The sequence below is a fragment of the Sphingobacterium micropteri genome (assembly GCF_014692515.1).
GTDB lineage: Bacteria > Bacteroidota > Bacteroidia > Sphingobacteriales > Sphingobacteriaceae > Sphingobacterium > Sphingobacterium micropteri.
Map to the genome: position 1 here is coordinate 115343 of NZ_JACOIK010000008.1, position 57671 is coordinate 173013.

General features: G+C 41.0%; 48 protein-coding genes, 1 other RNA gene and 1 riboswitch (2 of these 50 running past the window's edge). Of the genes, 19 read left to right on the plus strand and 30 right to left on the minus strand.

Features of this window, described 5'->3' with window-relative positions; translation table 11 throughout:
* The 3 genes from H8B06_RS12345 to H8B06_RS12355 all read right to left on the minus strand — a co-directional run.
* Window positions 1-1844: the 5' portion of a SusC/RagA family TonB-linked outer membrane protein gene (locus H8B06_RS12345; protein WP_190994579.1), read on the minus strand. It extends 1282 nt beyond the left edge of the window; only the first 1844 of its 3126 coding nucleotides appear in the window; its start codon is at window positions 1842-1844; its stop codon lies off the left edge, out of view.
* A 61-nt stretch (window positions 1845-1905) separates the two neighbouring features.
* Window positions 1906-2847, minus strand: a complete 942-nt coding sequence (locus H8B06_RS12350) for a carbohydrate kinase family protein (RefSeq protein WP_190994580.1) — start codon at window positions 2845-2847, stop codon at window positions 1906-1908.
* A 12-nt stretch (window positions 2848-2859) separates the two neighbouring features.
* The gene (locus H8B06_RS12355; RefSeq protein ID WP_190994581.1) at window positions 2860-4188 is read right to left on the minus strand and encodes a sugar porter family MFS transporter; all 1329 of its coding nucleotides are present in this window, start codon (window positions 4186-4188) and stop codon (window positions 2860-2862) included.
* Window positions 4189-4570: 382 nt separating this feature from the next.
* On the opposite strand from H8B06_RS12355, the gene H8B06_RS12360 reads away from it, so the two are divergent.
* Window positions 4571-7324 carry a substrate-binding domain-containing protein gene (locus H8B06_RS12360; RefSeq protein WP_190994582.1) on the plus strand — a complete coding sequence of 918 codons (2754 nt, stop codon included), beginning with the start codon at window positions 4571-4573 and terminating at the stop codon, window positions 7322-7324.
* A 47-nt stretch (window positions 7325-7371) separates the two neighbouring features.
* Here H8B06_RS12360 and htpG read toward each other — a convergent pair whose 3' ends face one another.
* A complete protein-coding gene (gene htpG, locus H8B06_RS12365; RefSeq protein WP_190994583.1) occupies window positions 7372-9258 on the minus strand; it encodes a molecular chaperone HtpG in 1887 nt (628 codons plus the stop codon).
* Window positions 9259-9486: 228 nt separating this feature from the next.
* On the opposite strand from htpG, the gene H8B06_RS12370 reads away from it, so the two are divergent.
* Window positions 9487-10428, plus strand: a complete 942-nt coding sequence (locus H8B06_RS12370) for an SMP-30/gluconolactonase/LRE family protein (protein WP_190994584.1) — start codon at window positions 9487-9489, stop codon at window positions 10426-10428.
* Window positions 10429-10433: 5 nt separating this feature from the next.
* Here H8B06_RS12370 and H8B06_RS12375 read toward each other — a convergent pair whose 3' ends face one another.
* The 4 genes from H8B06_RS12375 to dnaE all read right to left on the minus strand — a co-directional run bounded on the left by H8B06_RS12375 (window position 10434) and on the right by dnaE (window position 16231).
* Entirely contained in the window at window positions 10434-10667 is a 234-nt protein-coding gene (locus H8B06_RS12375; protein ID WP_190994585.1) for a hypothetical protein, read from the minus strand.
* Window positions 10668-10713: 46 nt separating this feature from the next.
* On the minus strand, window positions 10714-11277 hold the full coding sequence (locus H8B06_RS12380) for a DUF4256 domain-containing protein (protein ID WP_190994586.1): 564 nt from the start codon (window positions 11275-11277) through the stop codon (window positions 10714-10716).
* 114 nt (window positions 11278-11391) lie between these two features.
* Window positions 11392-11709 (minus strand): thioredoxin, encoded by a 318-nt coding sequence (trxA, locus tag H8B06_RS12385; protein WP_130140257.1) that lies wholly within the window; start codon window positions 11707-11709, stop codon window positions 11392-11394.
* A 97-nt stretch (window positions 11710-11806) separates the two neighbouring features.
* Entirely contained in the window at window positions 11807-16231 is a 4425-nt protein-coding gene (gene dnaE, locus H8B06_RS12390; protein ID WP_190994587.1) for a DNA polymerase III subunit alpha, read from the minus strand.
* Window positions 16232-16346: 115 nt separating this feature from the next.
* On the opposite strand from dnaE, the gene H8B06_RS12395 reads away from it, so the two are divergent.
* On the plus strand, window positions 16347-16907 hold the full coding sequence (locus tag H8B06_RS12395) for a DUF4230 domain-containing protein (protein ID WP_190994588.1): 561 nt from the start codon (window positions 16347-16349) through the stop codon (window positions 16905-16907).
* Between the two features lie 368 nt (window positions 16908-17275).
* Here H8B06_RS12395 and H8B06_RS12400 read toward each other — a convergent pair whose 3' ends face one another.
* A complete protein-coding gene (locus H8B06_RS12400; protein WP_190994589.1) occupies window positions 17276-17644 on the minus strand; it encodes a hypothetical protein in 369 nt (122 codons plus the stop codon).
* A gap of 187 nt (window positions 17645-17831) precedes the next feature.
* On the opposite strand from H8B06_RS12400, the gene H8B06_RS12405 reads away from it, so the two are divergent.
* Window positions 17832-18236, plus strand: coding sequence for a single-stranded DNA-binding protein (locus tag H8B06_RS12405; protein WP_190994590.1), 405 nt, complete (start codon window positions 17832-17834; stop codon window positions 18234-18236).
* Between the two features lie 64 nt (window positions 18237-18300).
* On the opposite strand, the gene H8B06_RS12410 is transcribed toward H8B06_RS12405, so the two are convergent.
* Window positions 18301-19710 (minus strand): alkaline phosphatase, encoded by a 1410-nt coding sequence (locus H8B06_RS12410; RefSeq protein ID WP_190994591.1) that lies wholly within the window; start codon window positions 19708-19710, stop codon window positions 18301-18303.
* Window positions 19711-19864: 154 nt separating this feature from the next.
* Here H8B06_RS12410 and H8B06_RS12415 point away from each other — a divergent pair, with 154 nt between their 5' ends.
* Both H8B06_RS12415 and H8B06_RS12420 read left to right on the plus strand, forming a co-directional pair.
* Window positions 19865-20188, plus strand: a complete 324-nt coding sequence (locus tag H8B06_RS12415) for a hypothetical protein (protein WP_190994592.1) — start codon at window positions 19865-19867, stop codon at window positions 20186-20188.
* Window positions 20189-20254: 66 nt separating this feature from the next.
* Window positions 20255-21415, plus strand: coding sequence for an MFS transporter (locus tag H8B06_RS12420; protein WP_190994593.1), 1161 nt, complete (start codon window positions 20255-20257; stop codon window positions 21413-21415).
* Here H8B06_RS12420 and H8B06_RS12425 read toward each other — a convergent pair.
* From H8B06_RS12425 to H8B06_RS12435, 3 genes are read right to left on the minus strand one after another with little or no spacing between them, the layout of a single operon-like run.
* Entirely contained in the window at window positions 21412-22497 is a 1086-nt protein-coding gene (locus tag H8B06_RS12425; protein WP_190994594.1) for a DUF3810 domain-containing protein, read from the minus strand. The genes H8B06_RS12420 and H8B06_RS12425 overlap by 4 nt on opposite strands.
* Window positions 22481-23536, minus strand: a complete 1056-nt coding sequence (locus H8B06_RS12430) for a nucleoid-associated protein (protein WP_190994595.1) — start codon at window positions 23534-23536, stop codon at window positions 22481-22483. The genes H8B06_RS12425 and H8B06_RS12430 overlap by 17 nt, the downstream gene beginning before the upstream one ends.
* A gap of 37 nt (window positions 23537-23573) precedes the next feature.
* On the minus strand, window positions 23574-24479 hold the full coding sequence (locus tag H8B06_RS12435) for a histone deacetylase family protein (protein ID WP_190994596.1): 906 nt from the start codon (window positions 24477-24479) through the stop codon (window positions 23574-23576).
* 81 nt (window positions 24480-24560) lie between these two features.
* On the opposite strand from H8B06_RS12435, the gene H8B06_RS12440 reads away from it, so the two are divergent.
* A complete protein-coding gene (locus H8B06_RS12440) occupies window positions 24561-25220 on the plus strand; it encodes a YceH family protein (protein WP_190994597.1) in 660 nt (219 codons plus the stop codon).
* Between the two features lie 217 nt (window positions 25221-25437).
* Here the strand turns inward: H8B06_RS12440 and H8B06_RS12445 are convergent, their stop codons facing one another.
* Window positions 25438-25617: a hypothetical protein gene (locus H8B06_RS12445; RefSeq protein WP_190994598.1), complete on the minus strand. Its 180-nt coding sequence runs from the start codon at window positions 25615-25617 to the stop codon at window positions 25438-25440.
* Window positions 25602-27083 (minus strand): alanine/glycine:cation symporter family protein, encoded by a 1482-nt coding sequence (locus H8B06_RS12450; RefSeq protein WP_190994599.1) that lies wholly within the window; start codon window positions 27081-27083, stop codon window positions 25602-25604. The genes H8B06_RS12445 and H8B06_RS12450 overlap by 16 nt, the downstream gene beginning before the upstream one ends.
* A 191-nt stretch (window positions 27084-27274) precedes the next feature.
* Here H8B06_RS12450 and H8B06_RS12455 point away from each other — a divergent pair, with 191 nt between their 5' ends.
* Window positions 27275-28150: a cation diffusion facilitator family transporter gene (locus tag H8B06_RS12455; protein WP_190994600.1), complete on the plus strand. Its 876-nt coding sequence runs from the start codon at window positions 27275-27277 to the stop codon at window positions 28148-28150.
* On the opposite strand, the gene H8B06_RS12460 is transcribed toward H8B06_RS12455, so the two are convergent.
* The 7 genes from H8B06_RS12460 to fucP form a co-directional block, all read right to left on the minus strand.
* Complete coding sequence (locus tag H8B06_RS12460) at window positions 28147-28938, minus strand: L-fucose dehydrogenase (protein WP_190994601.1); 792 nt, start codon at window positions 28936-28938, stop codon at window positions 28147-28149. The genes H8B06_RS12455 and H8B06_RS12460 overlap by 4 nt on opposite strands.
* Window positions 28939-29032: 94 nt before the next feature.
* Window positions 29033-29866, minus strand: coding sequence for an amidohydrolase family protein (locus H8B06_RS12465; protein ID WP_190994602.1), 834 nt, complete (start codon window positions 29864-29866; stop codon window positions 29033-29035).
* Entirely contained in the window at window positions 29856-30710 is an 855-nt protein-coding gene (locus tag H8B06_RS12470; protein ID WP_190994603.1) for a fumarylacetoacetate hydrolase family protein, read from the minus strand. The genes H8B06_RS12465 and H8B06_RS12470 overlap by 11 nt, the downstream gene beginning before the upstream one ends.
* A gap of 61 nt (window positions 30711-30771) precedes the next feature.
* On the minus strand, window positions 30772-31536 hold the full coding sequence (locus H8B06_RS12475; RefSeq protein WP_190994604.1) for an SDR family NAD(P)-dependent oxidoreductase: 765 nt from the start codon (window positions 31534-31536) through the stop codon (window positions 30772-30774).
* A gap of 30 nt (window positions 31537-31566) precedes the next feature.
* Entirely contained in the window at window positions 31567-33231 is a 1665-nt protein-coding gene (locus tag H8B06_RS12480) for a UxaA family hydrolase (protein ID WP_190994605.1), read from the minus strand.
* 2 nt (window positions 33232-33233) lie between these two features.
* Window positions 33234-33563 (minus strand): L-rhamnose mutarotase, encoded by a 330-nt coding sequence (locus H8B06_RS12485; RefSeq protein WP_190994606.1) that lies wholly within the window; start codon window positions 33561-33563, stop codon window positions 33234-33236.
* Between the two features lie 9 nt (window positions 33564-33572).
* Complete coding sequence (gene fucP / locus H8B06_RS12490) at window positions 33573-34835, minus strand: L-fucose:H+ symporter permease (RefSeq protein WP_190994607.1); 1263 nt, start codon at window positions 34833-34835, stop codon at window positions 33573-33575.
* Window positions 34836-34973: 138 nt separating this feature from the next.
* Here fucP and H8B06_RS12495 point away from each other — a divergent pair, with 138 nt between their 5' ends.
* Complete coding sequence (locus H8B06_RS12495; RefSeq protein WP_190994608.1) at window positions 34974-35828, plus strand: helix-turn-helix domain-containing protein; 855 nt, start codon at window positions 34974-34976, stop codon at window positions 35826-35828.
* Between the two features lie 78 nt (window positions 35829-35906).
* A riboswitch (Fluoride riboswitch) is annotated at window positions 35907-35970 on the plus strand.
* A gap of 36 nt (window positions 35971-36006) precedes the next feature.
* Window positions 36007-37224: a chloride channel protein gene (locus tag H8B06_RS12500; RefSeq protein WP_190994609.1), complete on the plus strand. Its 1218-nt coding sequence runs from the start codon at window positions 36007-36009 to the stop codon at window positions 37222-37224.
* A 2-nt stretch (window positions 37225-37226) separates the two neighbouring features.
* Here the strand turns inward: H8B06_RS12500 and H8B06_RS12505 are convergent, their stop codons facing one another.
* The 4 genes from H8B06_RS12505 to H8B06_RS12520 form a co-directional block, all read right to left on the minus strand.
* Window positions 37227-37946 carry a menaquinone biosynthetic enzyme MqnA/MqnD family protein gene (locus H8B06_RS12505; protein ID WP_190994610.1) on the minus strand — a complete coding sequence of 240 codons (720 nt, stop codon included), beginning with the start codon at window positions 37944-37946 and terminating at the stop codon, window positions 37227-37229.
* On the minus strand, window positions 37946-38563 hold the full coding sequence (locus H8B06_RS12510; RefSeq protein WP_190994611.1) for a histidine phosphatase family protein: 618 nt from the start codon (window positions 38561-38563) through the stop codon (window positions 37946-37948). Before H8B06_RS12510 ends, H8B06_RS12505 begins: the two co-directional genes overlap by 1 nt.
* Window positions 38564-38573: 10 nt before the next feature.
* Complete coding sequence (locus H8B06_RS12515; RefSeq protein WP_190994612.1) at window positions 38574-39767, minus strand: radical SAM protein; 1194 nt, start codon at window positions 39765-39767, stop codon at window positions 38574-38576.
* Window positions 39768-40070: 303 nt separating this feature from the next.
* Entirely contained in the window at window positions 40071-41903 is a 1833-nt protein-coding gene (locus tag H8B06_RS12520) for an ABC transporter ATP-binding protein (RefSeq protein WP_190994613.1), read from the minus strand.
* Between the two features lie 162 nt (window positions 41904-42065).
* Here H8B06_RS12520 and H8B06_RS12525 point away from each other — a divergent pair, with 162 nt between their 5' ends.
* From H8B06_RS12525 to H8B06_RS12560, 8 genes are all read left to right on the plus strand, one after another.
* Window positions 42066-43235 carry a pyridoxal phosphate-dependent aminotransferase gene (locus H8B06_RS12525; protein ID WP_190994614.1) on the plus strand — a complete coding sequence of 390 codons (1170 nt, stop codon included), beginning with the start codon at window positions 42066-42068 and terminating at the stop codon, window positions 43233-43235.
* Between the two features lie 10 nt (window positions 43236-43245).
* Window positions 43246-44085, plus strand: coding sequence for a prephenate dehydrogenase (locus H8B06_RS12530; RefSeq protein WP_190994615.1), 840 nt, complete (start codon window positions 43246-43248; stop codon window positions 44083-44085).
* 205 nt (window positions 44086-44290) lie between these two features.
* A complete protein-coding gene (gene hisG, locus H8B06_RS12535) occupies window positions 44291-45142 on the plus strand; it encodes an ATP phosphoribosyltransferase (protein ID WP_190994616.1) in 852 nt (283 codons plus the stop codon).
* On the plus strand, window positions 45142-46425 hold the full coding sequence (hisD, locus tag H8B06_RS12540) for a histidinol dehydrogenase (protein WP_190994617.1): 1284 nt from the start codon (window positions 45142-45144) through the stop codon (window positions 46423-46425). Before hisG ends, hisD begins: the two co-directional genes overlap by 1 nt.
* Window positions 46426-46539: 114 nt before the next feature.
* Window positions 46540-47841, plus strand: coding sequence for an NAD(P)/FAD-dependent oxidoreductase (locus tag H8B06_RS12545; RefSeq protein ID WP_190994618.1), 1302 nt, complete (start codon window positions 46540-46542; stop codon window positions 47839-47841).
* A gap of 77 nt (window positions 47842-47918) precedes the next feature.
* Complete coding sequence (locus tag H8B06_RS12550) at window positions 47919-48500, plus strand: YceI family protein (RefSeq protein WP_190994619.1); 582 nt, start codon at window positions 47919-47921, stop codon at window positions 48498-48500.
* Window positions 48501-48687: 187 nt separating this feature from the next.
* On the plus strand, window positions 48688-52560 hold the full coding sequence (locus H8B06_RS12555; RefSeq protein ID WP_190994620.1) for a caspase family protein: 3873 nt from the start codon (window positions 48688-48690) through the stop codon (window positions 52558-52560).
* Between the two features lie 34 nt (window positions 52561-52594).
* The gene (locus H8B06_RS12560; RefSeq protein ID WP_190994621.1) at window positions 52595-53638 is read left to right on the plus strand and encodes an endonuclease/exonuclease/phosphatase family protein; all 1044 of its coding nucleotides are present in this window, start codon (window positions 52595-52597) and stop codon (window positions 53636-53638) included.
* Window positions 53639-53665: 27 nt separating this feature from the next.
* On the opposite strand, the gene H8B06_RS12565 is transcribed toward H8B06_RS12560, so the two are convergent.
* The 3 genes from H8B06_RS12565 to ssrA all read right to left on the minus strand — a co-directional run bounded on the left by H8B06_RS12565 (window position 53666) and on the right by ssrA (window position 56018).
* Complete coding sequence (locus H8B06_RS12565; protein WP_190994622.1) at window positions 53666-54502, minus strand: DUF1835 domain-containing protein; 837 nt, start codon at window positions 54500-54502, stop codon at window positions 53666-53668.
* A 93-nt stretch (window positions 54503-54595) separates the two neighbouring features.
* On the minus strand, window positions 54596-55399 hold the full coding sequence (locus H8B06_RS12570) for a GNAT family N-acetyltransferase (protein WP_190994623.1): 804 nt from the start codon (window positions 55397-55399) through the stop codon (window positions 54596-54598).
* Window positions 55400-55650: 251 nt separating this feature from the next.
* Window positions 55651-56018: a transfer-messenger RNA gene (gene ssrA / locus H8B06_RS12575) on the minus strand.
* A 95-nt stretch (window positions 56019-56113) separates the two neighbouring features.
* Here ssrA and H8B06_RS12580 point away from each other — a divergent pair.
* Window positions 56114-56980 (plus strand): prolipoprotein diacylglyceryl transferase, encoded by an 867-nt coding sequence (locus tag H8B06_RS12580; protein ID WP_190994624.1) that lies wholly within the window; start codon window positions 56114-56116, stop codon window positions 56978-56980.
* Window positions 56981-57039: 59 nt separating this feature from the next.
* Here H8B06_RS12580 and H8B06_RS12585 read toward each other — a convergent pair whose 3' ends face one another.
* Window positions 57040-57671: the 3' portion of a hypothetical protein gene (locus H8B06_RS12585; RefSeq protein WP_190994625.1), read on the minus strand. Its footprint extends 220 nt past the window's final position; only the last 632 of its 852 coding nucleotides appear in the window; its start codon lies off the right edge, out of view; its stop codon occupies window positions 57040-57042.

Sequence of the window (57671 nt, forward strand, 5' to 3'; positions counted from 1 at the left end):
CGGTTGTTTTTTCCGAAGCGTGAAGAACCATCGTGTCTAACGGTAAAAGAAGCCAGATAACGATCATCAAACACATAGTTTATTTTCCCGAAATAAGAAAGCAACGAGAAGCCTGTCGAACCGCCACCGACTGCAGCTGTTCCGGTACTGACACCCGGCCACATATATTCAGGTGTTTCAATAACGAACGCGCCTTCTCCTGCTGTATAAGCATTAAAGGAAATGTCCCGTTCTCTATTCATCTCCATACCACCCAATATGTCGAAAACATGTCTATCAATCGTTTTTCTGTAATTGGCGGTATTTGACCAAGTCCATTTCATGCCATGGCTCTGTTCCATATTAACACCCGTTCTGTTGTTATTCAGGAAACCAGATAGATAGGAAACCTCCATGTGACGCTTATAAAAATTACCATAGTCAACACCGTAACTGGTTCTCAAATGCAGATCCTTGATAATCTCTAAATTTGCATAAGCATTTCCGAAAAGCCGCCAATAATTGTAGGTGTTATTCCGATTGTCGTAAAGCAATCGTAAAGGATTATGCCGGTCATTCATCCCTTGCGAAGGGCCTCCCCAACCTATACCATCCACTGTATACACCGGAATAACCGGTAAAGCTTTTAATGAAAGATCGAGTACATCTCCCGGTACTTGCACTTCTCCTGTATTATTCACCGTGAAGTTTTCCCCTACGACCAGCTTTCCATCAAAAAATTTGTAGTCGGTATTTAGGCGAGCTGATATACGTTTAAAATTAGTATGCTTCAGCGTTCCGTTATTATGAAAATACCCCAACGAGAAAAATGAACTACTTTTGTCTGTTGCAGAACTAAACGAACCATTATAGGATTGAATCAATCCCGGTTTAGACACTTCGTCGAACCAATCGGTATCCGAAGCACGCATGGTCTGTCTATTGTCCAGAAATTGGGATACATAAATATGATCCAATTGCGGCTGACCGTCGGCATCGTTACTCCAATCAAACTGATAACCGATATTATTGCTATTTGGGTTAGCTCCACTGTTCATCATAGCCCGCCACATGGCTTGTCCATATTCCTGCGCGTTGAGTACCTCCATACGGTTGTTGAAAAAGGTGCTTGTCGCGAAGGCATCAAAGGTGATCTTTGGATCGCCTGATTTCCCTCTCTTGGTCGTGATAACAATAACGCCGTTTGCTGCTCGTGAACCGTAGATGCTTGCGGAAGACGCATCTTTTAATACTTGTATACTCTCAATATCATTCGAATTCAACTCATGCATTCCGCCCTGGGTAGGCACACCGTCAATAACGTACAAGGGGTCTTGGCTGCTATTTAAGGAACTAATCCCGCGCATACGCACCGTCGCTGCGCCACTGGGATTACCATCTGCCGTTACGGTCATCCCGGCAACACGCCCTTGTAGTGCTTTGATAGGATTATTTTCGGGCGCTTTCATCATTTCCGCTACGTTCACGACGGAAACTGCTCCAGTCAAATCTTTTTTGCGCTCGGTTTGGTAACCCGTCACGACGACTTCTTCCAATCCCTGTTCTATGCTGACCAAGCGAATCTCCATAAATCTTGCAGTTCCTGTAGCAACGGTTTGCGTTTCATATCCCACATAGGATACCTCTACGGATACGTTAGTGCCGGTTAGCTGCAACGTAAACTCCCCATTTTCATTCGTTTGTGTGGCCTGTTCTGTTCCTCTAACCACTAAAGATGCACCCACTATGGGCACTTCTGTACTGCTGTCTGTCACTCTTCCTTGAAGTGTTACCTGCTGTGCAAAGCTGGCAACAGAAAAAAGAACCATGTACAAAAGCAGTATTGCTTTCTTGTTTGTAAACATATAATCGGTTGCTTGTTAATTGAATAAATTATTTAAGTTTATTGTTATTAAGGTGTTTAATTTAATAGTTCATATTGTCTAACGAATTCAGCCACACAAACCTATTGATAGTAGGTGCATCGTAACTTGGACATGCACCTGTACTTTGTGTAACAAAGGCACTTAGCGTTGCGGCGAATTCCAACATTTCTTCTGGTGTCGCCTGTTTATCCTGACGGCAACGCTGCGAGAGAAAAGCCGCCAGAAAAGAATCGCCGCTACCAATAGTATCTCTTACTTCGACTTTTAACGCTGGAAAATGATAAGAGAATTTTCCCAACCAAGAATGATAAATGGCCCCTTTCGCTCCATAGGTTACAATAAGCTCGTTGACGCCAAATGTGGTCATGACGGCTTCGGCCTTTTGGGCGTCTGTATCGGTATCTGGTACGCCCAACCAAGTTGCTACAAAGCCCAACTCTTCCTCGTTCATCTTTACCAGATCAGCATAATAGAGTAGTTCAAAGATGCGATCTTTCGTATAATGCGGTGCACGCAAGTTTACATCCAGTACTTTGTAATTCGCTACTTTTATCAAGGTTTGAAGCGTTTGATAGCTGGTATTATGACGTGTGGATAAACTACCAAATACAAAAAAATCAGCTTTACTAACGGTTTCTATTTCTTTTTCTCCCCATGCAATATAATCCCACGCCACAGGAAAGACGATTTCGTAACGCACATCCCGGTTTTCGTCAATATGAACCTCCACTGTCGATGTTGGGTATTTATTATCTTTTTGGAAAAGCGTTAAGGGTATAGCCAATTCTGCACAAAGCGTTATAATTTCCTTTCCGTCTACATCATCGCCAACACGTGTAAGCATGTCGGTATGGATACCAAGCTTATTGAGGTGATACGCTACATTAAGTGGTGCACCACCTAATTTTCGTCCGGTAGGTAAGTTATCCCAAAGCACTTCACCGAAACAAACACCTTTGATATTTAGTATTTCGTTCTTCATGGTCATTTTCAATTAATGTAATGGCATCGTATCCCCCATATCCTCGAGCGACTTCCCTTTGGTTTCCGGCATCAATTTCCAAACATACAGTAGCTGTAGTACCATACATCCGGCGAAAATTAAAAATGTATACCCTCCCCCCAGTAATTCCGTTAGTGCAGGGAAACAAAATGTGATAATCGCCGCCATGACCCAATGGGTTAAACTTCCCAATGTCTGCCCTTTGGCTCGTACATCGTTGGGAAAAATCTCCGATATAAATACCCATATCACTGCCCCTTGTGAAAAGGCAAAAAAGGCTATAAATAACATCAGGTAGATGGTTACGGTCATGCCTGCGATAACCCCAGAGAAAAAAGCATACGATACCAGCGACAACGCGATAATCATGCCTATCGATCCGATAAACATTAACTTACGTCGTCCGACCTTATCAATAAAATTGATGGCCAGCAGGGTAAAAACAAAGTTGACTAAACCAATTCCAACTGTAGACAACAGGGAGCTTTGTGCGCCCAACCCGGCCATTTCAAAAACACGGGGTGCATAATAAATAATAGCGTTAATACCCGATACTTGATTAAATATAGCAAACAGAATCGCCAGCATTACGGGAAAGCGATTGGCTTTTGAAAATAGACGTCTCTCTCCTTTTGTTTGCGCCTTTTGTTGATTTTTCAGTATCAACTCGATATCATGCGCTGCTTGCACACCGCTTACTTTCTGCATAATCGCGGTTGCCTCCGCTTTTTTTCCACGGTGCAAAAGCAGCCAACGTGGGCTTTCAGGTACAAAGAAAATCAAAATGAAGAAGATAAGAGATGGGAAGGCCTGTACACCGAGCATCCAACGCCATGATTCCTCGCCGCCTTGTCCGATAAAATAGTTCGATAGATAAGCCACCAAGATTCCCAATACCACGTTAAACTGAAATAACCCTACTAATTTTCCTCGGGATTTAGCCGGTGAAATCTCGGATATATATATAGGTGCAGTTACAGATGATACCCCTACGCCAATACCACCTAAAAAACGGAAAATGATAAAGATATTCCAATCTTGTGCGAGCGCAGTGCCAATAGCTGAAAAGAAATAAAGTGCAGCTACCAAAAACAGGGTTGTTTTACGTCCTAATTTATCCGATGGATAGGCTCCCATCGCAGCACCTATAACCGTTCCTATTAAAGCTATGGCCATTGTTAAACCGTGTTGAAATTCGCTGAGCGACCAGAATATCTGGACGGCTTTTTCCGCGCCCGAGATAACGGCTGTATCAAAGCCGAATAAAAATCCACCTAACGCCACAACGAATGACCAGGCCAAAACTGTGTTTTTGTTCATGTTATTTTATTTACAACTGATTAATCCAAAATTAACATGAACTTCATCGCCGCCTAAAATAATAGCCGACAAATTATATCAAATTTGTATCCGTGATAATTATATCTTAAACATCTGCATATCAATTACTTAAAAACAATTAAAATATTTAATGATGTGAATTTTGCACCTTTTCTTTAGGTTATGTTACCTATATAAACAGCGGATAAAATGTGTATTTTAAACACTAAGCTTTCTTTTTTTGTTAAAAAAAACTAAACCTTTACCAAATATCGGACATCAACAGTCGTTTTAAAATATTGTGAAGATTCTTGAAGGCTGTTGAATACATATACGTTCTGAAAAAAACACGTATCTTGTCAAAGAAATTCAAAAAACGGGGATGTCAAGGCTTTATATTTTTTTTGCTTTCGTGATGCTTCTATGCTGTCATGCTTGTCAGCCGAGCGGAAACAATACACAGTTTACCATCGCGTTTTCACAGTGTATAGGTGATGACGCGTGGCGAGAAACCATGTTGGATGAAATGAAAAGGGAACTTTCCTTTTATCCGGACATCGAATTTATCTACCGTGACGCCGGTGGAGATAATCAAAAGCAGATACAGCAAATCAAAGAGCTACTCGAACAAGACATCGATCTACTCATTGTTTCCCCGAATGAAGCTGAACCGTTGACACCTATTGTCGATTCTGTTTTTCAAAGAAATATTCCAGTGATTGTCACCGACCGCAAAACATCCTCCGGTTTATATAACGCGTATGTTGGGGCGGACAACCTTGCGATTGGTAAACTAGCTGGACAGTTTATGGTGCACACGCTCAACGGACAGGGACAAATAGGTATCGTCACAGGGCTGAAAGGTACATCGGCATCTTTCGAACGGAAAAAAGGATTACTCGATGCATTAGATAGTGCAGGCGCGGTTCGTCTGGAGGTTGAAATACAAAGCGACTGGGAAAGGAATACCGCCTATGCACAAGCTAAACAGCATATTAAACAGCTTCTTGAGCAAGATATTATCCTGGCTTTTAATGACCAGATGGCTTTTGGTGTCATACAAGCACTCCGGGAAGCGGGGGAAAACCATAAAAGGGTTATCGGCATTGACGCTCTTCCAGGCGAAGGCAATGGCTTATCGGAAATTGTCAAGGGAACCTTGTTCGCTTCCATGCTCTACCCGACTGGTGGCACCGAGGCTATTCGCACCGCAATGGCCATTTTGCAACGTAAACCGTACCAACGGGATAATATATTGGGAACCATTGTCATCAATCAGGATAATGCTGAACTCATGATGTTGCAATCCAACAAGATACAAGAACAGCAGGAAGATATAGACAAACGGCAAGAACTTATTGTAGAACAGAATAAAATATACCGAAACCAACAGACGACATTGAATATTTTGATAACAAGCTTAGTACTAGCGGTGGTATTTGGGGGAATTTCGATTATCGTTATCAAAAGCAACTGGGAGAAAAACAAGCATCTTGAAAAACAAAACCAGGAAATACTTTCACAACAGCAACGGATTGTGGAGATGAATGAACAGATACGGACAGCTTCTGAAGCGCAAAGCAAGTTTTTCACGAATGTATCCCACGAATTTAAGACACCGCTTACGCTTATTCTTGCCCCTATGGAGGAATTGGAAAAAGAGAAAAACTTATCTTCTGAAGGCGCAGACCAACTGGCACGTATTAAACGGAATGCGAAGAAACTTCAAAACCTCGTTACCGATCTGATTGACATTCACCGTATTGACAAGGCCAAAAGAAAATTGAAGGCTACTCCTATACAAATTGACGCATTTGTCCAGCAGGTATTGGCAAGTTTTAAACCGCTATCACAAAAGAAACGTATATCGTTAAGCTATATCAGTAAAACACCCCTCAAGGAGATCTGGGTTGACGAGTATTTAATGGAACAGGCCCTTTCCAACCTGTTATCAAACGCTTTTAAATTCACGGCAACAGGAGGAAAGATAAGTGTGGTCGTAGAAGAAAACACTTTTGGGGATTATTTATACATTCGAGTCGTCGATAATGGAAGTGGTATTTCTGTTACGGACATCGATTATATCTTTGACAATTTTTATCAAGGTGAGCAGCATCTTTCTGGTTCGGGTATTGGTTTAGCCTATGTAAAGGAAATTGTAGAACTTCATCACGGACAAGTGACAGTTAGTAGTAAAAAAGGAGTCGGCTCGTCGTTTACATTACGGCTGCCAACAGGACACTTACATTTGTTAGAAGACGAAAAGAAAGGATTGACGGACAATACTTCAGCACGGCAAGCCGAACGCGAGGAACATATCCTAAACCTAGAGGAGTTGACCGAGGAAACGGCTTCTTTTTATTCCAGTAAGGCGGCTAATATTTTGGTTGTTGACGATCATCCGGATATCCGTCTGTTCTTGAAGGATATTCTCGAAAAAGAATACAATCTACTATTTGCTAAAAGCTATGTGGATGCTGTTGCAAAAATGGAACAAAGTTACCCGGATCTAATTGTGAGCGACATCATGTTACCCGATGGAAGTGGTTTAGATCTCTTAAAAATGATCAAAAACAGCCCACAGTTTAATAAAACCCCGGTACTATTGTTGAGCGCACTGGATACCGAAGAAAATAAAATTGAGGGAATGCGCTTGATGGCAGATGCTTACCTCACCAAACCCTTTCATGTTGATCACCTAAAAGCAGTGATAACCAACCTACTTACTTCCAGACGACAACTGAAAGAGCACTATACCAGTATTTTAGAGCCGGGAGAAACGGCAACAGATGTAAAACAACATACGACACAAAATAAGCGGTTTATGCAAAGTTTAGATATGGTTATCGAAGAACGTATTGGGGAAAGATCACTCAGTGTAGAAGATATTGCACAGGCGCTGAATATCTCGCGCGTACAGTTGTACCGAAAAACCAAGAGCCTATTGAACAGTAGTGTAAACGAATATCTTCTCCAACGTCGTCTAACCAAATCTAAGCATCTTTTATTAGAAGGGTTGCATATTAACGAAGTGGCCGAAAAAGTGGGTTTTTCCTCGGCGGCCTATTTTGCTGCAGCTTTCAAAAAACAATTTGGCATCACGCCCACCGCGTATAGAAAGGACAAGTTGAAATAATAAAGGGTTGACCAACGGCCAACCCTTTATTATTTCAACACCCCGAACTAAATCATTCCAACGCTCCGTTTGATAAAGGAGGTCAAATCCGCACCTTTTAACAGACCACGAGATAACAAGGCTAAATCAAAAGCCTGTTTCGCTAGTTGTGTTCCTTCCTCTTCGGAGCTTTCCAAAATGCGTTTGATCAAGGGATGGTTCCCATTGACAGTTACCTTATAATTATCAGGCAAAGTGCCGTAGAAGCCCATTCCGCCACCTGTTTTCGCCATATCTTTCATCCGGCGCATAAATTCGTCTTCTGTAACCGAAACAGGGAGACCATCCGTGTTTAGCGCGTCAACTTCCACCTTCATATCGGCTCTAGAAATCGCTTTCTCAAAGATTTCGGATGCTTTCTTGGATTCTTCTTCCGATAAGGATAACGTTTGTGTTTCCTCTTTCTGGATCAATTTGTCAACAACATCCGCATCCACACGCTTTGCCTGGATTTTTTCACCGCCTTTTTGTTCCAAATAGCCCACGAAATGATTGTCCAATTGACCATCCAATACCAATACATCGTAGCCTTTCTCTTTCACCGACGCAATGAAGCCATCCTGTTGCGACGGGTCATTGGTATACAGATATACAATATTACCATCTTTGTCGACTTGAATATCTTTTACTTTTTCGTAGTATTCTTTCAGCGTAAAGCTCTCTTTGTCGATATTAGACAACAGACAGAAATCATTGGCTTTTTCCGCAAACTTTTCATCGCTCAGCATACCATATTTGATAAAGAGCGCTATATCGTTCCATTTTTGCTCAAAGTTTTTACGGTCAGCTTTAAATATCTCATTCAACTTGTCGGCAACTTTCTTCGTGATGTAATTGTTAATTTTCTTCACGTTGCTATCAGCCTGTAAGAAAGAACGGGATACGTTCAATGGAATATCTGGTGAATCGATGACACCTTGTAGCAACATCAAAAATTCCGGCACGATGTCTTTCACCTCGTCGGTAATGAATACCTGACGGGAATACAACTGAATTTTATTCCGCTGAATGTCCATTTCGTTCTTTACTTTCGGGAAATACAGGATACCCGTTAAGTTAAAAGGATAATCAACATTGAGGTGTATCCAGAACAAAGGTTCATCCATCGAATAAGGATACAACTCGCGATAGAATGCTATATAATCTTCATCTTTTAGCTCGGATGGCGCTTTTGTCCATGCCGGTGTTGTATTGTTGATAATATTATCAACTTCAACCGATGTGTATTTTGGTTTACCTTCCTCATCTTCGCCATCTGGCTGTGATTCTGTTTTTGTTCCAAACCGCACAGGAATTGGTAAGAAACGAGCATATTTATTCAAAATCTCGCTTAGACGGCCTTCATTCAAAAACTCTTGCGATTCTTCGTTAATATGGAGAATGACATCGGTACCACGTTCGGTACGCGTACCTTCGCTTATCTCGTAAGAGGTACTACCATCACAGGTCCAGTGTGCTGGCTCCGCACCTTCTTGATGGGATAGCGATTGAATTTCCACTTTATCGGCCACCATAAAAGCAGAATAGAAACCTAGACCAAAACGACCGATAATCTCGTTAGCATCGTTTGCTTCCTTAAATTTCTCCATAAACTCTGTAGCACCTGAAAATGCTATCTGGTTAATGTATTTTTTGATCTCTTCCGCCGTCATGCCGATACCACGATCGGAGATGGTAATCGTTTTAGCATTTTCATCAAATTTCACGTCGATGGTCAGATCGCCCAACTCACCTTGAAACTGCCCCAAAGAAGATAATCTTTTTATTTTTTGAGAAGCATCAACAGCGTTGGAGACCAACTCACGTAAAAAAATCTCATTATCGGAATAAAGAAACTTTTTGATCACCGGAAAAATATTCTCGGTATGAATCGAAATACTACCTTTTTCTTGCATATATGTTTTAGTTTTTGTCTATAAAAAATCAAGAACAGTTTTATCAAGGAGTATTCCATTTATTTTTTTTAGGACAGGATGACAGTTATCGAAAGAAAAAATGTAATTTAGACAGTCGTGAAAATGGAAAAACAATTCGTAAAAGATGTACCTATGATGAAGTCTACCTTTATTTCTTATATTTTGACAACAATATTCGCCTGTAATACCCCGCAACAATCTGAACAGATGAGATACGAAACAATCGGCAGCGTAATACGCTATGATCTAACTTTAGATGCTATTATCGACAGCTCCGCAAGGGCAGAAATTATTGCCGAAGGCTTCGAATGGAGTGAAGGACCATTATGGGTGGAAAGTGAGCAAATGTTATTGTTTTCGGATGTACCCACGAATACAATTTACAAATGGACAGCAGAAACGGGAAGTGAAGTTTATCTAAAACCAAGTGGTGATACGGGTGACAATCCCAACCGACGTAAAGAGCCCGGTAGCAACGGTTTATTGTTGAACGACGCAGGAAACTTGGTGTTATGCCAACATGGTAACCGTCAGGTTGCCCGAATGGATGCTCCGTTGGCACAACCTCAAGCGACTTTCCAGACATTAGCCGATAAATATGCTGATAAACGTCTAAGCAGTCCGAATGATGCCGTGTACAATAAAACTGGTGAATTATTCTTCACAGATCCGCCATATGGACTGCCTACACAGCGTGATAATGATCCAGAAAAGGAAATACCTTTTAACGGCGTATATAAAGTAAGACAAAATGGCGAGGTCATATTGTTGACTGATCAGATTAGTAAACCCAATGGTATCGCATTCTTCCCGGATGGAAAAAAGTTGTTGATTGGTAATTCTGATCCTAACGCTGCGGATTGGTATATACTGGACTTGGTGGACACGATCGTGACGCCAAAATTATTTTACAGTGCGACGAACGAACGTGCAGGGTTGAAAGGATTACCGGACGGGCTTAAGATAGACAGCAAAGGGACTGTTTATGCGAGTGGTCCAGGTGGTGTATGGATATTCAACAGCACGGGCAAAGTACTGGGTAAAATAGCATTGGATAATCCCGCTTCCAATGTGGCGCTATCTGCCGATGAGAAAACGCTATATATTACAAATAGTGATAAGATTTTACGGGTGAAGTTGAAATACTAAACCCGCTATACAAAAACACCAAAGCTTTTTTGCACCAACTGAGCCAGTTGATCAACAGGGATAGCAGGCTGTGGTCCATCCTTGGTCGTCCACTCTTTTGTAGCGGGATTAAACCCTAAAGTATAATGAATATCCTCGTCCTCAACAACGGCAAAAAAATGCGTTTGAGGGTTGTATGTAACTTGGAAATTGATGGTCGTGCCGTTAACTTCCTGTGTAAATTCTCTACTTAAATTCATAGCTCTCTATATATTAGTGACGCATAAAGATACTTAAAAAATAATATCAAACCTGTAAAAGGCCCCGAAAACCACGGGCGCCGTAGTAGGATTCCGCACCATTGTGGTAAATAAACACATGGCCATAACGCCAATCCCCGAAAATAGCACCGCCTTTTTTCCGGATTGCAGATGGCGTCAATACCCAGCTGGAAGTTTTCGTATCAAACTTTCCAAGCCTTTGTAAAGTGCGATACTGCTCTTCTGTTAAAAGATCGATACCCATTTCAGCAGCCATTCCTACCGCGCTATGTTTGGGTTTATGTTCTTTTCTGGATTCCAGTGCTTCCGGATCATAACAGACGCTTCTTCGTCCCTTAGGACTTTCCGCCACACAATCACAAAAAACATATTTATCTTTTTCTTTATCGTAACCAATTACATCCGGTTCACCGCCCGTTTCTTCCATTTGATGAAGCGACCAAAGCTTTTTTGGACTTGCCAGGAGTCTTTCCTGTATATTTGTCCAGTCCAAATCAGTATGACGATCTTTATTTTTTTCAAATCGGGTTTTCAAGACATCAAGAAGCTCGTCTATTTGTGCTTGGGGCAGTTTTGTTTTGTTACTCATGGTATAGCACTGTTTCGTTGAAAAAACGAATATACAATAAATCTGTTTTATGCGAAGATAAAAAAAGCCGGTCTTCCTATAAAAGCCGGCTTTAAAACTTTTTTAATGTACTTCTTAGAGTTGCTTACTTAACTTCTCTACCAAAACAGATTTTGGCACTGCGCCAATCTGTTTGTCGACAATTTCACCGTTTTTGAAGAACAACAACGCTGGGATATTGCGAATACCATACTTAACGGAAATATCAGGATTATTATCCACATTCACTTTTCCCACTATTGCTTTTCCGTCATATTCTGTTGCGATTTCATCTACTATAGGACCAACCATACGGCAAGGACCACACCATTCTGCCCAAAAATCAATTAAAACTGGTTTGTCTGATTTAAGAACAAGCTCTTCAAAATTGCTGTCTGTAATTTCTAATGCCATAATATTTAATTTTTCTGATTTCTATAACCTAATAAACAAAGATAGAAATTTGACTATAGATAATCGTCATTCCCTCTTCACAAATTTTTATAGCCTATCAATTTAATTTATAGCGCACGCCTTCAAATTTATCAAATCCTTCCAAAAAATCATTTGTTAAGTGTATTTTCAACGATTTGGCAGGCATTTCAATAGCAAGCTCATCCTGCATATCTAAGATTTTGAACTTCAACTGACAATTAGACTCTACCCCTTCCTCCTTTGTAGATTCAACCAACCTATACATTTGTTGGACAAACTGATCATTCAATACATGCAGCGGGCATTCGATCGTAAACGATTTCGCCATTTTATCCCGTAAATCGGAAAGTAGTTGGATATTTTTTAACTCAAAGCCCCAATTACCTGCCTGCCTAAATCGCTCTTGTACCAATCCTCTGATCTGGACAAAGAACCCTTCCTGTAGATATCCTCGGAATTTGACGTAATCTTCGCCAAACACCATAATCTCAAAGGATTCACTATAATCTTCTATAATAAACGAACCAAACGGTTTGCCGGATTTTGCGACTCTATGATTAGCGACGGCGATAATACCACCAACAACCACCTCCTTATTTTTAATTCGGTTAAACTCCAACAATACTTCTTCCTCTACTTCACTTGCTTTGACCTTGTTTATCAATTGGAGATCGATTACTTTATTGTGGCAAAAATGCTTGATCTCAAACTTATAGTTATCCAGCGGATGGCTTGTTAAATAGATACCAATAACATCTTTTTCATATTTAAGCTTTTCGATAAGCCCCCAAGCATGGCAAGGCGCCAATACCGGTTCGGGTAGTTCGGTTGCTGCGGATCCACCAAAGAGACTTGCTTGTGCCGAATTTTCGTTTTCTTTTATCCGATGCCCATACTTAATCGCTTTTTCCAATCCCGTGGAGTTATCACCGTCTACATGAAAATACTGCGCCCGATGGGTATTGGTAAAACTATCAAAACCACCGGCGTAGGCTAAACTTTCAAATGCTTTCTTATTTGCGGCACGCAGATCTACGCGTTTGGCAAGGTCGAACACAGATTTATACTTACCATCTTTTTCGCGTGTTTGAACAATGGTGTCCACCGCTCCAGCACCTACACCTTTCACCGCCCCCATTCCGAAACGAATCGCTCCCTGGTCGTTCACCGTAAATTTATAATACGACTCGTTCACATCCGGACCAAGTACCTGCAACCCCATCCGTCGACATTCTTCCATAAAGAATGTCACCGTTTTGATATCGTTCATGTTGTTGGATAACACCGCTGCCATATATTCCGCCGGATAATGGGCTTTAAGATAGGCCGTTTGATACGCTACCCAAGCGTAACAGGTAGAGTGTGATTTATTGAAGGCATAAGATGCAAAGGCCTCCCAGTCTGTCCATATTTTTTCCAGTGTTTTCGCATTGTGCCCATTTGCAGCTGCCTGCTCCACAAACTTTGGCTTCATCTTATCCAAAACGGCTTTCTGCTTCTTACCCATCGCCTTCCGCAAAACGTCCGCATCACCCTTAGAAAAGCCTGCCAACTTTTGCGACAGAAGCATCACTTGCTCCTGATAAACGGTGATACCATACGTTTCCTGTAGGTACTCTTCACACGCTTCCAAATCATAGGTAATAGGCTCTATCCCGTGTTTTCGTTTAACGAAAGACGGAATATATTCCATCGGCCCCGGACGGTATAACGCGTTCATTGCAATCAAGTCGGCAAATACCGTGGGTTTCAACTCTTTCATGTACTTCTGCATTCCCGGAGATTCGTATTGGAACACACCAACTGTCTCTCCACGTTGGAACAGCTCATACGTCAACAAATCATCAATCGGGAATTTATCCGGATCAAGTTCAACACCATGACGTAATTTCACGTTGGCAACAGTATCCTTAATCAGCGTAAGGGTCTTTAGTCCCAAGAAGTCCATCTTCAATAAACCGGCACTCTCTACCACCGAGTTATCAAATTGTGTAACGTACAGATCAGAGTCTTTTGCCAGCGATACGGGAACAAACTTGGTGATATCGTCGGGTGTGATGATTACGCCACAAGCGTGAATTCCCGTGTTCCGCATCGAACCCTCCAAAACACGGGCCTGCTTGATAGTTTCTGCTTCCAATCCTGCGCCATCAGCCAATGATTTTAAACGGTTGACGGCTTCTAGTTCTTCCGAGCGCAACACTTCTTTCATCGCCTTCTCATCCATCGAGAAAATCTTGTTCAGCTTGAGATTGGGAATAAGTTTTGCAATCTCATTGGCATCTTGCAGCGGTAAATCAAGCACACGTGCCGTATCCCGGATAGAAGACTTCGCCGCCATCGTACCGTATGTGATGATTTGCGCAACCTGTGACGCACCGTATTTATCGATAACGTATTGCATGACACGGCTTCGTCCCTCATCGTCAAAGTCGATATCAATATCGGGCATGGAAACACGGTCGGGATTCAAGAAGCGCTCAAAAAGCAAGTCGTATGCGATAGGATCTAAATTGGTAATTTTCAAACAATAGGCCACAGCTGAACCGGCGGCTGAACCACGACCTGGTCCTACCGACACGCCCATTTTCCGGGCAGCAGCAATAAAATCATGTACAATAAGGAAATAGCCCGGATACCCTGTTCTTTCGATCGTTTCCAACTCGAAATCCAAACGTTCCCGAATACTATCCGTTATCTCTTCATAACGTTCTTTCGCACCTTCATATGTCAAATGGCGTAGGTATGCATTTTCACCGCGCTTCCCACCATCCAAGTCGTCCTCCGCGTGTTGAAACTTCTCCGGAATGATAAATTTGGGCAAGAGGACGTCTCTGTTTAAAGAATAAACCTCAATTTTATCTAAAATCTCCTGTATATTGACAATGGCATCTGGAACATCAGCAAAAACTTGCTTCATCTCCGCAGCCGACTTAAAATAGTACTCCTGATTGGGTAACCCGAACCGAAAGCCACGTCCTCTCCCTTTTGGTGTTGATAATTTTTCGCCATCCTTCACACAAAGTAAAATGTCGTGCGCATGCGCATTGTCTTTGCTGACGTAATAGGTATTATTCGTCGCAATCAGCTTAACATTATGTTTTCGGGCTAATTGGATAAGTGTTTGATTGACGCGATCTTCATCTTCCTGCCCATGGCGCATCAGTTCAATATAGAAATTATCTTCAAACTGTTCCTTCCACCACAGCAAAGCCTCTTCCGCCTGCGTTTCACCAATGTTCAGTACTTTGCTAGGTATCTCGCCATACAAGTTACCAGAGAGCACCATAATGTCTTCTTTATACTGCTCAATTACGGATCTGTCAATACGAGGAACATAATAGAATCCTTCTGTATAGGCAATCGATGCCATCTTTGCCAGGTTATGATACCCTTTTAAATTCTTTGCCAAGAAGACAACCTGATAACCGTTATCTTTTCTTGATTTATCTGTTCTGTTTTCACAAACATAAAACTCACACCCCACGATGGGTTTAATTGCTCGACCTATCGGTGACTCTCCACGTTCTAATGCTTCCGCATTTTTTGCCTCAATTTCCTTATTATACCCAAGTACTCTATTCACAAAATGAAAAGCCCCCATCATATTACCGTGGTCGGTAAGGGCCACTGCCGGCATATTCGCCTTTGCTGCGGCTTCTACTAATGCTGGGATAGAGATGGTCGACTGCAATACGGAAAACTGCGAATGGTTATGCAAATGGGCAAATTCCGCGTCCTCCAGCGCTTTCTTCAGTTCTTCGTCTATAACCGTGGTAGGCTCATCTGTCTTTTGCGCAGCACGAATAGCATCTGATGCGGCTTTTAGATTGATATGTTTTAACCCTACAGAAGCAATGGTATCGGGGTTATGTTGTCTAAATTCAACAAAATACCCCGTGTCTACTTGTAGTTCTTCCAGTGTAAAAACTTCCCGTCTAACGAGCTCAAAAAAACAACGCGTTGTTGCTTCCACATCGGCGGTAGCATTATGCGCTTCGGCAAATGGAACACCAAATAAGTAGTTATGAAGTTCGGTAAGGTTTGGTAGTTTATAACGTCCACCGCGTCCGCCCGGAAGTTTCAGCAATTCGGCCGTAACCTCTGTACACGTGTCCAATATAGGCATACTTGCTAAAGGAGAGTTGACCTCGTAACGATAGAGTTCACTTCCCATAATATTGATATCAAACCCTATATTCTGTCCGACGACAAACTTAGCCTTTGCTAACGCCGTGTTAAATTTGTCCAATACATCGACTAGCGGGACACCTTCATTTTCGGCTAACTCCGTGGAAATACCATGAATCTTTTCGGAATCGTATGGAATGTTAAAGCCATCCGGTTTAATCAAATAGTCCTGATGCTCTATGAGGTTCCCCATTTCATCATGTAGCTGCCATGCTATCTGTATACAGCGCGGCCAGTTATCCGTATCTGTAATGGGTGCATCCCAACGCTTCGGTAAACCTGTAGTCTCGGTATCAAAAATTATATACATCAAATTCCCTTTCTCTTCTCCACAAAATTAAAAAATAAAGATACGGAATGGAGGTGTTTGGAAACAAAACATTTTCCTTATTTTGTATTGGAATGTAATTTGATAAAGATAAATCATGATGAAATTTTTAAAAATAGTATTTATTATTGTTATTCTGATTGTTATCGGCTGGTTCTTGCTGGTGCGATTTGGTAATAGGCCAACATCGGAAAGCAAACATCAATTATTGATCGAGCGCATTGAGGCAATGGGTAAGCTGGAGTTAGTGAAATATCGGTTCAGCGATGTATTGGAACACAAAAACATCAGTGCCTATTTACCGGATGCAAGCGTTTTGCTCATTGTTAAAGCCGACGCTGTGGGATGTGTGGACTTGACAAAACTCTCTCCACAAGATATAGAAGTAATAGACGATTCAGTCTCTATACGACTGCCAGCCCCCGAGATCTGTTACGTTAAAATAGATCACGAGGCTTCAAAAGTATATGATACGAAAATGGCATTCTTCCGAGAAGCCACACTGGTCGACGAGGCTTTTAAAAGTGCCGAGAAGGAAGTTTATAAAGAAGTACGAAATTCAGATATTTTAACCCAGACAAAAGAAAACGCGATCCATGTATTTAGGCCTTTACTGGAGGGATTGGGTTTTTCTAAAATAAACGTGCATTTTGAATAATTACGAAGACCGCCTTGAACGTTAAAAAATGTTAAATGGTCGATTTTAGATAATAGTTTACCCTCGTTGGCGTTATAAGAGTATAATTTCATAATTTAGGTTAATAATTGGTTTGGTAAAATCCTGAGGTTCCCCGCTTCAGGATTTTTCATTTTACAGGGTAATCCGATAAAACATATTCTCTCAAAACATACTAAAAAAAGAAGACCTCCATCCGGGCGGATAGAGGCCTCACTAACCAATTATAACTTGCCGCCATGCTCTAGCGGACTGAATTATGAAACGCTAAGATAAAAAGAAAATCCATCTATGCAAAATAATTCATCTATTTTATCTACTTCGAATTTTCGTCCTAAAACTATTTTTTCTTAGATTTTCTCCGTTATCTTTTGCCGGACGACAAGAAACCGTTCCCCACCCAACGGTAAGTAACCATATTCATAAACAAAAAAGTAAATCTGTCCTTTTGCCGTGGTAAGCTGACTGGTGTAAAAATCGAAATCCAGTCCTTTAGACAACAGCATTTCGCGTGATACTTTCTGCATTTTTTCATTGCCTAGTATTTCACTCAGAACTCGCCGATTTCGTTTTAATATATCATTGATTTTTCGCACAAAACGATTGGGAACACTATTTCGATTATTGTTGTAAGCATTCCGGCAGCCGTCATCGCAATAGCGCTTATCCGACCGTCCTACAACAGGCTCACCACAAGCCAAACACATACGTTTCTTCATATTTCACATAATTCTTTTACTGTACAAACGTTTGTAATCGTTTATAAACGGTTATAAACGTCTATAATTGGTTAACTACCGGCTAGTCGAAACCAGCTTTCGCAACTTTGAAATGTCAAAAGCACACGCTATTGACACGATAAATCTAAAATATCTAAAGCAGATTTACAACTAAAATTTCAATATTATGAGCACGTTAATTAATGTCGTACAACTTATCGGACGTTTAGGAGCCGATGCAGAAGTAAAGTCAACAACAAACGGAACCAAAGTTTCCAACGTACGTTTTGCCACCAATGAATACTCCAGAAACAGTCATGGAGAATGGGTAGAAACTACCTATTGGCACAGTTTGGTTTTTTGGGGAAAACTAGCGGAAAAACTAGAAAAAAAATGTAAAAAAGGAACCCGTCTTTTGGTACAAGGTTCTTTGGTTTATCGGGATTATACGGATATTAACAATATCAAAAGAGAAGTCACCGATATACGGGTACAACAATTTATTGTGCTGGATGGTCATTCAGCACATACGTCACTGTTGGAAGTTCCCGCTGATATCGATGACGACGATGTAGATCATCGTTCTTCATAGAAACCAAGAGGGTGTCTCTCTGATTTGAAAGACACCCTCTTCTGTAAATGCATGATACCACCTCTTATAAATCCCAACCGGCAGCCTCCGCTACTTTTTTGGGGATATCGGTATTCTCCATTTTATGCGTAAATCTCTCCGCTCCTGCTCCAATAGCAAAAACAGGAATATAAGCAGCCGAATGTCCTCCTGATGCCCAGCTCACCGAACCTTTTTTATTCAATATTTTAATAGCTTCGCTTGCTAATTTATCATCGTTTGCATATAAACTTTTTGCTGTTTCCTCTTCATGTTGCACAAAACTTTTTTCGTATATAGCAACAAGGGTTTCTTCTTCTTCTTTACTCACGGCCACGTCCGCAAACAGTCCGATATTTTCCGTTAAGATGCCTTTTACTTCTTCCCAGCTTACGTCTTTTTTTGCCGTCCGCAGCGCAGACAATAACTGCGATAATGTGCCTTGGGATACCCGTTGGTTTTCCAACAGCTTAGTGTTCAAGCGACTGCTGCCGTTACCCACAGCGATACCACCAGTCTCATGGTCCGCCGTAACGATAATCAGGGTTTCTTCTGGATACTTTTCATAAAATGCATAGGCCTTTTTTACCGCTTCGTTAAAATCTAATACTTCCCGAATAGTCGTTGTCGCATCATTGGCATGTGATGACCAATCGATCTTGCCTCCCTCAACCATCAAAAAGAAACCACTATTGTTATTTTTTGTCAACGATTCAATAGCCGCATCGGTTATCTGTGCTAAATTTAAATCGTCTTGTTTTTGATCAATAGCAAATTTTAACGCGGAAGGATCTTCCTCTTTTACATTCATCAAAATTATTTTTTCAGTAACTTGCTTCACTTTATTGTAGTCTTCTAAGCCATAAGCTAATGTATATCCCGCTTTTTCAAACTGCGGAAATAAGGAAGGAGCTTCCTTTTTTTCTGAATCCTTATCTGGGCTTAAGAAACCTGATCCTGCAAAAAAATCAAATTTTGATTTTATAATATCTTGTCCGATTTCATAATAACGATTACGGTTAGATTGATTAGCATAAAATGAAGCTGGGGTAGCGTGATCTATACTAACAGAAGTCGTAACCCCCACTTTAAGACCTGCTTCTTTAGCCGCATAAGCGATACTCTTATAGGCTGTTGTAGCAGCGCTGTCCATTCCTATCACACCATTTTTGGTTTTTTTACCGACGGCCAATGCTGTCCCTCCAGCTGCGGAGTCCGTCACACCATGGGATAAAGAATACGAAGTAGCAAATGTAGCATAGGGAAATGTGGAGAATATCAACGGAAACACCGTATTGCGATCTTCTTGTGCTGCCAGAAAAACTTCAGTCAGATTAATTTGGTTTAAACCCATTCCGTCGCCAATCATAAAAAAAACGTACTTGGGTTTCTGTTGTGCGAACGCGCCAAATACAACAGACAACAGGAGGCAAAGAATTAAAATATTTTTCTTCATTTTTTTGGATATGTTTACGTTGATAAAATTAACATATTATTATAAAGTCTATGTTAAATTAAGTAGTTTATGAAGTTAAAACAAATAATCAAATAACACCAAATCTTATCTAACAAGTTACATCGGTTTAGAGAAAACATTATTTTTGCAAAATATGACAATACAACAGAAAGAAATGATTGTTCAGGATTTCGAAAAATACATGCGGTATACTTCGCAATATAAGCTACCTTTCACGTTGGAGCGTTTTGCCACATTCGCGACTTCCTTGGTCAATTTCTACGGCGGCAGTAATTTGATCTCAACGGCCGAAAGAAAGGAAACTGCTTTGTTACTCAGCCGTTCTTTTAATGCTGGCATGGGAAACCGTATCACCCATGAAGATCTCGATCAAATTGCTGAATTGATAATTTCAGATTCCACCCTTGATTATTCAATTTTAAATCCTATATTTTCTGGGACGCCCAACTCTCATTAATACAAATTTAATTCGTCGCATTGCAAAAGAAAATATACCTTTGCGCTCTCTATTCAGCACAGGCAAATGAACAAAGCACTTATTGCATTAGCATTTGGCGGATTAGCTATCGGGATGACAGAGTTTACCATGATGGGCATCCTTCCAGACATCGCCAAAGATTTACAAATTGAAATTCCAGAAGCCAGTAACTTAATAGCCCTCTATGCGTTGGGCGTTGTTGTGGGTGCTCCTACCTTAGTTGCATTCAGCGGGAAATATTCCCCACGGAACATCCTGCTTTTTCTGATGCTATTGTTCTTCGTATTTAATGGTATTTTTGCGATTGCCCCCAACAAAGTGCTGTTGCTCACCTCACGTTTCATTTCCGGCTTTCCACACGGTGCTTTTTTTGGAGTAGGTTCAGTAGTTGCGGCGCGATTGGCAAAACCTGGTAAAGAAGCGCAAGCTATTTCTATTATGTTTACCGGAATGACCATAGCGAACTTAGCAGGCGTACCTTTGGGAACCTATATAGGCCATCATTATTCTTGGCGGATCACATATGCTGTAATTAGCTTACTAGGCCTGATTACCTTTTTGGCTATCTATTTCTGGATGCCGAAAATGGAAGCCAGCAAAACGAACAATGTATTAAAACAGATAAGCTATTTCGCCCGCTGGGATGCGTGGTTAATGGTTGCTGTTATTGCCATCGGAACCGGTGGCTTGTTCGCCTGGATATCCTATATAGCCCCGTTAGTAACCGATGTGTCCAATCTTCCCGAAAACCGGGTGCCATTTATTATGATTTTGGTGGGATTGGGTATGTTTTTCGGAAATATCATCGGTGGTAAGCTCGCGGATAGCATAACGCCCTCTAAAGCGGTCATTATGGGCTTTATAGCTATGGCAATTTGTTTATTATTGGTATTTTTTATCGCTCATATCACTTATTTAGCTTATCCTATGGCCTTTGTCACCGGCATGATTTCCTTTTCTATTGGTTCTCCTCTTCAAATGATGCTGATCAACAATGCTAAAGGAGCAGAAACATTTGCCGCGGCAGCCGGACAAGCAAGTTTTAATATTGGGAATACCCTTGGCGCCTATCTTGGCGCAATCCCAATTACGCTCGGATATGCCTATAACTATCCATCACTCGTGGGTGTATGCATGGCTAGTATGGGGGCTATTCTCACTTATACCTTCTGGCGGACCGTCGTGCGGGCGAAAATGAATGTCTAGGGCGTTTGTTGTTTTTCCCAAGCAATAACCAAACGGTTCATCAACGAGTAACGTGCCATGCCTTCAGGTTGATTATTATGGCGTAAATAGCTTCCATAAAGTAAGCTAGTCAACCGATTAAATGTGCCATAGTATTGTTGCCAAAAAAGACGTTCTTCTTCATAATCACTCCGAATCTCTGGTGAGAGCTTGGACATATACGAAGTATAAAGTGCTTTATCCTGAAAATAGAGCGGTCGAAGCAAATATTGGACGGTTTCGTAATAAGCCGCATACCGATACCACACATTCGAATGATCGCGAAGCATCAGAAAAGCGATGAAATTACATTCGTCTTCAAAACCTATTCCCATCTGATGCGCTAATTCGTGTACTACGGTAAAGGGATAGGAGGTCTTGGGTATAATGCCATTCACCTGCACTTCCTGGGTAAAAGGATTAAAATAACCTGTCACTGTAAAGTAGGATACCAATGTACTCGACAAAGGCTGTTTTGCCCGCACTTGCGTAGGAGAAAGCATGGGCAAGCGGCCATTGCCTTTTTCCATCAACTGTTGCAATTCGTGTCGTGCCCGGGACTTATCCATCAACGTGGTATCCAATTCTTTCCGAAGTTGGTTGATTTCCGTGATATAACGATCTAATATCTCGACGTAATCTTCTTGAACAATTGTATCGATTTGCAGTCCTAGCTGTTGCTGCAATGGCACGCGATAATAATTTAACCCCCAACTCACGTAGAAATAAATATAGGTTCCAAGTAATACGAGAACAAGCAGCATAAGCCGTCGCTGCGCGATTCCCCATCTACGTTTAACTAGTGCAACTACCGAAGAGATCGCTATCCATAGCAAGCTGCCTGATATGAGTACGTAGAATATATCGCCGATACTGAACGGCAGCCAACCGAATAACCATTTAGGTAAATGGGAAAAAAGTGGATAAAACTGGCGGCTATAATATTGCTCAATAAATGCCGGCGATTGCTTCATCCAGGATAAGGCGAACATCACGATAAGGCATACCGCTATCGCAATGAAATAGCCTCTATTTCCGTTTTTTAGGTTAACTTTCGGCTTCAAAATATAGTTTGTAATAATTTAAACCCCGCTCGTCATCAAAACCAGATTCAATATAGTCTCGCTTACCGTGTACATAGATATGAAAATTCTTATCCAATTTAATAACCGATTTATAGGAAGCGGCCATTTTTTTTACCGCGGGGGATGCGATTTCAAAATTTGACTGAAATGGTGTGTCGAATTCTTCCGCAAAATTTTCTTGATATTCCTTAAACAGCGATGCTGCCTGCGGATTGCCGATGACCTCTTCTTCAAATTCACCCTGGTCAAACGTCTCCTTTGTTTTAAAATAGTTCATCGAGCGATTTAAGAGATCGATTTTATCCGCACTTTCTAATTCAAATGCTTCATCCAATTTATCATTGACGAAATTCTTATATACTTTGAGCAAATTCCCCGTCTGCTGGAAATTATCGTTACGCGCTTTGATCTTCAAAAAGTCATCTTTCCAATAGACAGCTTCCGACTGATTGGTTTGGTCTACGACCAGCACTTTATACCCTTCCTCCGCCTCTGTTTTTACAATAACTACCCCTTTATCCAATTTATTGATATTAATAGCCTCTTGCTCGTAATCAAGGTCAAAACCACCTGCATTTGGATACACTTTTAAATAGGCTTCCTTATTCTCCGATTTAAAAATCCCTATAGCATCATGCTCCTCACCTTCCAACTGTACATTTTTAAGTGCAACGACATATACCTCACCTGCTTTTATTTTCGGGTGCTCCGAAACCTCATACAAGTGCTTGGCTAATTGTTGGGACATATCGTGGAAAGCTATCTTCCCTTCGAAATACTGTGTTGCAAAATAATAGACTTCATTGAGTTGCAAATCGTCATTTGGATGATAAAAACGATAAATCTCATTCGCTTTGCTAAAAGGCTTCATAAAATACTGCATCAATAAATCCGGCAGTATTTCGTCCTGCGAAATCGCAATAGGCGTATCGGATAACACATAAAACTCATCCTGTGCTTTATTCCCAACACGATGTATGGAAAGTTGTTCAAAAGTTGCGTCTTGATGAAAGAACATTTTCTAGTATTAAAGATTAATTTTCTTGTTCAATTTATTAAAAGCCAAAAATATCGATGGCTGTTTTATAGGTGCTCACATGTGCGTTCACAATATCTTTGATGTGCTCCGAATAGCCTCCACCCATACTAATCTGTACGGGAAGCCCATGCTGTCGGCATTTATCTAAGACTAATTCATCCCGATGTCGACAACCGGCTGCCGTTAATTTAAGCTTTCCCAATTTATCGGTCGCTAAAATATCAACTCCAGCTTGATAAAACACAAAATCAGGCATAAAAACTGTAAATATTTTATCGAGGTTCTCTTTCAATAAGGCCAAATAGGCTTCATCATCCATACCATCTGGCAAGGGTATATCCAAATCCGAACATTCCTTAATAAAGGGAAAGTTTTTATCACCATGCATAGAAAAAGTAAATACACGGGGATGCTCTTCAAAAATATGAGCGGTACCGTTTCCTTGATGTACATCTAAATCGATGATCAATATCTTCTTTGCTAGCTTCTGATCCAATAGATAAGCGGCTGCCACCGCTTGGTCATTAAGCAGGCAAAAACCTTCTCCGAAATCGCGTCCGGCATGGTGTGTCCCACCGGCAACATTAAAAGCCACTCCATGCTCTAAAGCGTATGTACTTGCTTGAATTGTTCCATCCAGAATATACCGCTCACGGTCTACCAAAGATTGCGAAAGCGGAAATCCTATCCTACGCACCATTTTAGCGTTCAGCGAAAGATCCGTCAATGCCTTGACATACGATGGGTCATGCGCCAATACAATAGTGGATACATCAACTTGTCTCGGTTCAAAAAAGCAATCTGCCGAAACCAACCCCTCGTAAAGCAGCTGCGCTGGAATAAGCTCATATTTCACCATAGGGAAACGATGTCCCGTTCGCAGGGGATGGACATAAGCTGGATGATAGGCTATTCGTAACACAACATTTTTGTTTTATTCCTCGCGAAGTTAAAAGATATTTTTTTATCTTCGAAAACGACAGACCGAATCATTTGATCAGAAATGGAAGAAACAAACAATTTACCTATTTTAAGTGCTGAAGAATTACGTGTTTTGGGTTCACTTCTCGAAAAATCCAAAACAACACCTGAATATTACCCTATGACTTTAAATGGTTTACAGACTGCATGTAATCAGAAAACCTCTCGGAAACCTGTCGTTTCGTACGATGAAAACACCATTATAGAGGCTTTGGATAGGTTAAGAAAAAGAGGATTGGTGTCTACCGCAGTTGGTGGCGGAAGCCGTGTGACGAAATACAAACACAATCTTGCCATACAATACCCGTTAATTCCTCAAGAATTGGCGGCACTGTGTTTATTGATCCTCCGCGGACCTTTAACGCCCGGTGAGATCAATTCCAATGCGGGGAGATTGTTTAATTTTGAAAGTATTGATGAAGTACAAGAGGTGTTGAACCGTCTGCAAGAACAGGAGCCTGCTTTTGTAAAACAATTGGCGAAGCGTCCTGGTCAGAAAGAAGTACGTTATGTACATTTGCTTGGCGATGTAAACGAGGAAGATTATGAAAATCTTTCGAGCACTTCAGACAGCAGCTCACCAGGTCGTATACAAGAATTGGAAGAACGTGTGAGCACCTTGGAAGAACAACTAGCTGCATTAAAAAAAGAATTTGACAATCTGATGGAACAATTGTCGTAGACTGTTGCTTTTTGATGATTTCTACCGTTTAATATATTAAGGCACAGCTTTTGCTATCCTTGCACGTATAACTAACGGTAAAAAACAATGAAAAGAACACCTGCGACAACATTCGTAATACTAGCCTTCATAGCGCTAGTATTAATATTTGCAACTACATGTGCGGGGTTAGACTAAACCAGCAAAGTCGACGATTATCTACAGAACAGCAATTATCTTATCCCTGTATAAAATAAGGCATGTCTTTTGTTGTTTTCTGGATAGAAAACTGAAAGGATGAAGTCATGAGAAGAACACCATACACCACCATAACAATCGTTGCACTAGTTGTATTAATAATGATATTTGTGACGACCTGTGCAGGCACAGCGTAAATTGATTTTACTCTTTTTCCCAAAAGTCTGCATTTTTAATCCCTAGTTCTTTGGGATTAAAATTAGGGTCTTTAATTCCTGCTTTACGCTTTTTGGTATAGTCGTTCCATACTTTCAAAGCGGGTTTACTAAGTAACAAGATAGCGATTAAATTTACCCAAGCCATTAATCCTACACCAATATCCCCCAAATCCCAAGCTAAGCCGGCTGTCCTAACGGTACCAAAATAAGTCGCCGCGAGAAAACCAATCCGCAATATCCATATCACCACTTTCGTATTACCCTTTTTAAAGATGTACGCAATATTGGTTTCCGCATAATAGTAATATGCCATAATTGTCGTAAAAGCAAAAAAGAATAAAGCTATAGCTACAAACTGATTTCCGATAGACGGGAAATGATGTGCCACAGCGGCCTGTGTAAAGCCACCTGCCTCTACCCCCGGCACGTGCTCGGCTACAAAAGTCAATGCATTTCCGGAAGCATCAAATGTTTCTCCGGTATTAAACATCCCGGTAAACAGAATCATAAAAGCTGTGGCGGTACAGACAAATAAGGTATCCACATATACAGAAAAGGCCTGTACTAAACCCTGTTGAGCCGGATGCTTCACCTCCGCTGCGGCAGCCGCATGGGGGGCCGTTCCTTGTCCTGCTTCATTGGAATATATACCTCGTTTTATACCCCAGGCAATAGCCATTCCTACGATACCGCCAAATGTAGCGTCCATACTGAAAGCGGAAGAAACAATAAGCTCTAACACGGTTGGAATCTGCCAAAAGTTCAACGCAATAATCACTAAGGCCATTAAAATATAAGCACCTGCCATAAAAGGGACGATATATTCAGAAGCTTGTCCCAAACGTTTTACACCACCTATGATGATAATGCCTAATAACACAACAATAGCTACGCCTACCCAGCTTACAGGTAAATCCATATTTAGAATGGATAAAGTTGTAGATTCTATACCAAAAGCATTTGTTACCGTACCATTTACCGCATTACTCTGCACACCAGGCAATAAAAACCCGGTGCTGACAATCGTCACAATCGCAAAGAGGATCGCATACCACTTTACACCCAACCCTTTTTCTATATAATAGGCCGGACCACCACGATATTCGCCATCCTGCTCCTGTTTATAAACCTGTCCTAAAGTTGCTTCAACAAAAGCAGAAGCAGAACCCAGAAAAGCAATTGCCCACATCCAGAATACGGCACCTGGCCCCCCCATAAAGATTGCTGTTGCCACCCCCACAATATTACCCGTACCAACCCTTCCCGATATGGCTAACGCAAATGCTTGAAAGGAAGAGATACCTTTATCAGAGTCACGTTTTACAAATAACAAACGTAACATCTCCTTTATGTAAGCTACCTGTAGAAATCGGGTGCGAAATGAAAAATACAGTCCGGTAAACAAACAGAGATAGATAAGAAAATCACTCCAGACAAGGTTAGACACTACTTTTACAATACTTTCCATATATTTTTTTGATGCGTTCGGTTGTGTACGGTTATTTCTACGGTTTAAAGAAAAGATTTTTTTTGCAAAAAGACATACATTTTTTATATAATCTTCCAAAATTCTTTTTCTTGGACGATACCTGTAAGTTTTCCACCCTACCCCACTTCTTACAGAAAATGCCTTATATTTGAATAAAATGGGACGATGTAATGTCAAATTCGGATAAGGCGATTAGAACGACTTACTTTAGTATACTGACCAACTTTTTGTTGGCATTGGTGAAGTGGTTAGCCGGTTACTTCGGCCATTCCCATGCCTTGATTGCCGATGCTATTGAATCTACCGCTGATATTTTTTCTTCGTTTTTGGTATTATTGGGATTAAAATATTCTAAACGCCCAGCCGACCAAACACACCCTTATGGACATGGACGTATAGAGCCTTTGATTACCTTTATCGTTGTTATTTTCCTTATTGTTTCAGCTTTCATTATTGCGAAAGAGAGTATTCATAACATTCAGACACCACACGAGGCTCCCAAATCCTGGACATTGTATGTATTAGGAGCGATTATTATCTGGAAGGAAATTTCTTTCCGGGTGATCATGAGAAGGAGTAAAAAACTCAACAGCACATCCCTCAAAGCGGATGCCTGGCATCACCGTAGTGATGCTATTACGTCTGTAGCTGCTTTTATCGGTATATCGGTAGCTTTGATTTTCGGTGAAGGGTATGAAAGTGCGGATGATTGGGCAGCATTATTGGCTTCCGGATTAATTATCTATAATTGTTACGGCATATTTCGGCCGGCATTGGCCGAAATCATGGATGAAAACCGCTATGAAGAGTTGGAGGAAGAAGTTCGCCAACACTCCCTGAATGTACCCGGAGTGGCGTTGATCGAAAAATGTTATATACGAAAAATCGGCATGCTATTCCAAATAGATTTGCATGCCGTCGTAAATCCTAACCTGTCTGTACGAGAAGGACACGCGATAGCGCATGATCTCAAAGACTATCTAATCGCAAACCTAGACAATATCGGAAATGTCTTCGTGCATATTGAGCCGTTTGAGGAAAATTAATCTTCTTTGATCAATGATCTATCTAAATGCACATATCCGCCGTCTACATGTATAAGCTGTCCTGTCGTGTGGCTTGATCTATCAGACAGCAAAAATACGGTCGTATTAGCTATCTCTTCGGATGTCGTCATCCGGTGTTCCAGGGGTATGCGATCCGTTATTTTCTTCAGCGTTTCTTCCGGATTATCCAACGTCTGTATCCAAGAATCATACTGCGGCGTTGCACATTCTGCTACTACAATCGCATTCACCCGAATACTATAGGGCAACAGCTCAACGGCCCATTCACGTGTGAGTGCATTCCGTCCTCCGTTTGACGCAGCATATCCCGAGGTATTTCCTTGCCCCGTCTCCGCGGTTTTCGAGCTAATATTGACGATACTCCCTTTAGCTATACGTAAAGCGTCAACACTATAGTGAACCATTAAATAGTAGTGGATCAAGTTCTTATGTAATGATTCTAAAAATCGCTCGTAGTCACCAGAAAGAAGTCCGACACCATCATTATGGCCGGCATTATTGACTAAACCATCAATGCGGCCTAAAGCATTTAGTGTTTCTTCTACCGCTTTCTTACACTCTTCTGGTCTGGACAGTTCGGCTTCGACCGCAAGGGCTTTGCCGCCTATAGCTTCTACCTCGGCCTTAACCCGATTATTGTCGGCTTGTTTCCTTCCGACAATTACCGGCACCGCTCCCTCTTTCGCCAGTGCTAAAACAACAGCCCTTCCAATACCTTTCGCCCCGCCGGTTACGATGACTACCTTATCTTTTAAATTTAAATCCATTCTTTTTTAGTGACAAGTAACGAGTGACAACGTAATGTGTTATAAATTTAACCATTCGTCAACCATTGCCTACTCGTTACTGATTATTCATTAATCAGTACTTTACGCCGTAGAACTGGGCAGCATTTCCACCCCAAAAAGCTGTTAAGTCTTCATCGGAAAAACCTGTCAATGCTGTACCTGCTATCTGCATTACATCCTCATAAGTGGCCGCAACGAGACAAACTGGCCAGTCCGTTCCGAACATAATACGCTGCTTCCCGAAACAAGCTACGACTTGCTGTATATAAGGTTTAAAATCATCCACCGTCCAATTCTTCCAATCTGCTTCCGTCACCAAGCCCGACACTTTACAGTAAACATTCGGAAATGTCGCCAATTTTTCGATAAATATTGCCCATTCGTCAAATTCCCGCGTCCGTATAGCTGGTTTTGCCATATGGTCTAATACAAAGCGCTGTTCCGGGTTTTGCTCTACACAGACTAAGGTACTGTCGTAATGTCTTGGACGAATTAATAAATCATAGGTGTACTGGCGCGCAGTCAATGCTTTAATTCCGCGCAGGAATGCCGGGCGAATCAGGAAATCAGGATCTTCTTCGGCTTCGACAACATGCCTAAAACCCTTGATAATAGGATACTGACGAAAATGCTCTACATGTTTCTCTACCTCGTCCGACTGTAGATCTACCCATCCAACGACACCCTTGATCATCGCATACATGGTTGACAAATCCACTAAAAATTGTGTTTCCTCGTGCGACTGTGACGCCTGTACAGCGATCGTACCGTCTATTCCATTTGACTTAAGTACGGCAGCCAAATCCGTCGGTAAAAAGTTTCGACGGATAGCTGCCATATCATCGGTTATCCATGCATCCCGTTCGGCATTGAATACCCAAAAATGCTGATGTGAATCAATCCGCATATGCAATAACTTCTTGACGTGATTCGCCTAGATAATCTGCGCCTAATTCGACCACATCTCCCGCTTTAAGATAAATTGGCGGATTAAATCCGAGTCCCACACCTGCTGGCGTGCCCGTTGATATAACATCTCCAGGTAACAATGTCATAAATTGAGATACATAAGATACAACATGTTGCACGGAAAAAATTAAATTAGAGGTATTACCGTCTTGGTAGGTGTTACCGTTAACTTTCAACCAGAGACGCACATTGTTGATATCTGGAATCTCGTCGACAGTAGTCATATAAGGTCCCATCGGCGCAAACGTATCACAACCTTTTCCCTTATCCCAGGTACCTCCACGTTCCAATTGATATGCCCGTTCCGAAACATCGTTGTGAAGCACGTATCCCGCCACGTAGTTTAAAGCATCTGCTTCTTCTACGTAAGAAGCCTTCTTTCCTATCACAATACCAAATTCCACTTCCCAATCTGTTTTCGTCGAGTTTCTAGGGATAACAATCTGGTCGTTTGGCCCTATCAACGAGGTCGTAGATTTCATGAAAATAATCGGTTCGCTAGGTATAGCTGCTCCCGTTTCTTCCGCATGGTCTTTATAATTTAACCCTATACAAACAATTTTAGAAGGACGCGCAAACGGAGCTCCTAAACGTGTCCCCACTGGAACTTCCAACAAATTACCTGCATTTGCTTTTACAAATTCCGCTAGCCTCGCTAAACCATTTTCAGCAAAAAACTGCTCATTATAATCACCACCAAAGGCTGAAACATCGTAATTTACACCATCGATTTGCACACCGATTTTTTCTTTTCCAAATTCTCCGAATCGTATTAACTTCATTTTTATAATATTGTATATTTAAATATCGTATATAGACAAATTTGCATTCGTCTGTGGTTTCTTAATTATTTAGTTTAATAAATCCTCCGTCGATCGGGTAATCATTTCCCGTTATAAACCCTGCATCATCGGAACACAGAAACAAGGCTAATTTAGCAATTTCTTCCGGTTTTGCCATTCTGCCTATAGGTTGGGATTTGGAAAGCTTCTCAAACATTTCTGTTTCCTGCCCAGGGTAGTTTTTTGTAATAAAACCATCGACAAAAGGCGTGTGTACCCTCGCCGGAGAAATAGAATTAGAACGGATATTGTCAGCCATGTAATCCCGAGCTACTGACATACTCATAGCATAGATCGCACCTTTGCTCATGGAATAAGCAAATCGATCACTGATACCTACCACCGCTGCAATAGATGCTAAATTCAAGATTGCTCCGCCCCCATTCGCTTTCATGACCGGCACTACGGCGTAAAGTGCATTGTATGCTCCCTTTACATTTACATTAAACACCCGATCAAAATCGTCAATTGAACATTTCTCCAAATTACCGACATGCGCAATACCCGCGTTATTGACCAAAATATCTACCCGCCCAATACGCTCTACCACACGCTTCACTTCCATCTGTTCCGCAACATTACAGGCATGCAACTTCGCTTGTCCGCCACCGGCTATAATGCTATCAACAACGGGTTGTGCCACCTCCGCATTTAAATCTACAATGTGTACGTATGCGCCTTCTTGTGCAAAAAGTTCCGATATGGCTTTTCCTATACCACTGCCGCCTCCCGTAATAATCGCTACCTTATTATTTAGCTTTGACATATTATTAAGTATTAATTTTAAGACTAATTTTTACAACGATACACCTCTTCGCCAAGGAATAAAATCATCCTGTCCCAACCGTACCGCTTGGGGTTGTTCTTCACCACTCGCTACCTTAATTACATATTCCAATATTCGATGGGCTGTTTCCGGTATCGTTTCCTCTCCGTCTATAATTGTCCCACAGTTGATATCGATAATATCCGGCATCTTTTCAAATGTTTTCGTATTCGTAGACAGCTTAATAACAGGTGTAACAGGGTTTCCGGTCGGAGTTCCCAATCCAGTTGTAAAAAGTACGATATTCGCTCCGGCCGCCACCTCTGCTGTTGTACTTTCCACATCATTACCCGGTGTACACAAAAGGTTTAATCCCGGCGCATTTGCTACCTCGGGGTAATCCACTACTGCCGTCACCGGAGAATTCCCTCCTTTCTTTGCAGCACCTGCCGATTTTATAGCGTCCGTGATCAATCCGTCACGAATGTTTCCCGGGGATGGATTCATATAGAAACCAGAGCCATCTGCTTCCGCTTTTGCGTTGTAGGTCTTCATTAAATACATAAATTTTTCAGCCGTAGCTTCATCGACACACCTATCACTTAATTCCTGTTCCACTCCACAAAGCTCTGGAAATTCCGCTAAAATAACCGATCCTCCCATAGTTACCAACATATCCGATACGTATCCTAAGGCGGGATTAGCCGAAATACCCGAAAATCCATCTGAACCTCCGCACTCCAAGCCTATACATAATTTATCTAAAGTTGCCGGCTGACGCGTTTGTTTATTCGCTTGCGTAAGTCCGGCAAAAGTTGCTTTAATAGCTTTTTGCATCAATTCTTGCTCAGTACCCTCGAGTTGTTGCTCAAAAACATACAAAGGTTTATCGAATGCCACATCCCGCTTTTTAATTTCGTCCCGCAGTATCGAAGCTTGCGCATGCTGGCAACCAAGGCTCAAAACGGTAGCACCAGCTACATTGGGGTGTGTAATATAACCCGCAAGCAATCCACATAGTGCATCCGAGTCCATCCTCGTACCACCACACCCCATCTCGTGATTCAAAAACTTTACACCATCTACATTTGGAAAAAGGCGTATTTTCTCCTTACCAACTGTCGCTGGCGAAAGGTCTACAGCCAACAATTCATCCACAGAAGCACCCGCCTGATAGCGAGCGATTAATTCATCCACTTCGTCGGAATAATCTTTTGACGCTACCTGATAGCCCAATTTCTCTTCCAATGCAGATTTTAATGTCAGCACATTCCTGTTCTCACAAAACACTAATGGAATAACCAACCAGTAATTGGCGGTTCCTACCGTACCATTACTACGGTGAAAACCATTAAAAGTACGTCCTTTAAAGGCAGATACATCCGGTTTCTCCCACACTAATTCTCGCTGCCCCAATTTAAAATCATCCGAAGCATGACGTAAATTATCGGTACTGATAAGTATCCCTTCATCCACAGCATAATTCATTTTACCCACCAAAACGCCGTACATCATCACATCAGCATCTTTATCCAATGGATAAATCGTAAATTTATGTTTTGCGCGGACAGCTTCTCGTAACGCGAATGTGTGTTCGCCAAACTCCACCAAAAATCCCTGTGGTAGATCCCGCAATGCCACCAATACATTGTCTTTCGGATGTATTTGTAAATATGACAATCTCTCCCTATCCATTCTTATAATTCAAAAATTTTATTCATCAATACCCATTTTTCCCCCAATTTTGCACCCGGTATAGCGCGCTGATATCTCCACATCAGTGCTTCCCATTCCTGTACCTTAGGGTTGACCAAATCCATTTCATTTTTCTTTTCAAAACTAAATGTATTATCTACATCCATGATCATAAACAACCTATTTCCAAAGCGATATATCATCATATCTGTTATACCTGCGTCCTTTATCGATGCACAGATTTCTGGCCATACAGCTTGGTGATAAGCTTCATATTCCGCTATTAATTTCGGATCGTCTACGAGGTCCAGTGCAAATGCAAATCGTTCCATATCTTTTTACTATTTCTTTGATCCGAGGTCCGGGGTTGAAACATTTCTATTATTCCAGGCAAATAAAGCAACCACCACGAAGCAAATGAAAACAACATAGTACGCCAGCTGGAAACTTCCCGTCCAGTCGGATACTAACCCTAAGACAGGTGGTAATGCGGCTCCGCCTACGATTGACATAATAATCAGGCTGGAAGCTGATTTTGTATCAGCACCTATGCCTTCTACACCCACTGCAAATATCGTAGGGAACATAATAGACATAAAAAAGGCAATCCCAATCATCGCGTATAATGTACCTATCCCTTCACCATATATTACATACAATGTTAAACAAATAGAAATCAGTGCATATATCAACAGTAACTTAAGCGGCGCTATATATCGCATAAAGAATGTTCCGATAAATCTACCAAGCATAAAAGCAAGCCCAGCAACACCTGCATAGTAACTAGCTTGTGTAGGTGCAACACCCGAAACTTCCGTAGCGTACATTACTAAAAAACTTAATATACATACTTGCGCTCCAATGTAGAAAAATTGCGCTACTACGGCCCAAGAAACATTTTTATGGCGTAAGGATCCAAACACACCCCTCGAGCTACTGCCTTCCTCCTCTTCTTTGATTTCGGGTAGTTTTGTAAAAATAAAGAAAACGGTTACCAACAGTAGGATCAGTCCCAATACTAGATAAGGCCCCTTTACAGCAGCCGTTTCTGCTTGGATATAAGCATTTCTCGCCTGTTCACTCAATGCTGCAATCTCCTCGGCTGATTTCGGTTCTTCCGTTAAGATAAATCTCCCCCCTACAATAGGTGCTATAAATGCTGCTAATCCATTAAAAGATTGTGCAAAATTCAGTCGTTGAGTAGCCTTCGCAGGATCGCCTAGTACGGTGATATAGGGGTTCGCTGCTGTTTCTAAAATAGCAAGCCCACAAGACACCACAAATAAAGCACCTAGAAAATAATAATAATTAATCTTATTGGCGGCAGGTACAAAAAGAAAACATCCTAATGCAAAAACAAGTAACCCCACCGTGATACCTGTCTTATAGCCAAATCGTTTCATAATATAGCCTGCCGGAATCGCTAATAAAAAGTAAGCGATAAAAACAGCAGAATCCACCAAAGATGCTTGAAAATGTGTTAAGCTGAACGCATTGCGCAAATGCGGAATCAAAATCGGATCAAGATTGTGGATAAACCCCCAAAAGAAAAATAAAGAGGTTATCAATGCAATGGCAAACGTGTATTTTTTTTCTAATACCATAAGATTTATATTGGAAAGTAAAACTAGCGCAATTTATCGCAGAAATATTGAACTATTTTACCGATTTGCTAAGCAATTTTAACATGAGTTCTATATATTTATGCTTTCTATACGAATAAATAAATTACACCTAATTCTATGCAACGGTTAGATCATACGTCGTCCACCTGTAGCTCCATCGCTGTCCGGCATGACAATACACCTCAACACCATAATATATGGCATTATCATGAGGAACTGGAGTTTATCCACATCAAGCACGGAAAAGGAACTTTTTTTGTGGGCGACTGCATACAGCAGTTTGCTGATAATTTCATAGTTTTAATAGGCTCGAATACACCACATTACTGGCTCTTCGATGAAGAGTATATTAAGACAGAGATATTTCATGCAGACATCCAAGTCGTTCATTTTAAACCCGATTTTATCGGTTCTGATTTTTTGGAAATACCGGAAGCCCGAGATATTAAACAGGTTTATCGATTAGCGAAACAAGCCATTTTATTTCCATCGAGCGATGTACGTCTTCTACATTTTTTTGAAAATCTATCCGTTCAAACATCCCTAAAACGGCTCGCAATGCTGCTGGATATACTCGATTATACAGCATCCCTGCCGACACCAACGACGTTAGTAAGCCCGAATTACACCAACCCGCAACAACAAGGCGATTATCTTCGCATGAACAAAATCTTGGACTATATTCGTCTACACTATAAATCTAAAATCCAACTGGACGAAATTGCGCATGTAGCAGGTATGACACCGAACTCCTTCTGCCGTTATTTTAAACAGCGCACGGGTAAAACATTAATTGAATTTGTGAATGAACTCCGAATAGGACAGGCTTGTAAGCTCCTATCTGAAAGTAATGCGCCTATTAAAGAAATATGTTTTGAGTGCGGTTTTCATAATTTCGTTAGTTTTCATAAAATATTCAAATCGAGCACCACTTATACACCCTCGGCTTATCGGGAAGCGATGCGCAATTAAATTGCATATAAAATTGAATTACTCATGATTTTTTTTTTCATTAGTATTCGTGAATGCAGCGCATTTTATTTAGGTTTGTTGAGCCGTGGCAATGATGTCTGCCCTAAACCGCTCTAAAAAAGCTGATGACGTCTACTTTATTTGAATAATCTTCAAACAAGATAGTTATTGATAAAGCATGATAAAGTCAGTTTTCCCGTTAATACGTCTTTTTTATATATGGTTATTGCTGATTCTGGCGATCGCTGGACTGGTAGGTTCGCTCTCGGCGGTATTTCTATATTCCTTACAAGAGGTTACCCTCTTTCGGGAAACACATCTTTGGATCATATACATGTTGCCTTTTGCCGGCATGTTTATTGTTTGGTGGTACCAACGATATGGTGGAAATGCACAAAAGGGGAACAACCTCTTATTGGAAGAATATTATTATCCTACCTCGCCGGGTGTTCCATGGAAAATGGCCCCTATGGTCATTCTGACGACATTGATTACCCATCTTTTTGGTGGTTCGGCCGGACGCGAGGGTACAGCTGTACAATATGGTGGTACGGTCGCGGCCCAATTCAATAAGTTCGTTCCGCTCGGAAAACAAGAAAAACGCATTCTTCTGTTATGCGGGATAGCCGCTGGATTTTCCTCGCTTTTCGGAACGCCGTTGGCGGGTGCTATTTTCGCTATCGAAGTGGTTCAATTAGGCAAAATACGTTGGCGAGGTGTAAGTGCTATACTGGCCACAGCATTACTTTCTAATTGGGTATGCAGCTTGTATGGCGATTTGCACACGCATTATCCCCCCATTGGCGAAGTTCCCAACTGGTCTTTTTCTATTGTTGCTTATTTGTTTCTTGCAGGGATCTTATTTGGACTGACATCCATCTTGTTTCGTTATACAGGTGATGTATGTCGTATAGGATTCCAGAAAATAAAGCAACCGCTACTTCGTCCTTTCATCGGTGGTATATTGGTTATTTTAGCCGTCCACCTATTGCAAACAACCAAGCACATAGGCCTCGGTATCCCAACGATTATCGATGCTTTTCAACAACCGCTTCCTCCAACAGATTTCCTGATCAAAATAGGATTAACAGCATTAACATTGAGTGCTGGTTTTAAGGGAGGAGAAGTCACACCATTGTTTTTCATCGGCGCTACCTTAGGCAATGCACTGGCACCTTTCATACCACTTCCTCTGGCACTCCTGGCCGCTACCGGTTTCGTCTCCGTATTTGCAGGCTGCACCAAAACACCTCTTGCCTGTACAATAATGGCGATGGAATTATTTGGCTGGCAATACGGGGCATTTTTCCTGACAACCTGTTTAATTAGTTTTGTAATCTCGGGGAAGAAAGGTATTTATAGTTCGCAGCGAATAAAAAACTTCAAGCTTTTTTAAGTTTACAGAGCCTTATACAACTCCAGATACAAATCTATTGCTTTTCTTTTATCTGCAGTCAGATGAAAATCAAGACTCTCTGTCAAATAGGTGTAGTAATCGAAATCCTCATATATCGGTAATCCGGGTATAACACCCTCTGGGTGCGCTACCCCTTCGGCTAGCGCGTTATTGAATGCTTCTTTGAAATCATCAGGCAATCTTTTGTTCGCAACCCATACGGCAAACGCAAAAGGCAAACCCGTCATTTCTTTCCAATAATGCCCCATATCATAGGCAAACGGTACGTTATTTTTTTTACCAAACGTACGATCGCCAATCAACACATAAGCATCTGCTTGTCCTTCTGTTAGCACCTGTACATCTTTTTTCCAATAGTGCTTCAACAGAATTTGGGCTAATCCATTGGAAGTTCTGGACTGCTTATCCAACAGCAGCGTTTCAATTTCATTGATTGGCTTTTCTGAAAAGATAAAAACGGAATCTACTGCACCATTACTACCGATACAGTAATCACCAACAATTTGATAATCAGATAGTTTATCTAAAGCAGCAATAGGAATAATTCCCATATCCACCTCATTTTCAATCACCTTTCGCGCACATTCACTTGGATAGTCCACCGATAGATCTATCGCATTTATCACGTCTGCGTTTCTTATACCGTTCAAAAATGGGAGGGTATTCGTATAAGAAACAGCAGATACCGCTATTTTCCTCATTATATGTTTTCTAGATGTTTAACATTATAATGGTCTACGATCGTAAAATCACTACCATTATATTCCAATACATACAGCGCAGTATTGGTATGCGGAAAGTCATCCATGAGACATACAGGTACTCCCGTCAAATGACAGAGCATGATGCGCATAGCCCTACCGTGCATACATACCAACACCCTTTCTTCGTTATGCTGCTGCAGCATGTAGGATATCGCTTGTTGCTGGCGAGCGACAAGCTGGTTCGGGGACTCTCCTTGCTCGATGCTTAAATCTAAGTTTCCGTCCCGCCAGGAACTCACCACTTCTTCAAAACCTGTTATAATGGTTTCATCCTGCTCCTTCCCTTCATAAATCCCCCAAGAAATTTCGTCCAAGCCACTTAGTTCTTCACTAGGTATACCTTGTTTTAGAAAAAGTCGAACAGTTTGTTTGGTTCGCAACAAGGTAGAGGTGTATATTTTATCAAAGGGCACATGATGAAAAGCTTCATAAAAAGCCTGTGCTTGTTTATGTCCCATTTCATTAAGTGGAGAATCTACACCTCTGCCCTGAACTATTCCCCTTAAATTCAAATCTGTTTGTCCGTGTCGGATAAAATAAAATGTCTTTCTCAATGTCTAACTGTTATTCTATTACGGGTAACGAATAATAATTTGGTTTGTTCGTATCGTCAAAAACCACGTCTTTATAATCCGTAACCACTTTATAAAGCGTGTCTCGTTCAATGGGATGTCTGTCCACCTGTTTGATAAGCTCGACAAGTTGACGTGTACTCATTGCCGGATGTTGTTCTTCCGCACCAGCCATGGAGTAGATTTTGGTTGTATCGTCCAGCGTACCGTCTATATCGTCTACACCGAATGCCAAAGAAAGTTGCGCCGTATCTCTGGAAATCATCGCCCAATAAGCTTTGATATGATCGAAATTATCCATATAAATCCGTGCAATAGCATAGTTTCGTAGGTCTTCCACAACCGATACTTCCGGAACGTGCGACATTTGATGACCTTGATTGCGAAATTTCAAAGGGATGAATGCTTGGAAGCCTCCTGCTCTATCCTGCAATTGTCGCAGTCGCTCCATGTGATCTACACGATGCCAAAATTCCTCGATATGCCCATACAGCATGGTAGCGTTGGTACGCATTCCCAAGCTGTGCGCTTGTTCGTGAATATCCAACCATTGCTCGGCCGTACACTTATCACCCGCTATTTTCTCGCGGATTTCGGGGTGGAAGATCTCTGCCCCACCTCCCGGCATAGAGTCAAGCCCACATTCCTGCAAATATTTAAGGCCATCGTAATGGTTCATTTTTGCTTTCTTGAATATGTAGTAATACTCTACTGGCGTAAGTCCTTTGATATGTAAATCAGGACGATGTGATTTGCATTGACGAAAAAAGTCTGCGTAGAAATCTAAGTTCTGTTTAGGTACTACTCCTCCTGTAATGTGCACTTCCGTAACTGGTTCATCATCATACTTGCGTACAATATCCATCATACCGGCTACGTCCATCTCCCACCCTTGCTCCCGTTCTTTAATTAGACGGGAGTAAGCACAGAACTTACAGTCGTACACACATACGTTAGTGGGTTCGATATGAAAATTTCTGTTGAAGTATGTATAGTCACCATGTTTCTTCTCGCGAATATAGTTAGCTAATACACCTAAGTAGCCTAACTCCCCGTGTTCATAGAGTATAACACCCTCGTCAAAACTCACCCGCTCACCATGAAGCACTTTCTGGGCGATATGCCTTAATTCGATATCTAAATTTTTGTCTTGAATTAAAAAGTCAAGTTTCTCCGTTGCGTTCATTTCTGCCTCCTAAACAAATTTATGTTCTTTTTTTAGAAAAAAGAACGAAAAAATCGTCGCTTCGGATATTTGAGATAGTGGATAGTACTAAGGATGAGTTTCTACAAACCTCAAACATCCGGATGCGACCTTTAATGTTAATTAGAGGTAGTACAATTGTATTGTTCCCTCTTTAACCCTTAAATGCCACATATAAAATTTTGAAATATGTAGAAATAATATTTACGCAATATCCCCTCCATTCAAAATTTTAAAGTGGCGAGTTTTTTGGTTCTTTTTTACGGAAAAAAAGAACACAAAATACTAATCAATAAACTGCTGCATATCAATCAACCGTTTATATAACCCGTCTTTCACTATCAAATCATGATGGTTACCCTGCTCCACTACCTGTCCGTTTTCAATCACGACGATATTATCTGCACTCTGAATCGTACTCAGACGATGGGCAATAACCACCGTTGTTCTATTCTCCATTAATTTATAAAGAGAATCCTGTACCAGTTTTTCAGATTCCGTATCCAAAGCCGAAGTTGCTTCATCTAACAACATGATCGGCGGATTTCGCAATACTGCCCGGGCAATACATATACGTTGTCGCTGACCACCCGATAACTTCGCGCCACGATCACCGATATTTGTTTCATATCCATGTTCCGTTTTCAAGATAAAATCGTGTGCGTTCGCAATACGCGCTGCACGCTCCACCTCTTCCATCGTTGCGCTCGGTTGGGCAAAAGCAATGTTATTAAATATCGTATCGTTGAACAATACTGTTTCCTGATTAACCGTACCAATTAATCTCCTCAGTGATTCCTGCTGAAGATCACGTACATCTATACCATCTACCGAAATCGCTCCTCCAGTCACGTCCATAAACCGTGGAATCAAATCGACCAAGGTGGATTTCCCCCCTCCCGACGGTCCGACTAATGCTACGGTCTTCCCTTTTGGAATGGCAATATTAATATCTTTCAGCACCTGTTTTTCACCATACGCAAAATTCACATCTTTAAATTCGATCGCACGATTAAAACCATTTACCGGCTTCGCCTCCGGCTTGTCCGTTACTATACTATATTCATCGATAAGTTCCAACACACGTTCCCCTGCAGCAATACCGTTATGGATACTAGAAAACGCATCTGTTAAAGCTTTTGCCGGCCGCATTACCTGCGAGAAAATAGCAATATAAGTAATAAATTCAGAGGCAGCTAGCTCTCCCTCCCCGGCTAAAACTAAGTTCCCTCCATAAAGCAAAATGATCGCTACCATAACCACGCCCAATAATTCCGAGACAGGCGAACTCATCTGTTGCCTACGCACCATCCTCCGCATGATCTTCGAATAACGCTCACTTTCACCATTAAAGCGGTCTTTTACGAATGGAATAGCATTAAAGGCTTTGATAATTTTGACGCCAGAAAGTGCCTCATCCAAATAAGAAATCATATTCGCATACGATTGCTGTCCTTCACGAGCTTGTTCCCTTAATTTTTTCACGATCAAGGATATAAAAAATGCGGAAACAGGAATAACGGCAAGCGAAAACAAAGTCAGTTTGGTAGAAAGTGCAAAAAGCACAACCACATATGCAATCAGTTGCAACGGCTCTTTAAAGGCCACTTGTAGGGTTGAGGTTACGGAAAACTGCACCACCTGTACATCTGATGCAATTTTGGATATCACATCTCCTTTTCTACTATTCGTAAAATATCCTAGGTGGAGGTCCATTACATTATTAAAAACTGCCTTGCGCAAATTTAAAAGCGTATGTATCCGCAAATTTTCCATCACCCGTTGTGATAGGTAACGAAATAAGTTACTAATAAACACCGATGCTACGATGACAATACAGACGTATTTTAGGGCTTCATACGGACCGATATCATAGTATAATTTGTCCGCTAAATACATAAACCAATCGCCCATATTATAGCCCTCCGGCCTAGTGAGGGTATCTGTAGCATCCACATCGACGTCGCCCGTCCCTTTGAATAATACCTGCAATAAAGGGGCTAGTAAAGCAAGATTAAGTGTCCCGAAAACTACCGTAATAATTGTACAGATAATATAGGGAACAGCGTATTTCCCGATAGGTTTTGCAAAAGATAACAGTCTAAAGTATGTCTTCATGTACTATATTGAGACTACAAAAGTAACAAACAAAAGCATTTTACCTAATCTAAAAGCGTCAACATCATCCTATTGTTGCACTCATTTGATATTTTACCATTAAATACGGTTGTTTATTGCATATAATCTGTAAATTAGGCGCTAAAATTCAAAATTATCAATATGCATATAGAAGTTGCCCAAAGGTTGCAACATACGGAGGAATACTACTTTTCGAAGAAGTTGCGGGAAATCGACGAGATGAACAAGCGCGGGGCACAGGTGATTAACTTAGGTATCGGAAGTCCCGATTTGCCACCCCATCCAGATGTACTGCGTGTTTTAAACGAAGAAGCGAATAAAACCAACACACATGGTTATCAAAGCTATAAAGGAGCTGCTATTCTTCGGGAAGCGATAGCCAACTGGTATGCACATTATTATGACGTAAGCTTGAACCCACAAACGGAAATCCTTCCGCTTATCGGTTCAAAAGAAGGTATCGTGCACATTTGTATGACCTACTTACAAGAAGGTGATGAAGTGTTGATTCCCAATCCAGGTTACCCGGCCTATACAAGTGCTGTCCGTATAAGCGGCGCAACGGCTATTTCTTACGAATTAAACGCCGAGAACAGCTGGCAGCCTGATTTTGAAACTTTGGAACGCAGCGATTTAAGCAGGGTAAAGATGATGTGGATTAATTATCCCCATATGCCTACAGGTGCACCTGCGACCATGGAATTGTTTGAACGGATTGTAGCTTTTGGTAAGAAGCATAATATCTTGATATGCCACGATAATCCGTATAGCTTTATATTAAATGACAAACCACTCAGCTTAATGGCAGTGCCAGGCGCAAAGGAGGTGGCTATCGAATTAAACTCGTTGAGCAAGTCATCCAATATGGCGGGGTGGCGCATTGGCATGTTGATAGCGGACGAAAACCGGATCAACGAGATTTTACGTTTTAAAAGCAATATGGATTCGGGCATGTTTCTCCCTTTACAATCGGCAGCTGCAATGGCGCTTCGATTAGATTCATCCTGGTATTCAGAGCTCAATGCAGTATATGCAAAAAGACGGGAAAAGGTTTTCCATATTATGGATATCTTGGAATGCGACTATGACCGTTCGCAGGTCGGACTTTTCGTTTGGGCGAAAGTTCCCGACAAATATCCGGACGGATACGCATTAAGCGATGATATACTACATCACGCGCATGTATTTATTACACCAGGTGGGATATTTGGCAACGCTGGCAAACGGTATATACGCATCAGCTTATGCGCAACAGAGGCCGTATTGGAAAATGCTATCAAGCGAATAGAGACAGAATTAAAATTGGTATAAAAAATCAAAAATGAATATAACTATTGTCGGGGTTGGATTAATTGGGGGTTCTATTGGCATCCGGCTGAAAGAAACCCAGTTTGGAAAAAAGATAATCGGTGTAGAAAAAAACGAAGCTAACGCAAAAAAGGCATTACAATTAGGACTTGTTGATGAAATCCAGTCATTGGATGAAGCAATTGCATCTAGCCGAATTATTATCTTAACTGTACCTGTAGATGCTATCATGAACATGCTACCAGCTATTTTGGATAAGGTGACGGATCAAGTGGTCATTGATATGGGTTCTACCAAGGCAAATATCTTAAATTTGATAGCGAATCACCCTAACCGGGGACGTTATATCGCAGCGCACCCTATGACAGGTACGGAATATTCAGGGCCGGAAGCGGCGGTTCCTAATCTGTATAAAGGCAAGGTGATGGTCTATGTCGAAGCATTCAAAACAGATGAAGATGCTTTCGAGCTAGCGGATGCGTTGACAGATCAGTTAGAAATGAAAACAACGTTCATGACCGCAGAGGAGCACGATATGCATACCGCTTATGTATCGCACATTTCCCATCTCACTTCCTTTGCTTTAGCACTGACTGTTTTAGAAAAAGAAAAATCACAGGGTCGTATTTTTGAACTCGCAGGCTCTGGATTCGAATCCACGGTTCGCTTGGCAAAATCGTCTCCCGACATGTGGACGCCCATCTTTAAACAGAATCGCGCCAATGTATTAGAAGTATTGGAAGAACACATAAAGCAGTTACAAAATCTATATACGAAATTAGATAAAGAGGACTACGAAGGGTTAAATAAGCTCATCAAGAAGTCCAATAAGATAAAACGAATCATCAAATAATTTCACGCATAAACTTGCAAAACACACAACAATAGTATACTTTTGTTGCATTATTAATAAAAATGACTTATTTGTTCACACATCACGTCCATTTCCATCATCGCCATTTTGGCGATATGTAATGTAATGTGTTTCTACGTGAAGCAAAAACCCCGAGTTATCTTTCTTATATATTAATAATAGTAAACATTAAAAATCCTACATTTTGAAGAATCTTAAAATCGCTATCCAAAAATCGGGTAGATTAAATGAAAAATCAGTCCAATTGCTTAAAAACTGTGGTCTTGATTTTGAAAATTATAAAAGCTCCCTTATCACCACGGTAAATAATTTCAACTTGGAAATATTATTCCTTCGCGACGATGATATTCCCGGATATGTTGCCCAAGGCATTGCTGATTTGGGCATTGTTGGCGAAAATGTTATTGATGAATCCCAAGAAAAAGTCACCTATTTAGAAAGGTTGGGTTTTGGACGCTGCACCTTAAAGATCGGAATTCCAAAAGATTCGGATATACAACAACTTCAGGACCTACAGGGTAAAGCGATCGCGACCACCTATCCTAACATCCTCCAGGAATTTTTGGCGGAGCATAATCTATCAGCTGAGATACAACAAATTTCGGGTTCTGTGGAGATAGCTCCTGGCTTAGGGTTGAGCGATGCGATCTGCGATATTGTTTCTACGGGTGGCACATTAAAAAGTAACGGACTTAAACCCTTTGCCGATGTACGTCGTTCTGAAGCCATTCTTATCGGTCGCGAAGGATTGACAGAAAATCCTATATTATGTGAACTATTACAGCGTGTACGGTCTGTATTGCGTGCGAAAGAAACAAAATATGTGGTGTTAAATGTGGAAAAAAGCAATTTGCCACAAATAACATCGCTCTTGCCTGGTGTTAAAAGCCCAACAGTGGTGCCACTAGCAGAAGAGGGTTGGGTTGCTGTACACACCGTTATTCCTGAAGATGATTTCTGGGACAAAATCAATAAATTGAAAGCCGCAGGCGCACAAGGTATTGTGGTCATGCCGATCGAAAAAATAATACTATAATGTTAAAACAGTATTCCTTTCAAAGTTTAACCGTTGCAGATATTGAACAATTGGTTGCGCGCAACACCGACGCTACGCATGCCATTCAAGACGCTGTATCGCAGATCATAAACGACGTTCGCCAACGTGGCGATCAGTCTCTCCAAGAGCTGGCTTTAAAATTCGACAAGGTGCCATTGGAGCGGCTTTATTTAGAAAAAGACGATATTGCTAAATTGGCTACCACGATCACACGTGACCAACAGCGTGCGTTGGAGATAGCCTTTCAAAACATCCATAAATTCCACAGTAGTCAACTCCGTAGAGAACGCGTCGTGGAGACCATGCCTGGCGTAGAATGCTGGCGTGAGGTACGTCCCATCGAAAAAGTGGGGCTGTATATCCCTGGCGGATCTGCAGTTTTACCGAGCACCTTGCTAATGCTCGGTATTCCGGCGCGTATTGCAGGATGCAAAGAAATTGTCGTCTGCTCCCCACCACAACAGACGGGAAAGATAAACGGGTTTGTGGCGTACTGCCTTCAGCTCCTAAAAATTGATAAAATATACCTCGTGGGTGGTGCACAGGCGGTTGCCGCGATGGCTTATGGTACCAAAAGCGTACCTAAAGTGGACAAGATATTTGGCCCGGGCAATCAGTTTGTGACGAAAGCAAAGAGCATGGTCCAGAGCATAACAAATGTTAGTATAGATATGCCAGCAGGTCCCTCGGAGGTTTTGGTTATTGCTGATCATACCGCCCAACCAGCTTTTGTTGCAGCAGATTTACTGGCACAGGCAGAACACGGGCCGGACAGTCAAGCGGTTCTTGTAGCCACGTCTGCGGATATTATCCAGCGTGTTAATATCGAACTTAAAAAGCAGCTGGACGTATTACCTCGTGCGGAAATAGCACATATGGCCCTTAAAAATTCGTATGCCGTTGCGGTAAACGATTTACAGGAAGCACTTCATTTCTCCAATCAATATGCGCCTGAACATTTAATTTTGGAAACGGACGAATGGAAAAATTTGCTTCCACGTATTATCAATGCAGGTTCGGTTTTTTTAGGCCATCTTACCCCAGAAAGTGCGGGTGATTACGCATCAGGGACCAACCATACGCTACCTACGTCGGGCTATGCCCGTTCTTATTCGGGTGTATCGGTCGATTCCTTTGTCAAGAAAATCACGTTTCAGCATATCTCCCGTGAAGGATTGAACCATATTGGTTCTACCGTGGAGACTTTAGCAGAACTGGAAGGATTGCACGCACATAAGAATGCTGTAAGTATCCGAAAATAACACACGCAATTCTTATCGGTTTTCCTATCTTTGCTGCACATTTATCAAACAAAAGAGAAGAAAGTTTTGTTTTATCTCTGTTGGGTAAATACTTAAACAAACGAACAGCTTATTATGGCAGATAATAAAAAACACATTATCGTTGTAGGTGGCGGATTTGCCGGCATAAATTTCATCAAATCTTTAGGAAAAAATCCTGCCTACAAAGTGACCTTGGTAGATATCAATAATTACAATTTCTTTCCTCCGTTAATTTATCAAGCAGCGACTGCATTCATCGAAGCGTCGAATATCAGTATGCCTTTCCGTAAAATGTTTAAAAGACATAACGGCTTTTCTTTTCATCTCGGAAAGTTATTGAATATCCTTCCGGAGAGCAATGTTATCGAAACAGATACGGGTAACCTAACATATGACTACCTGATATTAGCGACAGGAACGGAAACTAACTTTTTCGGCATGGAGAATGTGAAGAAAAAAGCGTTTCCGATGAAGAATATCACCGATGCTTTAGCTATTCGTAATAAGCTGTTGCTAAACTTAGAAGATTACATTCAACGAAAAGATGACCCGAACCGTGAGGCTTATCTAAACATTGTTGTTGCAGGCGGCGGTCCTTCTGGCGTAGAAGTATCGGGCATGATTGCAGAACTTAGTGAACGTATCGTAAAAAAAGAATATCCGGAATTAGCGGGATTAAAACCCAATATCCACTTGGTAGACGCTGCACCAGCTCTATTAGGCCCTATGAGCAGTGTTGCTCAAAAAGAAGCACAGGAAGTTTTAGAAAAACTTGGTGTGGACATTACTTTGAATACTGCTGTTAAAGATTATGTAGATGATACCGTGATCCTGGCCAATGGTGCGGAAATAAAAACAAAAACATTAATTTGGACATCTGGTGTCATCGCCCGGGAGTTACCAGGACTACCTGCCGAAAAATTTGGAAGAGGACGCCGTGTACTGGTGGATCAGTTCAATGCCGTGCAGGGTTATAACAACATTTTTGCTATTGGCGACCTCTGCTTTCAGGATACGGATTCCAATTTCCCAAATGGCCATCCGCAACTCGCTCAAGTGGCGATGCAACAAGGTGTACGATTAGCGAAGAATATTATTGCGAAAGATCAAGGACAATCGTTAAAACCGTTCTCCTATGTAGACAAAGGAAGTATGGCTATTATCGCCCGATATCATGCCGTTGCCGACCTGCCAAAATTTTCTTTTACAGGTTTTTTTGCATGGCTTACTTGGCTGCTTATCCACCTCTTCCCTATTGCAGGCTTCCGAAATAGGTGGAAATTGTTGGGCAATTGGGTATGGTCTTTCTATTCGGCGAACTCAGGCCTTCGTTTAATTGTACGCAGTGAACGGAAACGGGATAATAATGAAGTAAGGACGAATATACACGGCTAATTTGATTTCTTAACATACATCAATAGATGCGATAAAGACTTATAGTAATTTTGTTTTATCAAAAAAATAGAAATAAAATGAAAAAGTTAACGTTATTTTTTACCTTCCTATTCGTCTCAATAGGATTGTTTGCGCAGACAACTTGGACGGCAGATCCGTATCATTCTAAATTAGGTTTCACCGTGACTCATTTGGGTATTGCTGATGTTCCGGGGCATTTTGGTACATACGACGTTTCTATCGTTTCAGCTAAAGAAGACTTTAGTGACGCTGTTATTGAATTGACCGTACAGACAAATTCGATCGACACCAGAGTTGAGCCACGCGACAACCATTTAAAAAGTGCAGATTTTTTTGATGTCGAAAAACATCCTACCATGACATTCAAAAGCACGTCTATCAAGAAATCAGGAAAAGATACTTTTACCCTACAAGGTAACCTCACTTTATTAGGTGTTACCAAACCGGTTACCATGACGATGAAACATCGCGGAACGACTCAAAACCCGAATGCTGACGGCGCCCCTGTAGCGGGTATCCAAATCACCGGACAAATCAAACGCTCTGATTTTGGCTTAGGTGCTGGCTTTCCTGCACCTATGATCAGTGACGAAGTACAAATCAAAGCTGATGGCGAATTTGGTCATAAAAAAGACTAAAAATAACGCTCATAAAGAATAAAAAGCTCAACATAGTTGGGCTTTTTTAATGGAACATACTGATGTAAACAGTATTCTCTTTAAAATAAACTTTTGCCGAACATTATGCAGGCCCCTATCCTGCTATTAAATCCGAATTAAATTTCGTAAATTTAAACTGTACAAATGATAACTAGAACCTTTGTTTATGAATATACTGCCTAAAATACCGTTAATTACGGTTGTTTTTTTTATCTGTACATTCGGTTTATCTAACGCCTTCGCCCAAAAGGTACATGTTGGCGTAAACCAAAGTTTATCCAGTTTCCGACAACGCGAGTTTAGTCCTGAAGGAAATTATCTCTTGACCCTTGATGATAAAAAAACAGCTATCTACAACATCCGAAAAAGACAATATATCAACTTTATCGACGTTCCGGAGAAAAGCTATATTATTCCTCGGGACGAACAATCCTTCTATCTCGCTCATCATGCGGAACAAAGGTACTCTAGAACTGTAAACTATCTGTATATAACACAATACAATTTTCATGATACCGAACCGCAGAAGACTGACTCGATATCCCTCGCCCCCTTTGCCGATATTGCCAAAGAAATCTATTACAACTCCTCGTTTCGGATAGCATCGCCCCAGATCTGGCACCATAATACAGAAACAAAGCAACTCTGTTTTATTGTGATGATCACAGAAAAAGCAACAGTTGCAGAAAGACAATACCTTGCTATTGTAGATTTGGATTCCTATACGTTAACGCTAAAAAACCTAGGCGTGCATCATCATGTGAACAGCATATCTACAGATGGTCAAAATATATTCGTAGCCACACCATCAGATATTCTCAAGTACGAAACACAGACCGATAGCTTATCCTATATCCCCCTTATTCGAGATGAAAAAGATGCCTATGCGACTATAAAAACAATGAACAACAAGTTACATATCCTGAGCAATAGCTATACGCTCTATGATTATGTTGAGGACAAAGTATTAGAAACCAAAAACATCACCCCGTATTTCTATGAAATGCCAGATGGCCGCTATTCGATAAGTAGCAATGAAAATTTCATAGTCACCAAGAACGACCATGTGTACCTGATCGATAATAGCAAACAAGGGAGAGCTGACTACAATACCTACAACATCGTCCAGATCAACGGTCATTCAAAACGTCCATTCAACAGAGCAGGTAGCCTTTCTTCATTTTCTGGTAAACACATCAGCTATAATAGCTCCTTAAATTTATTAGCGTTTAACGACGATATTTTGGACATAGATCATGGGTGCCTATTTTCCATGGTTGATACTTTACAGCAAAGAATAGAGGTCATAGAGTTTACGGACGAACCGGGAAATATATTGATCGGGAGATACAATGAGTTATTTGAAGTAAATTTAGCCACCCAGCAGATACGGTACACACCTACTGTCAACTTCCCTACTTACTTATCGAACATTGTATTTGGTAGAGAAAAAAACACGGATTATGACTTCAAGGATACCACATTAAGCTATTACAATAGTGATCTTGGAAACTATAGATACCCTGTTGTAAACTACAGGGATAAGTTACATCGCGTTTACAATATGCACAACCAGCCGGCCCATCTTGTCAATGACAGCCTATTTTATTGGTTTGCTTCGTATCAAAATAGTATCCCTTTGAACAATGGTAACACAGAACTGTCCGAAAACCAATATACATTATACGTCAGTAAAAACAACCAAATCAAGAAGATTGATCTCAGAGTCGATCTGACCAACTATTACGAAAATGACACAAGCCCTTTTATGGCATTTGACCATTCGAGGTTCATAGCGGATAAAAAACTCTTGGTTATCTTCTTTAATGCGGCCAATTATGGAAACCCTATACAACACTGGATAGATCTCGAAACAGGAGAAATCATCAAAACGACTAAATATAAGCTACTGACTTTTAAAAGTGACAATTCGATTTACCTCACCGAAGATGGCTTCTATTCCGCCGGCCATGAGAAAGTTGACATACCCTTTGACAATTCCCTACTGTCAGGACTACTACACGAAACAAATAAATCATACACCCATATCCGGAACAATACCTACGCATTTGCCAGTATATATGCAGACAGTGTATACCTTGTGGATTTTTCCAAAAAAAACCGTGTGTCTGTTCCTATCAAGGAAGGCGTCCACAAAATCATTAAAGATCCGCATTCGCCTAATCTCTTTATCCTGAACAAAATGGATCAACTGAGCATCTGGAACACGGAAACTCTGACGAACCCAATACATGTAAACATTTTATGTAAGTCCCGTTTTGATATTTCCAAAAGTGAAACGGTCATTGAACATCCAGAGACACTCCTATTATCATCCGATAATTTGTATGCAGCAACAGGCAGCTACAAATCTGCGCTATATTGGAATGCTGATTTCAACCCCGACTTCAACTATATAGACACGCACTACAATCGTCCAGATATCGTACTTCAGGACTTGGGTTATAGTGATCCGGATTTTTTAACACACATCGAGCAAATAATCGACAAAAGAATAGCACGAAATAAACAAACTACGCCGATCACACATGATATCAGATTTGACTATGCTAAAACCCCAAAACTATTGGTCAGCCCCGAACAGAAATTTGTCCTAAATGCATCTTTTGATGAACCGCTACAAAATGTAAAAGGCTATACCATCTATGTCAATGGAGTCAAATTAAAATTTGTCGAAAACCCAAAAAGCAATATTGTGATCGACAGCATCGAGCTATACAACGAAATAAACAAGATCAGTATTGTCCTAATCGATAAGAATGGCAATGAAACGACTGGCGATCATCAATATATCAAAGGATACCAAAAATCAAAAACAGATATTTACACCATTGCAATAGGAATATCCAAATACCAAGACAGCACGTACAACCTGACATATGCACGCAAAGATGCTGAAGATATCAGTTCGATCTCGCAGGCACTATACACCTACGACAATCAATACAGCTTACAGATACATGATAGCGAAGCGACTTTGGAGAACATCCTATCCAAGACAAAAGAATTTCTTCGTCATATAAAACCAACAGACCAAGTCCTTATCTATTTTGCCGGACATGGGCTGCTCGATGAGGACAAAAACCTTTACTTGGCACCTCATGACATGAAATTCGACAAACCGGCAGACAAAGGCTTGTTGATAGACGACTATCTAAACGTGTTAGAAAATGTTCCATCGTTGTACAAATTACTGATCATGGATGCTTGCCATACCGGTTTGGATGAAGATTATATTACACCTGTGTATTACGAATATAATGAAGAGGAAGATCTAAAAATCATTAAACGTGGTTCGATCGCCCAATCAACCGGTAAAAATAAGCCCCAATTAATAGACTTCGCATTCGAAACCCTAAACCAAGGTAATGGCATCGACATTATTGCTGCCTCTAGTGCGAGCGAGTATGCCATCGAATCAGCCAGTGCGAACAACGGTATATTCACCTACAATTTTATCAACAGCCTGCTGAACATAAACAACGACATCGATCAAAACAAGCATTTGGACGTGTACGAGATCATTAAAGACGCTTCTTTAAATACGTTGAAGATGACCCAAGGTCAACAAAGACCCATGTTAAGACAGGCTAACCAAGATTTCAAGAACTATCTGATTGAGATTAAAGACACCCGAGAAGGGAAGATATTTGAAGCGGCAAAAGGATTCGATGATATCAATTATCTACAAACGGCAATAAAAGATGGGTTTGATCTGAACAAAAAACAATCGGGACTAACCTTATTAATGTACGCTGCGAGACAAAATAACCTTCAAGCGATCAATGTATTGCTTCGCAACAATGTAGATATAGAAGAAGCATGGTATTTCGATAGACAACCGGCCATCTACTTTGCAGCCTATAATGATCATACTACGGCAACTGAAGCCTTGCTGAATGCCTATAAACAAAGACAGATTCGTATCAAATTATCACAAAACAGTCTGGACAATATCCAAAAAAAATCAAAGAAATGCTATGAAATGATACTCTCGGAAGTTGATATTGTAGATTGAGAAATCAAGTCGATATGAAATTTAAACGAATATTATGAACAAATTAATAATAGCTGTATTGGTGGTATTTGCTTTTGGAGCGATTGGAAGTACGGGTTCAGAAATACCCTTGGGGAAACAGATAAAAGTACTACAGATAAATGCATGGCATGCCGCAACTGCTGTCCCCAACGGCTTTAACGGACTACTCGGAATTATCGAGCAAACCGATGCGGATATCGTTTTACTCTCCGAAACAAAGAACCACGACAATAATGTCATCAACAAGTTAGTAGACACCTTACAGTTACTAGGCAAGACATATTACGCAGAAACCAGTGACGGAAGCGCAGGTTTAATATCGAAGTATCCCATAGAAAGTGCAAACACGTGCTGTGCATCAGCGGCGCAAGGATCTATGGCGAAGGCTTATATACCCGTTGGAGGACAGAAATTGGTTGTCTATTCTGCGCATTTAGACTATAAACATTACGAATGTTATCTTCCCCGCGGTTACAGCGGAGTCAGTTGGAAGAAAATCGCCTCTCCTGTTGATAATGCAGACTCTATTTTAGAAGCCAATCGACTCTCGGAAAGGGACGAATCGATCAGCGCTTTTTTGAAAGATGCTAAGGTTGAAATTGAAAAAGGAAATCTGGTTTTATTGGGAGGCGATTTTAATGAGCCCTCCCATTTGGATTGGCAAGCAGATACGAAAGATCTTCGGGATCACAATGGTCTGGTTATTAATTGGGATTGTTCCGTTATGCTTTCGCAGATGGGCATGGTTGACTCTTATCGACAAAAATTTCCGGATGCCGTTAAATACCCCGGTTTCACATTTCCTTCTGCTAACAATGCGGTAGCGGTCGACAAACTCACTTGGGCGCCAGAAGCGGATGAACGAGATCGCATAGACTTTATCTATTATTATCCCAACTCAGCATGGTCGTTGATAAATGTGTCTATTGTAGGACCGGAAGAAACTGTTGTGCGAGGAAAGGTAAAGAAAAAGGACTCGGAAGATTCTTTTATCGTTCCAAACGATGTGTGGCCAAGTGACCACAAAGGTAATTTGGCTACATTTATGATTGAATGAGATGTGATGTTACATTAAAAGACAAGTTTAATTCAACTTTTTAACATCGAATATCATTTTTGCCCTCTCAGCATCTTCATGTGGATTTGAAATCTCTATCTTCCCCATCTTTGATAACATCTTCAATCGATGATAAAGGAAAAGGTCTCCAACAACTCCACCGCCAAACTTTTCCCATATAGTAAAAAGCGTATTAGCGACAATAAGTGACGAACGTTGCGTTGTATTATTACATTTACTCAACAGTAATTCGTCAAAAAAGGTTTCATTACCAGACACATACTTTCCAGACTTGTCAAAAATATGCACAGCAGATACATCCTCGCGAATGTTATCCCAAAGAGACACAAAAGCTTGTTTGTCAGCTGCGCTTAATTCTACAAAATATTTAGAGGCTTCAGGAATATTATCCACACACATTACTTGTAGCGTATTAATTTCAAGTTTTGTCCCCTTCTCGTTCCGAAATTCCATCTTATCGAAATTAAGTTTATAAATAGGAATAAGTTGTCCCTGTAGGTGGTAGAGTAGTCTCGCAGCCGTAATTTTTTCGTCAGCTTCATCACCAAGCCATAGGTAAATGGCATTAAAATCAACGGCATTGTTCATCAACCTAGTCAGAAGATTTAGATCATCGTCTATAAAGGTAGAACCTCCCTCCAATTGAATTGATCCAAAAACATCTTTCATCCAAAGCTTTCTACGTTTGATTGTTTCTGTATCTTCAAGGTCACATAGTGGCCCCTGAGAAAGCGGGTCGGTGAAACCGAGTATCTCGCCTTGCTTAGTATTAATTAATTGACTCTCTTTAAGTACGGCATTCCCTGAGAAGCCAAAAGTGATGTGTAAATCTTTTCTAAGCATAAATTTAATTGTGGTTCAACATTTTCTCTAAATCCAAATTATCTTGGCAACAGCTTACGACGATGGCTGATTTTTTACCTATATTTTGATGACTTATCCATAATTGCCTCCAATTCTACTGAATATTAAATTGGGGTGCCATAGCGTTTCCGAGCCATAAGTCATCCTTATAGCCTTCGTGCGCTGTGGTTCAAAACCAGTTTTTAATAGAAATTGAATACCTACGTTATTATCTACAGGTAAAACAGCGGTATCTACGGCGCTATATTTGAGCTCCATTAATCCCAAACCCGCTCGCTTAGTCCTTGCATAAATAGGTCCTTGCCCCAGCTGTGGCAAATAATAACCTTCAATCAGTCCTTCTTGCTCAAAAATTACGGCTCGTTTAAGATGATTTTCGAGCAATTCCTTTCGGTTTTCTCCATTTATTTCGTAATCCAATTTTAGAATTTGTTCATAATGAGCAGTTGTCGCTACCTTCAATTTGTTCGACAAAGATTTTGGAGTCCAATCGTGTTCCCTCTTAAAAAATTGATATGCCCCGACTATCCTAAAACCGACTTTTTTATATACTGGTACACCTAAGTCTGTCGCGATTAAATTGATGGATGATGACCCGCTTTTGATCGCAGCCCCTACTAAGTATTTAACGATCTTATAACCAATACCTCGACCTCGATACGATTCGTCTACAATAATATGCCCCAACCATGCGGAACTTCCGTGTAATATTAAGGATCCAACACCAACAATGTTGTTTCCGTCAACAACTTTAATAGGATTGCAAAATGATTGCAGGCAGTATTCCATCAGATGTATGGTAATATCTCCCCATCCATTAGGCTGGAGGTGTCGGATAAAAGGTAAATCTTGTATACAGAGAGGTTGTATATCCATGCTTTAGTGAGTATTGGACCATATCGTCGTCCAAAGTACAATTTCAATGATTAATCTGTGTGAAGTGACATGTTGCAATTTACAAAAATATACCTAGGTAATGACTAAAGATATTTTTCGTTTTTATGTTCTTCTCATGAGGTCAAACAACCCCACCGTATAAAACAATCCGCAGCGAATACATTTCGAAACCTCTTATCGGATTCTCATCCCTCCTTAAACAAAAAAAGACATCCTATAAAGATGTCTTTTTGTGGAGCCGGAGAGATTCGAACTCTCGTCCAAACATAGTATGATTTACGCTTTCTACATGCTTAGTTTCTCTTTAATTGTCGGAAGAGGGAAGGTGAGAAACTTACCTATACCGTTCTCCTTAGTTGCTGTATCTCACAAGTGCTTAGCAACATCACACTTGCCAGTTCTATAGTTCGATGCCCCTGATGTTAGACCAAAGAACAGGATCTAACGGGACAAATAGCTATGTTAAGTCTAACTTAAGCAGCTAAGGCGTAGTTTTCTTCGCCAGTTATAAAGTTGAAAGTTCAGATTAAAGTGCTAGACTAACAATGCACTGCATGCTTACATAACCATCGCTATCCTGTCAATTCCGGTCGGCCCCATGATTATATAATCTACAAAATTACGAAAAATTATTTGTTTTTCGTTATATTTAGAACGGAAACAGATAATTTAGTTTTACTTAAACATATCTTCATGGCTACAGAAAAGAAATCAAATCCCGAAAATGAGCCGCTTAAAGAAACAGCGGCATCATCGGCAAAACCTACAGAAACCGTAGATAAGACCACCGTTGCAAAATCCGCTACTGCGAGCAAACCGAAGGCAACTTCTGCAACGAAAACCGCAGCGCCAAAAGCCAATAGCGCAGCGAAGCCTACGGCTACCGCAGCAAACAAGACGGCACCTGCTAAGCCTGCTACCGCTAGCAAACCAAAGGCTGCTTCTGCAACAAAAACCGCAGCGCCAAAAACCAATAGCGCAGCGAAGCCTACGGCTACCGCAGCAAACAAGACGACACCTGCTAAGCCAGCTACCGCTAGCAAACCAAAAGCTGCTTCCGCAACGAAAACTGCAGCGTCAAAAACCAATAGCGCAGCGAAGCCTGCGGCTACCACTGCAAGCAAGACTGCACCTGCTAAGCCAGTTACCGCTAGCAAACCAAAAGCAGCTTCCGCAACAAAGACCGCAGCGCCAAAAACCGATAGTGCAACTAAAGATACCCCTAAGATAAAAAAAGGTTCTACCTCGTCGTCAACTGAAAAAAGTGGACAGAAAAAGCAAAAATCGACCGATGCAAAGAAACTCGTAAAAGAGGCTTCTTATAAAAGCGAGGTAAAAGAACAAGTCAAGCCTGGCAAAAAGAAGGAAAAGGATAAAAAGGAAAAGAAGAAAGACAGCAAAAAGACCAATCCAAAGTCTAAAAAAACGATTGACAAGAAAACCAATGTAAAAGACGAAAAACCGTTTGGCGGACTCAAGAAGAAATTAAAAAAGCTGATTGAGGACGTACTGGATAAAAAAGAAAAGAAAGCAACAAAAGGAAAGAAAAAGAAGAAATAGAAATTTGCAGAATAGCCACGATTTAAGTAGTGGCTATTTTTTATCTTACATCATCCTACTCAACGGTTTACCACCGCTTCCCCACGCAGCCGTACAATTTTATCAATTTTAAGTTGTCGAGGATGGTCTTGTTCTGAAGTATTTTTGGAGACATAACTATAAAAAAAACGATACTTATTACTTGTATTCAACCGACGACCACCGCTAATGCCCGGTTTCCAATTACAGCTTAGTTGTCTTAGTCGCTTTAAGATGAGCTCTTCGTGTTCGTTTTTTGGCTTATAAGTATCTAGTAAACCAAATTTCCCTTCCCTATTTACAATAAAATCGATCGTACAACTATCTTGTATACGCTCACCCCGTGAATAACGAGAAATATCCAATAACATATTTATATCATTTGCCATACATTGCAAACCACCATTATATTCAGCCATAATTTCCGACGCTGTAAATAGATAGCGAAGAATCTCGTAATCCTTATTTATGTTATACGACTGAAAACAAGGCAAACCGAATTTCGTCTTTTGAGATGTTGATCCTAAATCAAGCCTATATACTCCTATAGGATAATTCGCCGCTGACTTAATCTGCATCCTAATCATATAAGATGTGTTTACAACATTATTGTTCTCCATTGCGGGTCGCCATCCTGATTTTAGACGCTCAATCATCCGTTTTATTTCAGCTT

Coding starts and splice junctions, on each gene's coding strand:
- H8B06_RS12350 (WP_190994580.1), bottom strand. CDS start 2,847: ATGAAGAACGAAATACTAAATATCAAAGGTGTTTGTTTCGGTGAAGTG.
- H8B06_RS12355 (WP_190994581.1), bottom strand. CDS start 4,188: ATGAACAAAAACACAGTTTTGGCCTGGTCATTCGTTGTGGCGTTAGGT.
- H8B06_RS12360 (WP_190994582.1), top strand. CDS start 4,571: ATGTCAAGGCTTTATATTTTTTTTGCTTTCGTGATGCTTCTATGCTGT.
- htpG (WP_190994583.1), bottom strand. CDS start 9,258: ATGCAAGAAAAAGGTAGTATTTCGATTCATACCGAGAATATTTTTCCG.
- H8B06_RS12370 (WP_190994584.1), top strand. CDS start 9,487: ATGAGATACGAAACAATCGGCAGCGTAATACGCTATGATCTAACTTTA.
- H8B06_RS12375 (WP_190994585.1), bottom strand. CDS start 10,667: ATGAATTTAAGTAGAGAATTTACACAGGAAGTTAACGGCACGACCATC.
- H8B06_RS12380 (WP_190994586.1), bottom strand. CDS start 11,277: ATGAGTAACAAAACAAAACTGCCCCAAGCACAAATAGACGAGCTTCTT.
- trxA (WP_130140257.1), bottom strand. CDS start 11,709: ATGGCATTAGAAATTACAGACAGCAATTTTGAAGAGCTTGTTCTTAAA.
- dnaE (WP_190994587.1), bottom strand. CDS start 16,231: ATGTATATAATTTTTGATACCGAGACTACAGGTTTACCGAAGCGTTGG.
- H8B06_RS12395 (WP_190994588.1), top strand. CDS start 16,347: ATGATGAAATTTTTAAAAATAGTATTTATTATTGTTATTCTGATTGTT.
- H8B06_RS12400 (WP_190994589.1), bottom strand. CDS start 17,644: ATGAAGAAACGTATGTGTTTGGCTTGTGGTGAGCCTGTTGTAGGACGG.
- H8B06_RS12405 (WP_190994590.1), top strand. CDS start 17,832: ATGAGCACGTTAATTAATGTCGTACAACTTATCGGACGTTTAGGAGCC.
- H8B06_RS12410 (WP_190994591.1), bottom strand. CDS start 19,710: ATGAAGAAAAATATTTTAATTCTTTGCCTCCTGTTGTCTGTTGTATTT.
- H8B06_RS12415 (WP_190994592.1), top strand. CDS start 19,865: ATGACAATACAACAGAAAGAAATGATTGTTCAGGATTTCGAAAAATAC.
- H8B06_RS12420 (WP_190994593.1), top strand. CDS start 20,255: ATGAACAAAGCACTTATTGCATTAGCATTTGGCGGATTAGCTATCGGG.
- H8B06_RS12430 (WP_190994595.1), bottom strand. CDS start 23,536: ATGTTCTTTCATCAAGACGCAACTTTTGAACAACTTTCCATACATCGT.
- H8B06_RS12440 (WP_190994597.1), top strand. CDS start 24,561: ATGGAAGAAACAAACAATTTACCTATTTTAAGTGCTGAAGAATTACGT.
- H8B06_RS12450 (WP_190994599.1), bottom strand. CDS start 27,083: ATGGAAAGTATTGTAAAAGTAGTGTCTAACCTTGTCTGGAGTGATTTT.
- H8B06_RS12455 (WP_190994600.1), top strand. CDS start 27,275: ATGTCAAATTCGGATAAGGCGATTAGAACGACTTACTTTAGTATACTG.
- H8B06_RS12460 (WP_190994601.1), bottom strand. CDS start 28,938: ATGGATTTAAATTTAAAAGATAAGGTAGTCATCGTAACCGGCGGGGCG.
- H8B06_RS12465 (WP_190994602.1), bottom strand. CDS start 29,866: ATGCGGATTGATTCACATCAGCATTTTTGGGTATTCAATGCCGAACGG.
- H8B06_RS12470 (WP_190994603.1), bottom strand. CDS start 30,710: ATGAAGTTAATACGATTCGGAGAATTTGGAAAAGAAAAAATCGGTGTG.
- H8B06_RS12475 (WP_190994604.1), bottom strand. CDS start 31,536: ATGTCAAAGCTAAATAATAAGGTAGCGATTATTACGGGAGGCGGCAGT.
- H8B06_RS12480 (WP_190994605.1), bottom strand. CDS start 33,231: ATGGATAGGGAGAGATTGTCATATTTACAAATACATCCGAAAGACAAT.
- H8B06_RS12485 (WP_190994606.1), bottom strand. CDS start 33,563: ATGGAACGATTTGCATTTGCACTGGACCTCGTAGACGATCCGAAATTA.
- fucP (WP_190994607.1), bottom strand. CDS start 34,835: ATGGTATTAGAAAAAAAATACACGTTTGCCATTGCATTGATAACCTCT.
- H8B06_RS12495 (WP_190994608.1), top strand. CDS start 34,974: ATGCAACGGTTAGATCATACGTCGTCCACCTGTAGCTCCATCGCTGTC.
- H8B06_RS12500 (WP_190994609.1), top strand. CDS start 36,007: ATGATAAAGTCAGTTTTCCCGTTAATACGTCTTTTTTATATATGGTTA.
- H8B06_RS12505 (WP_190994610.1), bottom strand. CDS start 37,946: ATGAGGAAAATAGCGGTATCTGCTGTTTCTTATACGAATACCCTCCCA.
- H8B06_RS12515 (WP_190994612.1), bottom strand. CDS start 39,767: ATGAACGCAACGGAGAAACTTGACTTTTTAATTCAAGACAAAAATTTA.
- H8B06_RS12520 (WP_190994613.1), bottom strand. CDS start 41,903: ATGAAGACATACTTTAGACTGTTATCTTTTGCAAAACCTATCGGGAAA.
- H8B06_RS12525 (WP_190994614.1), top strand. CDS start 42,066: ATGCATATAGAAGTTGCCCAAAGGTTGCAACATACGGAGGAATACTAC.
- H8B06_RS12530 (WP_190994615.1), top strand. CDS start 43,246: ATGAATATAACTATTGTCGGGGTTGGATTAATTGGGGGTTCTATTGGC.
- hisD (WP_190994617.1), top strand. CDS start 45,142: ATGTTAAAACAGTATTCCTTTCAAAGTTTAACCGTTGCAGATATTGAA.
- H8B06_RS12545 (WP_190994618.1), top strand. CDS start 46,540: ATGGCAGATAATAAAAAACACATTATCGTTGTAGGTGGCGGATTTGCC.
- H8B06_RS12550 (WP_190994619.1), top strand. CDS start 47,919: ATGAAAAAGTTAACGTTATTTTTTACCTTCCTATTCGTCTCAATAGGA.
- H8B06_RS12555 (WP_190994620.1), top strand. CDS start 48,688: ATGAATATACTGCCTAAAATACCGTTAATTACGGTTGTTTTTTTTATC.
- H8B06_RS12560 (WP_190994621.1), top strand. CDS start 52,595: ATGAACAAATTAATAATAGCTGTATTGGTGGTATTTGCTTTTGGAGCG.
- H8B06_RS12565 (WP_190994622.1), bottom strand. CDS start 54,502: ATGCTTAGAAAAGATTTACACATCACTTTTGGCTTCTCAGGGAATGCC.
- H8B06_RS12570 (WP_190994623.1), bottom strand. CDS start 55,399: ATGGATATACAACCTCTCTGTATACAAGATTTACCTTTTATCCGACAC.
- H8B06_RS12580 (WP_190994624.1), top strand. CDS start 56,114: ATGGCTACAGAAAAGAAATCAAATCCCGAAAATGAGCCGCTTAAAGAA.